Raw genomic sequence first — 54859 nt, 5'->3', positions numbered from 1 at the left:
CTTCGGCGCGCCGGCGGATGGCGAGCTCGCGCTCGAGATTGGCATTGGCCTCGCGCAGCTCGCCATAGGCCTGCTGGAGGTTCGCGCACATCGCGTTGAAAGCCTCGATCACCTTGTCCAGCTCGTCGGCATCGGAGGGTGGCCGGCGCTCCAGGCGTAACGGCGGCGGCGGCCGGGTCACGCTGTATTTGCTGACGTACTCGGCAATGGCCGCAAGCGTATCGATGTCGGTCAGACCAGGCTTCGCCGCCATCGGCGCGATGGCGCGGCTGCGCTCGGCGTCCTCGTCACCTGCGTTGACCATGCACCATGTCCCGAAATGGCGGCTCGCTGCTGCGGTCGAGCGGTTGCAGTCTCGCGCATTCCATGGGTTGAGACGCCCGTCTCGTCACCCGATGCAAGCGACATCCCGTCGGCCCGCGAGCTCGAGGTCGGCAAGTCACGTCTTCCGCCCCCGCGGCGGGACTGCTGGGCAAACTACCACTGCCCGTGCAGGAATCACATCGGTGAAAGTCCGGTATGGCTCGCGGAACGAGCGGGGCAGTGATTGCTGGCAGCCGGCGTGCAAGCACCAACTTACGGTAGATCGCACATGCATTCTGACCCTGAGGTAGCGACGCGCGGCCGACGGCGGCGAGATGCTGCGCGAGCCCTTGGTCAAGCAGGTCTTGAGCGGGCAACGACGAACGCTGCGTCAGCCAGCGCGAAGCCGCTCGCGCAGTGCGAGGCGGCGATCAGCATGCCGACGCACCAGGCCACCACCGCGCGGTGCGGCTCCTCGCCGAGCAGCACCGTGAACAGGCTCGTCAGAAGGCACGGGACGATGGCCTTGGAAGTCCGGCTCATCAGCGCGAGCAGGAACGGCATCGCCGCGATCGAGATTTGCAGAACGTCCATTTCGAACGCCGGCCTCGCCGCAAGGCTTCAGAAGCCGAAGAAGTTGAACACGCGCCGCCGTTTGCCGCGCCGGCTTTCGACGATCCGCTCACCGCCGTTCTCAGCCGAGCTGCCGTAATAGCGGTGATGGCCGGCCTGGTCGTGCAGATCGGCCGGCTCCGACTGCCCTGCCCGCCGCGCGTCGCAGATGATCTTAATGGTATGACCCGACATTGCCGCCTCCAGCAAAGAACTTGTTGTTTATGGTCCATCAGTCGCGACCAGTTCCGGCGGCGTTCACATGGGCGAGGACGCAATCGGGTTTCAGTACGGTTTCGCCGCTTGCCGGCCACGCAATATTTTGCTTCGGAAGTGTCGGCACGGGCTGCCGTGCCACGTCCTCAGGACTTGCGCAGAAACAAAAGCAGAAAAGAACGAGGTGACGATGCTGTACGCCATCCTGGCCTATCACGTGGAAGACGAGGTCCTGTCCTGGACGCCGGAGCAGGATGCCGCGGTCGTCGCCAAGGTCATCGAGGTTCAGGCGCCGCTGCGGGCCAGCGGGCAGTTTGGTCCGGCGGCCCGGCTGGATGAGACCCGGAAGGCCCGCACCTTGCGGGGTCCCGGCGCGGGAATGGTGCTGGACGGGCCGTTTGCCGAGACCAAGGAGCAGCTTCTCGGCTTCCACTTGATGCAATGCGCCACCGAGGAGGAGGCGATCGAAGCGGCGCGGAAGCTGCGTGCGGTCAATCCGACGGCGGTGTACGAGATCCGTCCGGTCAAGCTTTACGTGCCGGCCGATGGGTTTGGCGCGACGTAGAAGCGCTGGATCAGGAGCCCGCCAAAGGCAAAACACCAGACGTAGGGCGCGATATGCGGCGCAAACGCCGCAACGATGGTGCCCGGGATGAACACGGCGACCGGAAACAGCGAAGCCATGATCTCGCGGCCCCAGCCGCGCAGGATGGTCCACCACAGCAGGGCATTGAGGCCGCCGATCGTGGTCAGGTGAAGACCGTAGAGCACCGCCACCGCGCTGCTCATGGCGTAGTTGGTGTAGAGCCCGTTGGTGACCGGCAGCAGCACGATCGAGAGCAGGAAGAAAAGGTTGAGGACCACCATGCCGCGGCTGCCGACGGGCTGACGTGCCAGCCGGCGGTGATGGCTGATCCAGAACACCCCCGCGATGATGAAGCTGAGCGCGAAGCCGGCAAGCTTGCCGGAATACACCCGGGCGAGATCGTTCCAGTCGGGCGCGCCACTGAACACTGCCGCCTTCGGCAGATCGTAGGCCAGCAGCGTCATGGCGACGCCGAAAATGGTGTTGCTGAGCGACTCCAGCCGCCGCATCTCGAATTGTTCGGGCTTGAGCTCGGTCATCTCGCCATGGGGTGCTGGAACCAAAGGGCTGTCTTCCCCTAAATCCTAATTCCAGTTCCGTCCAGCCGCATTGCGATTCGCGCCGGGATCGCCGAGTCTGATCCTTTCACCGGGGCGATTCGTGGCGACATATCTGGACACGCTCAATGCGGAGCAGCGCCGCGCCGTCGAGCATGGCGTGGCCGAAGGGGCCATCGTGGGCGGCCCCCTGCTCGTCATCGCCGGTGCCGGCTCCGGCAAGACCAACACGCTCGCCCACCGCGTCGCGCATCTGATCGTCGCAGGCGCCGATCCCCGCCGCATCCTGCTGATGACGTTCTCCCGACGCGCGGCGGCGGAGATGGCCGGAAGGGTCGAGCGCATCGCGCGCAAGGTGCTGGGCGAGAATAACGCCGCAATTATGCGTGATGCGCTGACCTGGGCCGGCACCTTCCACGGCATCGGCGCGCGGCTGTTGCGCGAATATGCCGAGCGGATCGGCGTCGATCCCGCCTTCACCATCCATGACCGCGAGGATTCCGCCGACCTGATGAACCTGGTCCGGCACGAGCGCGGCCTGTCGAAGACCGAGAGCCGCTTTCCGGCCAAGGGCACCTGCCTGTCGATCTATTCCCGCTGCGTCAATGCCGAGATGGAGATCGAGAAGGTGCTCGCCCAGCATTTTCCCTGGTGCGCGGGCTGGGCCGCCGAGCTGAAGGGTCTGTTCGCCGCCTATGTCGAGGCCAAGCAGGCCCAGCACGTGCTCGATTACGACGATTTACTGCTGTACTGGTCGCAGATGATGAGCGATGCGCTGATCGCCGAAGAAATCGGCGGCCGCTTCGACCACGTGCTGGTCGACGAATATCAGGACACCAACCGTCTGCAATCCTCGATCCTGCTGGCGCTCAAGCCCGACGGCCGCGGCCTCACCGTGGTCGGCGACGACGCGCAGTCGATCTATTCGTTTCGCGCCGCCACCGTGCGCAACATCCTGGACTTTCCGCAGAGCTTCTCGCCGCGCGCGGAGATGATCACGCTCGACCGCAATTACCGCTCGACGCAGGCGGTGTTGTCGGCGGCGAACGGCGTGATCGGCCTCGCCCGCGAGCGCTTCACCAAGAACCTCTGGACCGACCGCACCTCAGGTCAGAAGCCGCAGCTCGTCACCGTGCACGACGAGGCCGACCAGGCGCGCTACATCGTCGAGGCGGTGCTGGCGAACCGCGAGCAAGGCGCGCTGCTCAAGCACCAGGCGGTGCTGTTCCGCACGTCCTCGCATTCGGGCCCGCTGGAGATCGAGCTGACCCGCCGCAACATCCCCTTCCTCAAGTTCGGCGGCCTGAAGTTCCTGGATGCCGCGCATGTCAAGGACGTGCTGGCCGTGTTGCGCTTCGCCGAGAATCCGCGCGACCGCGTCGCCGGCTTTCGCATCCTGCACCTGCTGCCCGGTATCGGGCCTGCGACCGCACAGCGCGTGCTGGACCAGATGGCGGAGAGCACCGATCCGCTTGCCGCGCTCGGCCGGCTGCCGGGTCCGGCGCGCACTGGCGAGGACTGGACCTGTTTCGTCCGTACGGTCGAAAACTTGCGCTATTCGGAATGGCCCGTCGATCTCGAACGGGTGCGGCTCTGGTATGAGCCGCATCTGGATCGCATGCACGAGGATGCCGAGACGCGCCGCGCCGATCTGATGCAGCTCGAGCAGATCGCGAGCGGCTATGCCTCGCGCGAGAAATTTTTGACCGAGCTCACGCTCGATCCGCCGGATGCGACCAGCGACAAATCAGGTCCACCCTTGCGCGACGAGGATTACCTGATCCTCTCCACCATCCACTCCGCCAAGGGCCAGGAGTGGAAATCGGTGTTCGTGCTCAACGTCGTCGACGGCTGCATGCCGTCCGATCTCGGCGCCGGGACCAGCGCCGAGCTCGAGGAGGAGCGCCGCCTGCTCTATGTCGCGATGACCCGCGCCAAGGACGATCTCCACCTCGTCGTGCCGCAGCGCTTCTTCGTCCACGGCCAGGCCGCCAGGGGCGACCGTCACGTCTACGCCTCGCGCACCCGCTTCATCCCGGAGCAATTGGTCTACCTGTTCGAGCGCACCGCCTGGCCGAAGGCAGCAAGCGGCACCGCGCGCAGCGCGGCGCAGGGGCCGAAGATCGACATCGGGGCGCGAATGCGGGGGATGTGGCGGTAGACGCAAGAGGCTGGTCGCGGCACCTGTCAGGATGACTGGAACAGCAGAGGTCCGACATGAAAGCCGTTGTCGTCGAGCAATACGCCCCCATCGATCAGATCGAATTGAAGGACGTTCCGGCCCCGTCCATCGAGCCGGGCCAGTTGCGCATCCGCGTGGAAGCTGCCGGGATCGGCTTCGTCGACGGCTTGAAGATCGAGGGACGCTACCAGACCAAGGACCCCCTGCCCTTCATTCCCGGCACGGAGTTCGCAGGCGTGGTGACGGACGCGCCCGGCGCACCGGGCGGTTACCAACCCGGCACGCGCGTGATGGGGATGACGCGCTCGGGCGCGCTGGCCGAAGAGATCGTCGTTAGGTCTGAAGCGGTCCATCCCCTGCCGGACGGCGTCGCAGCCGAGGTCGCCGCCTCGTTTCGCGCCAATTACCTGACGGCCCTTTATGCGCTGGGCGCGCGCGCTTCGCTGGCCGCAGGCGAGCAGCTTCTCGTGCTGGGAGCCGCCGGCGGCACTGGGATTGCGGCCGTCCAGATCGGAAAGCTGCTCGGCGCTCGCGTCATCGCGGCAGCATCAACACCGGAGAAGCGCGAGTTTGCGCAGGCGCATGGCGCCGATGCGGTGATCGACTATACGCAGGCCGGCTGGCGCGACACGCTCAAGGAGTTGACGGCAGGACATGGCGCGGACGTGATCTTCGATCCCGTTGGCGGCGAAATCTCGGTGCAGGCATTTCGATCCATCGCCTGGCGCGGACGCCATCTCGTGGTCGGCTTTGCCGCCGGCGCCATTCCCGCGCTGCCGTTCAATCTGCCGCTTCTGAAAGGCGGCGCCTTGCTCGGTGTCGATCTCGCGCAGATTCCCGTGCGCGAGCCCGACGTGCAGAAGCGCCTGATGTCGGAGCTGACGGACTGGCTCGCCGACGGCAAGCTGAAGCCGGTGGTCGGCCACGTCTTCGCGCTGGCGGATTTTCGCGAGGCGTTCAAGACGATGCAGACGCGCTCTGCGCTCGGCAAGATGGTGGTGCGGATCGCGAGATAGAATCCACAAACGGAAACCGAGCATTTCCGCGCGTGCGCTTGTAGCCGGGCCGCCGTCCCTTAGATCTGGCCGATCCTCCCACAGAGACCTGATCGATGACCGCACCGCTCGAATTCGGACTGGATACCTTTGGCGACGTCACAAGAGATGCGTCCGGCGACATGATTCCGCATGCGCAGGTGATCCGCAACGTCGTCGACGAAGCGGTGCTGGCGGACGAGCTCGGTCTCGATTTCATCGGTCTCGGCGAGCATCACCGCGCCGATTTCGCGATCTCCTCGCCGGAGACCGTGCTGGCCGCGATCGCATCGCGCACCAAGCGCATCCATCTCGGCTCGGCCGTGACGGTGCTGTCTTCGGACGATCCCATCCGCGTATTCCAGCGCTTTGCCACGCTGGATGCGCTTTCCAACGGTCGCGCCGAGGTGATCCTCGGCCGCGGCTCGTTCACCGAATCCTTCCCGCTGTTCGGCTTCGACCTGCGCAAATATGAAGAGCTGTTCGAGGAGAAGCTCGATCTGTTCGCCGCGCTCTTGTCGCAGCAGCCGGTCACCTGGCAAGGCAAGCTGCGTCCGCCGCTGAAAGATCAACTGGTCTATCCGCCGGTCGAAAACGGCAAGCTGAAAACCTGGATCGGCGTCGGCGGCAGTCCGCAATCGGTGGTGCGCGCCGCGCATTACGATCTGCCCTTGATGCTGGCGATCATCGGCGGCGATCCCGCGCGCTTTGCGCCCTATGTCGAGCTCTATCACCGCGCGTTCAAGGAGTTCGGCCGCCCGGCCCGGCCGATCGGCGTGCATTCGCCGGGCTACGTCGCCGAGACCGACGCGCAGGCGCGCGAGGAGCTCTGGCCCGACTACAAGGCGATGCGCGACCGCATCGGCAAGGAGCGCGGCTGGCCCCCGATGGGACGCGACGAGTTCGTCCATGAGGCCGAGCACGGCTCGCTCTATGTCGGCGCGCCGGAAACGGTGGCGCGGAAGATCGCGAAGACGGCCAAGGCGCTTGGGCTTTCGCGGTTTCAGTTGAAGTATTCGGCGGGGCCATTGCCGCACGAGAAGCTGATGCGGAGCATCGAGCTCTACGGGCGGAAGGTGGTGCCGATGGTGCGGGAGATGATGGGGTAGCGTGCTTTTGAAACTGTCTCGGTCCGCCTACGCCCTGCGGGCTACGGCGTGACAGCCTTCGCTCACTTCGCGCCACGAGCACCTATTGCTGGCTTGCCGAGCCGAAGCTCGCGAAGCGATAAGTGACCCACGCTCGGAGCCAGTCCGCCTACACCCTGCGGGCTACGGCGCGACAGCCTTCGCTCACTTCGCGCCACGAGCACCTATTGCTGGCTTGCCGAGCCGAAGCTCGCGAAGCGATAGGTGACCCACGCTCGGAGCCAGCCCGCCTACGCCCTGCGGGCTACGGCGCGACAGCCTTCGCTCACTTCGCGCCACGAGCACCTATTGCTGGCTTGCCGAGCCGAAGCTCGCGAAGCGATAAGTGACCCACGCTCGGAGCCAGTCCGCCTAAGCCCTGCGGGCTACGGCGCGACAGCCTTCGCTCACTTCGCGCCACGAGCACCTATTGCTGGCTTGCCGAGCCGAAGCTCGCGAAGCGAGCGAAGGCTGGTGGGGGAGGCAGGACTCGAACCTGCGAAGCCATGAGGCGGCTGATTTACAGTCAGCTCCCTTTGCCACTCGGGACACTCCCCCGCTCGACGGCAGCACAATCGGGCCGGACCTTGCCGGCGGACCGAAGACGGCCATGGAACGTGAAGGCCGCGGCAACCCGTATCGGGGCGCGACCGGGCGCGTTTATGGGCGAAGCGGTGGGGCAAAGTCAACCGAGGCAAGCAGCTAAAATCGCCCTCGAAGCCACTCAAATTGCCATATTGGGGCCCCCGTGACACAAGCGAGCCCATGAAGGACAAAAAATTCGCCCCGAGGGGCCCCCGCAGGGGGGCTAAGCCCTTCAACAAACTAGGGAAATCGACCGGCCGGCCGGCGTGGCGCGAACGCGATTCGCACCCCGACGGGCCCGTCATTCTGTATGGCTGGCACACCGTCACCATGGCCCTCGCTAACCCGCAGCGGCGGATCCACAAGCTGACGCTAACCGAGAACGCCGCGCGGCGGCTGGCGGACGAAAACATCGCGACCCGCATCGCGCCCGAGATCGTCCGTCCCCAGGAGATCGACCGCCTGCTCTCGCCCGACGCCGTGCATCAGGGCCTGCTCGCCGAGGCCGATCCCCTGCCCTCGCCGGACATCGAGACGCTCAAGCAGGAAGGCATGGTGCTGGTGCTCGACCAGATCACCGATCCGCACAATGTCGGCGCCATTCTGCGCTCTGCAGCGGCCTTCGCGGTGAAGGCGATCGTGACCACCGCGCGTCACAGCCCCGAGGCGACGGGCGTGCTCGCCAAGGCCGCCTCCGGCGCGCTGGAGCTTGTGCCTGTCGTCACGGTGCAAAACCTCGCCCGCGCCTTAACGGCCTTGAACGAGCGCGGCTTCCAGACCGTCGGTCTCGACAGCGAAGGTACCGAGGACCTCTCGAACGTCACACTGCGCGAGCCGCTCGCGCTGGTGCTCGGCGCCGAAGGCAAAGGCTTGCGGCAATTGACGCGCGAGACCTGCAGCGTCGTAGCGCGGCTCGACATGCCCGGCGAGATCAAGAGCCTCAACGTCTCGAATGCGGCCGTACTCTCGCTCTATGTCGGCGCGAGCCGGCTGGGGCTGATGAAGCGCTAGCGCTTTGGGCACCCCGCATATCCGGACGATGCCATACTAGGCCTGTTTTGCCCGACGGATCAATTCGAAATCTCTGTTTTTCCGAAATCTGGAGCTCGAACAACGAGCTAATGAGCGATGCTCGCTCATCTCGGGCACATTGCGCTTCAAGTCCTTGATTTCACAGTTGCCGGCTACTGTGCATGGGGTTGTTTTGAAGAAAAGCAAAACGCCCGTCCGCATCACGCGAACGGGCGTCTCTTCACGTAACGGATCAGAGATCAGTAATAGCGGCGCAGCACGCGGTGACCGCCATAGTAACGCGGCGCGTGGCGGTGGGCGTAGCCGTAGCGGTGAGCATGGCCGTAGTGCACGCGCGGCAGATAGCCGTAGCGCGGGCCGTAGCCGTAGCGATAGGGGCGGAAGTACGGGCGGCGATAGGGATAAGCGGCCGGCGGCGCGACCGCAGCGGCACGATAGCCATAGCCATAGCCGTAATTGGCAGGCGCGACGACCGCGTCCTCGCGATAGGTCGGATACGGCGCGAAGGCGCCCGGACCGGTATAGGTCGGACCCTGGTTGACGTAGTAATACTGCGTGGTCGGCTCGGCGAGACGCTCATAGGCACCGTAGCCGTAGCCGTAACCATATCCGCCGCATCCGGTGTTGCAGCCGGTATAGACCGGCGCCACCGGCGCGCATGTGGTGAAGCCGCAGGCCGCGGCAGGCGCGGTGGCGGCGAACATCACGGCAGTTGCCGCGACCAGTCCCGAAATCATCTGACGCATTACTCTCTCCTGTTGATTTCCGTTTTTGGTTTTCACGTTTCTCAACCCGGCGGCCTGCCGGGTATCTCTGTGCGCGGCCGCGGCCGAGGCGGCCGAGGACGGTCGTTGATCTCGGGCGCGTAGATCACCGGCGGCGGATCGACGGGCGGATCCATCTGCGCCGGCAGCGGCGCGGACGAGGCGCCCCAGCTCTGGTGGTAGCTCTCGGCGGGCTTGGGCAATTTGCGGTTCGCCGGCGGCTCGACCTCGAGCCGGCCGTAGCCCGGCCGCAGGCCCAGCGTCGGATAATAATGGCCGACGTCGTCGGGCTGCCGCTCGGCGATATAGCGTCCGCCATAGATCGTGGGCTGCACCTGCTGGCCCTTGCCGAGGCCCCAGGTGCCCTCGACGACGGCATAGGACGCATCGATGTTGTTGATGATTACAGGCACACCGGGACGGCCGGGAACGACGATCTCGAAGCCGCCGGCCAACGCCGTCGCAGGCAGTCCAATCAGAAAGGCGGCGAGCGCCACGGCACGCATGAGGAGACCCCGGTTATCCGGGCGCAACCTAACCGATCGCGACGCGGAGAGAGTTAAGGCCTGCTCACCAAATTCCGGTAAGCCTAACGTGCAAGGATTGCGCGCCGCTCAAATGCTGCACGGCGAGCTAGCGAAGCGTTAACGGCGCGGAACCGCGCGACTGGAACAACGCATCTGCTCACATCGGTTTGACGGCTCGCATCCGAAAAATCCCAAGGTTGCATCGGAACGTCCTGCGCCGTCAGCGTTTAGCTCCTGTCCACAAAATGGGAGCGAACAACCATGACCATCAAGCTTCTCGGGGCCACGGCGATCGCAGCGACCATGCTGGCAGGCTCTGCCATGGCGCAGACCGTCGTCACCAATCAGGGCCGCTGCTCGGCGCAATTCCCAAACGCCAATTGCCAGACCTTCGGACCGGGACAGGCCACCACAGACAGCGGTTATCGCCATCGCCGCGCGGCCTATCGCCAGACCAACCGCGACTGGAATAACGACTGGAACAGGAGCCCCACCGGCTTCTGGCCAACCGACGTTGCGGCGGGCGCCGTCGGGACGGCGGCCGGCGTCGCGGGCGCCGCGATCGGCACCGCCGGCGCGATTGCCACCGCACCATTCCGCGGCTGGGACAATTCCTACGCCTACGACAATTCGTGGGACCGCGGCTGGGACAATCGTAACTGGGACAGGCGCACCTATGCCCAGCGCAACGGCTTCGTCTGTACGCCCGGCACCTGGTTCAAGGGCGCGGACGGCCGCCGGCAGCTCTGCCAGTAAGCCGGCTTGAGCCGAACGCAACACATCGGGCGGCCCGCGCGGCCGCCCGATTCACGTCCTGCGACGACGACCTCCCGGTTCTGGCACTTTCCGATCAAGTCTGGTATTGCGGCGCGCACGGGTGGACTGCCCCGGCGCGAGCCGAGCTCTGCCCCTGCCTCTTGAGGCATCGCCGGCTTAGCTCAGCGGTAGAGCAGCGGTTTTGTAAACCGAAGGTCGGGGGTTCAATCCCCTCAGCCGGCACCAGCTTCTGACGCGCAACTGTTCTCCGGCAATCCATCCGTCCGCCAGAGGCCGAGGCTCTTGTCGCGCCAGCCGCCATTGCCCTCCTCGCAACGCTCGTTGACCAGCGCCTGCGGTGCCGGCCAGCCGAACGGCGGCTTCTCCATGTTGAGCGCGCGCCAGTCGCCGTCCTCGCAATCGTGATTGTGTTGCCACTCCGGAAAGGTCGTGACGAGAAGGAAGCGCGCGCCGCTCATCCGAAATTGCGCGAGCGCGCGATAGATGTTCGCAAAGCTCAGATGCACCAGGCAATCCCGGCAGAGAATGACGTCGGCGTGCGGCAGCGCATCGCGCGTGATGTCGGCGACGAGAAACCGACCGGACGAACCGTCGGCTGCGACACGCCGGCGGTTTGCCTCGATCAGCGACGGTACGATGTCGATGCCGGTGTAATCGATATCGAGCTCGAGCCGGCCGATCCAACCGGCATCGCCGCAGGGCGCATCGAGCAGCGAGCGCGCGCCGAGCCGTTGCAGCAATGCAGGCAGCGCCTCCTGGATCGCGGCTGTGGCGACATCCTCCGAGCCGAGGCCGGACACCGGAGTGGCCGCGCCCCAGAGGTTGGTCCGCTCGATCCGCGCGAACCGCGCGGCGAGATCGAGCCCTGAGAAATTGTCACGGTCGGCAAGGAAGCGTTCGTGCGCAAGCACGGGGGGACGATCGGCGGTCATTGGGCGAGCCTTTTGCGGCGCGGGTACACTATACAATCCGGCCGAACTGTTCGAAATTGGCAGCGAACCTACGCACGTCATTCGTCTCGTCGAGACCATGCGCTCCACCACGCCCAAAGAGAAGGCCAAGATCGTCGCCGGCGCGGTGACGGCCGTCGTCACGACGGCCATGCTGTTCGTGCTTGCGCTCGGCCTTGTGCTGTCGCACTAGGCGCGATCTAAAGCCCCCGTTTTCGCATCGAGAAACGCCGGCCCGGAACCGGCTCCCGCGTCAGCCGTTGTCGGCGCATGCGGATCCAGGAAGAAAATCGAAACATGATTCTGCTGGCGACGGTGACGCTGTGCTGTAGCGCCGTGGCTGGGACGTTGGCGCTGTTCGAGCCGGCGCCGGGGCGGGCGCCCGATAACCTGGTCGCCGATCGAGCCGTGATCGACCCCACTCCGCGCACGCCAGCTCAGATCCCGGTTCGGGTGGTCGGCGCGCCGTTCGAGCCCAACGTCAAGCCGCGCGAGCGATAGCGCTCACCTCGGCGAGGCCTTGCTCACCTCGGCGAGGCCTTGGCGCCCTCCTCGGGCCGGCCGTGGACACGCGCCAATTCCTCGATAAACGCGATCACCTCCGCCCGCTTGCCGGGCGGCAGCGTCAGGAACGCGCGGATGAGCCTCAGGCCCTCCGCCTCGTTCGGTCTTTCTTTCGATGCATCCATCTGCCCAGTTTCGGACTACCGGGAAAAATATGCAACCCTTGCAAACAGCCTTGATTCGAAGCAGCCGCTTTGCTGGAATACGCGCGGCTGAGGTGGATCATGAAATGGATCAGAGAGCGCGACGCACTGATCGCGCAGACACTGGCCTTCGTCCAATCGGTGACCGGCAGGAAGGATGACGTCCTTCAGCCGGAGGCGCCCGCCCTTGGCCCGGCCGTCGCGATGGAGATCGCCACCGTGGAGGCGGTCACCGTCGAGATCGAACCGCCGCAAGCCCCCCTTCCGCCGCGGCCCGCGCCTCTGCCGCCGCGGACGAGCGGCGATTTCCGCGCCGAGATGCAGGCCCGCATCGCCAATTTCCGCAAGCACCAGGAGCGCTTCGAGCGCGAACGTGAGGAATATTGTGCGGCGACCCTGACCAAATTGCGTGCCGCCATCCGCGACGCCTCCAGTCCACCGGCCGAAAAATAAGGCTGGGCCAGGGCCTACAGCCAGGACCCTACAACCACGACCAGACCAGCCAGAGATTGGCCGCGCAGGCGCCGAACAGCGCCAGCGTGAGCGGCAGGAGCATGTGCCCGCAGGATGTGTTCAGGTCGCTCGTCATGGCGGAAAACATCCGCTGATTCCGGCCGAAGAGTCCCAGAGATTCTTTTTTCCGGGATTCAGGACTCGTTAAGGACTCAAGGGCCGTCCCCGACGATCACGGGCGCGTGATCGGGCGGGTGGCCGGAACCCCTCCCCCCGTAAGCTCGTTAACGGGCATTCCTGGAGTCGGGATGCATGCCCTACGCCCTCTTCTGCAATGACGCCCAAATCAGCAAGGCCTATCCGAGCGAGGCCGACGTCTGGAAGCTCGCCGAGCGGAGTGGTCTCGTCGTGGACGTGACGGCGGACGACGAGCGTCCGGGACCGCGCAGGGTGCTCGACAATGATTACAAGATCGAGCCGTGCCAGGCGGCCCAAGGCGAGGACCCCGCCAAGAACAAGGCGGAGGCCGATCGGCAGTCCAGAATGGAGCTCGAGCTGAATTCCTGAGCTCCGGCACGGAGCCGGAGCGAAAGCTCAGGGGGTGGCCGCCACAAGCGAGGCCTGCTCGCCCGGCATAGTCACGCAGGCCTTGCGGCGGTGCAGCCCGCGGATGGCGCCGGTGACCTTCATGACCTTGCCCGACGGACATGAAGCGTCCTTCACGAAGGCGACCTCGTAAGGTGCCAACATCAGAGGCTCGGATCTGAGGATTGTCTGTGCAGAGCACGGCAAGCAGCCGAAACACGAGAGCACCACTGCCGACACCAAGATACGCATGTCCGTCGTCCCACCTGCCCGGTAATTGTCATATAACGCGTTCCGGAGCGCGAGTTCCGTAAACCGCAAAAATTATTTTTGCTTTACGCCAGCCCCATGACGCGCGTGAGAAGGCGCGCCAGCATCGTTTGCAAGCAAATGACGCGCCAAATGGTTCACGGAATGCAAAGAAAGCAGGCGCCGCAGGCGGCAGGCCGGCAGGCCGGCAGACGAAAGGCCGGCGGAGCCGGCCTTTGTCAGGTCTTGGATCTTCAGGTCTTGGGTCGGCGCTGACCGTCAGTACCGCGAGGCGGCCGGGCCGCCCCAGCCGAAGCGATAGTTCACCCCGGCCTTGACGGTATGCTCGTCCTCCCGGCCACGAACGCCGACGATGTCAGCTGGGCCGGAGGTGAAGGTGGTGCTGCCGAAATTGTAATATTGATACTCGGCCTTGGCCGACCAGTTCGGCGCGAACATGTATTCGAGGCCGGCGCCGACCGTATAGCCGTCCTTGTTGTTGCCGGTGGTGGTGAAGGCCTGCGGCACCCCGGCGATGTTCACGCCAAGGCCGTTATTCCGCCAGGCATAACCGCCCTTGGCGTAAAGCAGCGTCGGTCCCCAGGTGTAACCGATGCGACCGGTCACCGACCCGATCTGGTCGGTGTTGGATGTCACCTGCGTGCCCAGCGGGAAGATGGCGCCATTGTTGTTGGTCGGCAGCCAGGAATACTGGGCCTCGATACCCACCACCCAGTTGGGCGCGAACTGGTAGTCGAAGCCGCCCTGCACGCCGCCCAGGAAACGCGCGTCGCTCGACTGGAAGCTGTTGTCGCCGGCAAACGCGCCGCCGAGATGGCCGCCGATATAGAAACCGGTCCAGTTATAGATCACCTGCGGCGGCGTGACCGGAGCCTTGGTGTAGGCGCGCGGCTGCATGTCGGCCGCTGCGGCCGGCGCAACCAGCGCCAGCAGAGCTGCTGCACCCAGCAAGATCGACTTCATGATCATCCCCGTTCTTTCATTTACGACACTCGGGAAACAACGTGGCGTGAATTGGGTTGCTTCGCGGCAATGCCGGAACGTTGATCGTTCGTGACTGTGACGGCGTGGCAACAACACGAATTTGTTCCGTCAATTCGGCTGCGCAAGGCCGCCGCCACGATTTGTCGCAAGTCGAAACCACCCCGTTCAAAGCTCGCCGAAATGTGATCCCGCGGCTCCGGCTCCTTCTGTCTAACACCGGGCGATGAAGGCTGCCTTTGCGCTACCGCGTCATCTTTTCCAGTTCCGGAAACGGTGCGTAAACCGCACCGGCGCAGAGATCGCTGGTCTGGTCGACCACGCGGTCCGCCCGGCCGTTGACGAAGATCACGGCCCGTTCGCGCATGCCCTTGTAGCTCCCATCCGTCTCGCGCGGGGTGAAGTGCAGGCAGCTCACATAGAACTGCCGGCCGCCGACCTCGCGCTGCACCGGCTCGGCCATGGCGGCATTGCGCACGCCGACCGGATTGTTGAGATAGGCCCGCATCAACGCCACCGTGTCGCTCCGGAAATTGTCGGGAAACGGCTGCGGCCCGCCGGCCTGGGTCCCGCCCATGAAAGTCGGACGGTCACTGTCGCTGCCGAAACACGCCGCAAGCACCAGCGGCAACGCCAGGATCACCGCACATCTCGCCAATCGCCCCACAGGCCCCGCTCTCCGCTCGAACAGATCAGGAGACGTTCTAGCCCCAAGCCTGGATGAAGGGAATTCGCTTGCAGCGGCTTAAAACAGCGCACCGGCCAGCCGCCGACATCTCGGGCTTCCGCCCGAGGTGTGGCAACGGGCCAGGCCTGACGTCCGCGCGCGGCGGCGGGCAATGCCAGGGATGCCGCCGCGCGCGATCAGTCGTCAGTTGCGCTTGTCAGACGTCGCGGGCTTGGTCACATCCGGCTGCGCCTTCTGCGACTCCTTGGCCGTGACCTGCTTGTCGTGATGGCGATGCTTGCTCACGCTCTTGTGCTGGTCGGTGGTGACCGCGGCATTGGCGTCCATTGCCTTCGACTTGCCATCCACCTTGGCGTCCGTCTTGACATCGGAAGCCTTCGCGTCCGTCGTCTTCACGTCCGTCTTGGCGTCGGTCTTGGCGTCGGCCTTGACGCCGGCTTCCGGTTTTGCGGCAGTGGTCGCCGCCTTGGTCTGGCTCTGGTCGGCCTTGATCACCGGCGCGGCTGTGGTGGTCTTGCCGGCCTCGGCGGCGAACGCCGGGGCTGCGATCACGGAGGTTGCGAGCAAGGCTGCAGAAATGGTCTTCAACATGGTGGTCTCCTCTTGGAAGATCATCCAGGCGGCGCCCTCTCGCCCGCCCATCGATCGTGGGGAGGAGCCTAGGCGCGGGGCACTGAACCCAGTCTGAAGCCCTCAGCGGGCTTCCGTTCATCTCGATGACACGTTTGTCATCCACGGCCGGGCGAATAGATCGTGCGACGCGGGAATGTTTTTGCCCGAGAGGTGTTCCGGTCTTCGGGCAATCGTGTAGGATCGCCACGTTCCATACCGGAGAACTTAGATGCGCAAACTCTCAATGCTCGTTGTGCCGGGACTCGTCGCCGTGACGCTGGCGGCCGCGCCGGTGCTGTCAAGCGCGTACGCCGCGGGCGGCGACGACCCTTCGTCGCCGCCGAAATCGGACACCTCGACCAAGAAGGGCAAGAAGAAGGGCTCTTCCGTCAGCGACCCCAAGTTCCTCGCGGCCTACCGCACCGCCTATGCCGCGATCTACGACAAGCACGATTACAGGGGCGCGATCGACCAGCTGAAATCGCTCAAGCGCAACGACGTCGCCGACGTCGCCAACCTGATCGGCTACTCCTATCGCAAGCTCGGCGACTACCAGTCGTCGAAGGCCTATTATGAGCTGGCGCTGAAGGACGATCCGAACCACGTCCGCACCTGGCAATATTACGGCCTCTGGCAGCTCGAGCAGGGCAACCGCGAGCAGGCGCAATACCACCTCGACAAGATCGCCTCGCTCGCCGGCACCGGCAGCTCGGAATATCGCTCGCTGGCCGAAGCGCTCGACAAGCCGACCGGCGCGACGCTCGTCTACTGAAGGCACCTACTGAAGGCATCGCATCTTCGAACGACGCGAACGGGCACAACCTTTCAGGTTGTGCCCGTTCTGCTTTCTCGGCTAGCCTTTCGCACCGACCTCCCTCGCAAACCGGTAGCGCAATGGACACGTGGCTGCGATCCGCGATCGACTACATCGGCTCCTGGATCGAATACCAGCTGACGACGATCCAGCAGCCGGGCGTCATCGTGGCTTTCGCTCATCGCGGCGAGGTCGTCGCCGAGCATGCGTTCGGCCTCGCCAATCTCGACACCGGCGAGAAGCTCACCCCGCGCCATCGCTTCCGCATCGCCTCGCACTCCAAGAGCTTCACCTCGGCCGGCATCATGAAGCTGCGCGAGCAGGGCAAGCTCCGGCTCGACGACCATGTCGGCCGATATGTCGGCGGCCTCGATCCGCGCGTCGCCGAGACGACCATCGCGCAAGTGCTGTCGCACAGCGCGGGGCTGACGCGCGACGGCGCCGATTCCGGCCAGTTCATCGACAGCCGCCCCTATCTCGATGCCAAGGAGCTGCTTGAAGAATTGAAGCTGCCGACCGCGATCGACCCCGGCACACGCTTCAAATATTCCAATCACGGCTTTGGCCTGCTCGGCCTCGTGATCGAGGCTGTTGCGAAGGAGCCCTACTCCGTCTGGATCAAGCGCGAGATCATTGCGCCGGCCGGCCTGCGCGAGACCGAGCCGGACGCACCGCTTCCCAAGGGCGCAGCCTTCGCGCGCGGCCACACGCGAAGAGTGCCGTTTGGCGAGCGCTGCGTGATCCCCGGCGACAATCCCGCTCATGCGATGGCATCTGCCGCAGGCTTCGTCGCCACCTCCGCCGACACCGCCCGCTTCTTCGCGCAGCTGGCGCCCAACGCGAAGAAGAGCGTGCTGTCGGTCGCGAGCCGCCGTGAGATGACACGAAATCATTGGCGCATCCCGCAGAACGTCGAGACCTATTACGGCTTGGGGGTCAATGCCGGCAAGACCGACGGCTGGGACTGGTTCGGCCATGGCGGCGGTTTCCAGGGCTATATCTCGCGGACCTGCTCCATTCCCGCTTGCGAGCTTGCAATCAGCATCCTCAGCAACTCGATCGACGGCGCGGCGCCGTTCTGGATGGACGGCGCGATGCAGATCCTGCGCGTCTTCCAGACCCGCGGCGCCCCCGACCGGCGCGTGCGCGACTGGACCGGGCGCTGGTGGACGATCTGGGGCGCGACCGATCTGGTCCCCGCCGGCAACCGCGTGCTCGTCGCCAACCCGCAGTTCAACAACCCGTTCATGGATGCCGCCGAAATCGAAGTGACCGGCCGCGACACCGGCAAGCTCGCCTGGGCTGCCGGCTATTCCAGCCACGGCGAGCCGGTGCGCCGGATCCGTGACAAGCGCGGCAAGATCAGCGACATCTGGATTGCCGGCGCGAACGTGAAGCCAAAAAAAGTCGTCGCACGCGAGATCGCGCGCCGGTATCCGCCGCGCAAGCGCCGGCCTACTCCCGAATGAGCGCCTCGACCTCGCTTCGGAACGCCTGCCGCGATCCGTCGCGCGAATAGAACATGTGGCCGCCGGGATAGACCACGAACTTCACGCGCTGCGTCACGAAGGCCGGCAGTTGGTCGAGCACCCGCCTCGTTGCGAAATAGGGCGTGGCGAGATCGAACAGGCCGTGCGTGACCAGCACGTTCAGCTTCGCATCGGTGGCGAGGATCTGGCGCAGATCGGAGACCGATTGCGGCGGGTTGATGCCGCGGCCGAAATCCCATTGACCTTCGACGGCACCGTTCAGGACTTCATATGAGCCGCCGGGCCGCCAGTTAAGCTTGCGCGAGAGCACGTCGACCGCGGCGCTCGTCAGCGGTGCCTGGAGCGCATCGCCGGAGGGATCGCCGAAGCGCGAGCTGCTCGAATCCGGATAGGGATCGAAGCCGCGCACCGAGGCATCGTAGCGTCCGGTCACCTTGCCGTTCTTGCGGTCGAATTCGCGGCGGAATTCACCGACGTCGAAGCGGCCGGCGAGGCGGCGGCTCACCGCCTGGTCGATGCCGGTGAGTTCGGCGACCTTGTCGGCCAGACGCGTCGTTGCCTCCTTGTCCGCCTCGCCCCTGACGAGGTCGGTCAGGAATTCGCCGCGCGCGTAAGCCTCGACGTCGGCGAGGTCGGCGCGCTTGACTGAACGTTTGGCTTCGCGCGCCACTGCCACGTAGCTCGGCAGCGTCGCGACATATTGCAGGAGGCTCGTGCCGGTGAACTCGCGGAAATCCAAGAGCGGCGAGACCAGGATCAAGCCCCTGACGCCGACGCCGTGCTGGAGCTGCAACTGGCGCAAGACCTTGGGGCCGCGAATGCCGCCATAGCTTTCGCCGGCGACGTATTTCGGCGACGTCAGCCGCTCGTGCTTTTCGAGCCAGCGGCGGATCACGAGCGCGATCGAGTTGGCGTCACCATCGACGGAGTAGAACGATTTGCGGGCATCCTCGCCGCTCGCCACGAAGCGGCTGTAGCCGGTGCTGACGGGGTCGATGAAGACGAGATCGGTGAAGTCGAGCCAGGTCTCCGCGTTCGGCTTCACCTCGGGCGAGGCCGACGGCGACAGGGCCTCGCCATCGAGCGGCAACCGCCACGGCCCGGCCGCGCCGAACTGAAGCCAGGCGGAGGACGCACCGGGCCCGCCGTTGAACAGGAACGTCACCGGACGCGTGGCGCGCTCGGCACCGTCGAGCTGGTAGGACGTATAGGCGATGTCGGCCAACGGCTCGCCTTTGCCATCGAACACGCGGATCGACCCGGCGGTGGCCGTGAAGTTGAGGGTCCGGCCGGGCAGATCGAGCGTCTGCTTGGTGGTCGAATCCGGCGGCAGACGGTGCGGCTCGGCCGCGGACGACGACGTCTGCGGCGCGCCTTGCGCGCCACCGCCGCGGCCCCCCTTCTGTCCGGCCGGCGCGGCCGCCTCGGAGCGCGGCTGCGGTTCATCCGCATACGCAAAGCCAGCGAACGCGAAAGCCGACACCGCCAACACCAGGCCCGCGCGGCGGAGCGCCGGCAAAGTCGTGACCATGATCGTCCTCCGTGTCCGGCCGTGATCGCCGGGACTCAGAAAGGTAGCGCCAAATTGCGACGGTTTGGGGAATCATTGGCAGTGCGAACCCTGAAGCGGCCGGCCGGGTTCAAATTGCCCGGTTCTGTGCTTAAGTCCGGTTGGACCGTCCCCGTTAGCTTTGGTGGGCGGTCATCCTCGACAATACGGGCCTACCTCGTATAGACGAACCCGGCGGAACCTTCCTCGACCCAGCGGCCCTGCCGAGAAGCCATGACCAAGCCTGCGCGATACGACCGGATCGCCTTCGTCGCCAGCCCGAGCAACGAGGCGCAAGCCGCCTTTGGCCAGCTGACCAGGGACTATGGCAATTGCGATCCCGATGAGGCCGACGTGGTCGTCGCACTCGGCGGCGATGGGCTGATGCTGCAGACGCTGCACCACCATATGCGCACGGGAAAGCCGATCTACGGCATGCACCGCGGCACGGTCGGCTTCCTGATGAACGAGTACTCGACGCATGATCTGCGCCAACGGCTCGAGACGGCGCATGAATCCGAGATCAATCCGCTCCTGATGCGCGCGACCGACGTCAACGACCGCGTTCACCTGCACCACGCCATCAACGAGGTCTACCTGTTCCGCCAGACCTCCCAGGCGGCGCGCTTGCGGATCCTGATCGACGAGCGCGAACGCATGCCGGAGCTGATCGCCGATGGCATTATCGTCGCGACGCCGGCAGGTTCGACGGCCTATAACCTCTCCGCCCAAGGACCCATCCTCCCAATCAACGCCGCCCTGCTGGCATTGACGCCAATCAGCGCCTTCCGGCCGCGGCGCTGGCGCGGCGCCCTCCTGCCCAATACCGCCTATGTCGTCATCGAGGTGCTGGAAGACGACAAGCGCCCCGTCGCCGCGGTCGCCGACCACGAGGAGGTGCGCAGGGTCCGGCGCGTCGAGGTGCTTTCGGACAAGAGCATCTCGATGCGGATGCTGTTCGATCCCGGCCACAGCCTGGAAGAGCGTATCTTGCGGGAGCAGTTCGGCTACTGAGCGTCCTGCCGCCCCACCCCTGGCCGCAACCCTTCGTTAACTCCCGGCACGATATGGTTAACGAAGGTTGACCCGCTTTTGGCCCGGGCGTCATGTTCCGTATCGACTTCAACAAGCTGCGCTTCCTCGTCTGCGACGACAATCCGCACATGCGCCGCATCCTGCGGACGCTGCTGCATTCGTTCGGCGCGCGCGAGGTCTATGAGGCCGAGGACGGCGCCACGGCGCTCGAAATGTACAGCCATTACGTGCCCGACATCGTCATCACCGACTGGGCCATGCCGATCTTTGACGGGCTCGAGCTCGCGCAGATGATCCGGCAGCCGGAATCCAAGGGCAATCCCTACGCCCCGATCATCATGCTGACCGGACATTCCGAGAAGCGCCGCGTCACCGTCGCACGCGATGCCGGCGTCACCGAATTTCTGGCCAAGCCGATCTCGGCCAAGGGGCTCTATCAGCGCATCCTCAACGTCGTCGCCAATCCCCGCCCCTTCATCAAGACCAAGACCTATTTCGGCCCCGACCGGCGCCGCAACATCAACTCCGCCTATATGGGCCCGGAGCGCCGCGTCGGCGAAAAGCACGAGGTGCTGCAGCAGCCCTCGCTGCTCGACAAGGCCCGCTCCACCATCTAGCGCAACCGCTTCAGACGAGGCAGGCATCATGGCGAAGAACAGCGCAAAGGACATCGAGGTCAAGGCCTTCGCCACGCACCAAGTCATCACGCAGCCCAATCCGCTGCGCAAGGTCCTGCGCCGCGTCGAAGAAAAAGACCTGGACGACCCGGTCGGCCGCGCCGAGCAGGCGCTCGCGCGCCTCTCCGGCGAGTTCAAGGACTGGATGGTGATCGAGGTCCAGCGACTGTCCGCCGCCTGGACGGCCGTGCAGAACGACGGCTTCACGAAGGAACTGCGCGACGAGCTGTTTCACGCCGCGCATGACATCAAGGGCGATGCGGCGACATTTGGCTTTCCTTCAGCCGCAGGCATCGCCGAAAGCCTGTGCCGCGTCATCGAGCACGCGCCTGACCTGGAAAAGGTGCCGGCCGAGCTGTTCACGCACCACATCAACGCAATTCTCGCCATCGTGCACGAGAACACCAGGCTGGACAGGATCAGCGTCTCGGCCGAGCTCAGCCGCCGCCTGCGCAAGGTCGCCGACGATTATCTTGCCCACGTCAACCGCGACCGCCCCGAGCATCTCGAGGTGATCCTGGCACCGAGCATCGCACCGGCGGAATAAGGCCGAACTCTCTCCTCTCGTCATTGCGAGCGCAGCGAAGCAATCCAGACTGTCCCCGCGGAGGGATTCTGGATCGCTTCGCTGCGCTCGCAATGACGGAGCCTGTCTCTCTTCCGGCCCGCCTTGTCGCGAGCTTCGAACTACGCCGCAATCAGATCGTCATAGAGCGGATCGACCACATCATCCGCGACAATCTCGTCGCAGAACAGCCGTGCCTCCTCGCGCGCGGATTCGGTGGCGAAGCGGCGCAGCAGGACCATCAGCGGCTCGGTGGCGCCGCGATCGGACTCGCAATGGGTGAGCACGCGCTCGACCATGCGCCGGCGCAGCCGCACCGCGCCGTCGTCGCTATCGACGAAGCCCTGCTCGTGGCAGGCATCGAGCGCGACCTGGAACGCCGCAAACGTCGCCTCCGGAAGCCCGGCGCGACGGAGCAGCGCGTGCACGCTGTTGCCGCCGCGCTCGTGCAGCAGCGCCGAGACGCGCGCCAGCGGCAGATCGGCGAGTTCGGCGAGTGCCGCATCGAACAAGCCCAGATTGCCGGACAGTAGTGCGCGCAGGATCAGGCCCGCGGTCAGCTGGCCGGTGATGCGCAAATGCCGGACCAGGCCCTGCATGTCATCGCCGCGCGAGCGCGCCGCGATGTTCATGGTGGAGCGGTCGCGCGCCTCGATGGTGATGCGGTCGGCGCGGTCGGCGCTCAGCCAGTTCCGCGCCACGACGAATTGCGCCAGCGTCTCGGAGAGCTTTGCCACCAGCGCTGCACGCGTTGCGGCCGGCAGATCCTCCAGCACCAGCATCGCCTCGCGGATCGCGGCTAGATGGCCATGACGCTCGACGATCCGGTCCCAGGAGAACGGGGCTAGCTCGGCATGGGGATTCTCGATCAGCTCCAGCGCGGCAGCTGCGCAGCCGACTTCGGCGATCGCGGCGCACACCGACACCGGCAATGCGATGCGGCGGGCGACTGCGCATTGCACCTCCTCGCCGCCGGTCGCGACGATGTCGACGAGATCGGCGTCGATCAAGAGCGGGGAATATTCGAGCACCGGCAGCGCGACCGTCGGCTGATCGGCCGACAGCGCCCGCACGATTGCGGCCGGCGCGTCGAGGCTGCGGGCAAAGGCTTCGGCCATCGCCTGCCGCACCAGCGGCGAGGCATCGTCGAGCAGCATCAGAAGCGCGCCTTCGGCGGCGATGCGATCGTCTGCAGAAAGGTCGGAGATCAGCCAGGCCCGGGCCAGCGCCCGTGTTGCCTCGGCCCGCTCGCCTGCGGGCGCCGTCCTGATCCAATGAATGAACTGCCGAACAATCATGCTGCTTCGGGCTACACAACAAACGAAAATGATGACGGCTCGTCACCTGCAATACAAAATAAACCACGACGCTTAACAAAGCGTTCACCATAACCGGCTGGTTTCATTGATGATTTGTTAAGGGAACAAAGCCGCTTGGCAGGAGTGCCCCGGACGCAGCGCAGCACGCGACTGATGCGCTGCTGAGCCGGAGCCCAGATGGACGAGAGCAGTTTTTGTTGCATGGCTCCCGGCTCTGCGCAGCAGCGCTTGCGCGCCGCAGCGCGTCCGGGACACGAGATCTCGGCTAGCTCGAGAACGTGCCGCTGCGATCACTGAAGAGATCGAGCGGTTGCGGCGGCCGCACGTCAGGCGTTGCCGATGCGACCGAGGTGAGCGAGGCACTGTTGCCCCATAGTTTCTGCACCGTGGTCGAGACCGGCTGCGTGGCATCGCCGGGTTGATAGATCGAACGAAACACCGGCGTGCCCGTCGCATTGTCCGCGACATGTGTCGACGAACTCGCGCTGACGGGCGTCACTGTGCGGGCATTCGGGAAGGTCTGGAGATAGGCGGCGTTGTCCACGACAGGCGCAGTGGGCACCACTGCATTGGCACTCGCGACCTGCGTGGTCGAAGGCGTGGCGCCATACATCGCCATCGCGCTGCGGGTTACCTTTGAATTGGCCGCGCTGGCATAGCGGCTGTCCAGGACCGAATAGACCTCGGAGACGCTGCGGGCGCGGCCGTCCTTGGCGTAGAAGATCGGGCGGTTGGCGGCCGCCGCGTTGGGAAACAGCCGCGCGCCGACGGCTTGCGGATTGTCCTCGGCATTGGCGATCAATTTCGCCGCGCCGCGGACGCCCATGAAATGGGCCATGTAGAGTTCGCTGTCGCTCGGCCTGCGCCCGAGCAGGCCGGTGAGCTTGAAGCTGTTCGACTGCGTCAGCGCCGCGGCCATGGCGGAAGCGGCTTCGGGATCGTCGCGCAGCTTCATGATCGACCGCTTCTTGACGGGATCGTCGACGGTGTAGGTCCCCGATGACGTCCTGGTGATGGCGTCGGCGTAGCTGCCATAGCCGAGCTGGGCACCCGCTTCCTTCACCGTGCCGAGCCAGGTCTGGTCGATGAACTGGTAGAGCCCCTGCGCGGACGAGGTGGTGGCGGCGGCCGTCGGATTGAAGTCCGATTCCATCTTGGCCGTGGTCAGCATGTACTGGAAGCTGACGCCTGTGACGTTCGAGGCCTGCTTGATCGCACCGGCGACACGCGCCCGCGACGGATCAAGGCCGGCCGTCTGCGTGGCACTGAAACTGTCGATCGACATGGTGGAGGGCCCGCCCCGCGCGGCGCTGAGCGACGCCGGCAATTCGGCGCCCGTCGTCTCACCGTGGGGCAGGTATGGTTAAGGAGGGGTTAATCCCGCCGCCCTGGTCATTCCGGGGCATCGCGAAGCGATGAGCCCGGAATCCATTGAGCTGCCCGTGACGCATTGCGATGATTCTCAGGTGCGCAATTGCGCACCATAGCTCGCGCTGCGCGCGCCCCGGAATGACAGAGGACTACTTCTTGTAAACGTTGTCTGGATCGAACAGCCGGTCCGCGTCAGTGAAGACCAATCTTGCTCCCCCACCCTCGGCCTCGACCTTGCGGTAGAAGCACGACCGCCGGCCGGTATGGCAGGCCGCGCCGATCTGCTCGACGCGGATCCAGACCGCATCCTGATCGCAATCGGTGCGCATCTCGACCACGCGCTGGGTTTGACCCGACGTCTCACCTTTTCGCCACAAGGCATTGCGCGAGCGGCTGAAGTACCAGGCTTCGCCGGTCGCAATCGTCTTGCGCAACGCCTCTTCGTTCATGTGCGCGACCATGAGCACGTCACCGGTAGCGACGTCGGTGGCGACGACCGTCACGAGGCCAGCGGCATCAAATCTGGGCAGGAAGGCGAGGCCCTCCTCGATCTCATGGGAATGAGCGGACACAGCAACTCTCGCCGGTTTGTCGCGAGGTCAGCGCGTCGTGCCTCGCACCAGGGACAGGAAACGGGCCTGCTCCGCCGGATTGTCGCGGAACATGCCGGTGAAGCGGCTGGTGAAAGTAGAGGCGCCATGCTTGGCGACGCCGCGCACCGACATGCAGGTATGCTCGGCCTCGATCAGCACGGCAACACCGCGAGGCTTGAGGACCTCGTCGATCGCGGCGGCGATCTGCGCGGTCAGGTGCTCCTGGGTCTGGAGCCGGCGGGCGAAAATGTCGGTCAGGCGGGCCAGCTTGGACAGGCCGACGACGCGCTCCACCGGCGTATAGGCGATGTGCGCCTTGCCGTAGAACGGCATCATGTGATGCTCGCATTGCGAGGTGAACTCGATGTCGCGCACCAGGACGAAGTCGTCATAGCCCGCCGTCTCGCCGAAGGTGCGATCGAGCACCTCGGCCGGGCACTGGTGGTAGCCCTGATAGAGCTCGTCGAAAGCCTCGACGACGCGGCGCGGCGTATCGAGCAGGCCCTCGCGCTCGGTGTTCTCGCCGATATAGGCGAGCAGCGTCTTCACTGCCGCTTCCGCCTCGGCGCGCGCGGGGCGCGGCTGGTCGGCGCGGACGGCGGCCGCGAGGAATTCGGCAGGATCAAGCTCGGCCGGGCGGCTCTCGGGCTGCCGGTCGGAGGGCTTGCCCGGGCGGATGGATTTGATTGCAGCGTCCATATCTTCTCCGTTCGACGGCCTAACGGCCGGAGTGTCACCGGCAGACGGGGCGGCAAGCCGCCGGACGCCTGAACAGAACAAGTTTCGGTGCAAAAGTCCCGAGGTCACAACGCCGGCAGCCTAGATCTGGATCACCGCCACCGCATCCCTGGACTGTTTTTCCACCAGTTCCGCCCCTATATAGGACCGTGGGCGGCGCCCGCCAAGGCCGATCCGGCTGGAAGCGGGTGTGGACGCGTTGGACTCCATCACATGCTGAACGACATTTACAACAAGCGGATCATCGAGCTGGCCGGGAATATTCCGCGGCTCGGACGGTTGGCGGACCCCGATGCCTCCGCCACCGCCCATTCCAAGCTGTGCGGCTCGACCGTGAAGGTCGATCTCAAGATGAACGGGGACACCGTCACCGACTTCGCCCATGACGTGAAGGCCTGCGCCTTGGGCCAGGCCTCTTCATCCATCATGGCAAGTCACGTGGTCGGCTCGACTGCGAGCGAACTCCGTGAGTTACGCGAAACCGTTCGCAAGATGCTGAAGGAGAATGGTGCGCCTCCTCAAGGCAAATGGGAGGAGATCAAGTTCCTCGAGCCGGTCCGCGACTACAAGGCGCGCCATGCCTCGACGCTTCTCACCTTCGATGCCGTGGTTGATGCCATCGGCCAGATCGAGGCCAGAACCAAGCAGCCCGCCGCAGCGCAAGGCTGACCCCCTCTTCGTCATTCCGGGCGAACCTGCGTACCTCAGGTACGCACTTGCTCACCAAGGTTCGCGCTGACGCGCGCCCCGGGGATGACTGCCGATATTTAAGAGCTTACTTCGGCGCCGTCGCAGCAGCCGGCGTGGCAACACTACCGGTCGGCACCACGGCTTCCGCCGTCTTGGTCGACTTGGAAGCCTGCTCCGGTTCCGCGCCGAACCTCGCCTGCGTCTTCGGTGCAAGCTCCGCCATTGCCGGCGCCGAGATATCCACGTGCGGGAGCACGTCAGCCACGAGATCGGTCGTAACCAGATTGGTGAGCTTGAGCTCGCCGGCATCGAGCTCGTGCAGGTCCTCCCAGGGCGGGACGCTGAGCGCAAGCGACAGCAGATCCCCGGCGCCACCCATATCGAAGGTGTATTTGGCTAGGCGACCGATGTCGCGCTCCACGATCATCAGGTCCTGCGCGCTATAACTCGCCGCCTTGGCATCGTCGGCGCGGTCGCCCATCCAGATCTGGTGAACCCGGACATGAGCGGCTTCCGGCACGTACCGCTTCTTGCCGGCCAGCAGCAGGAACGCGCACATGGACTCGCAATACGCTTCCGGCGCGACGGCCGGCCGTGTCGACGGCCCGCCGCGGAGGCTCACGCCGACCGTGGTCAAAAGCCCGAGATTGCGGAAGCGCCGGCCGAGCGTGATCGCGTCATTGACGGAGCCGCCGCTGGAATCGAGCACTACGGTGGCGCCGCCGAGCTGGCGGCCCCGCGAAAACTCTTCGAATTCTTTGGGCGTATCGGCGGTGATGATGCCGACCGCACTGATCCAGCCGCGGCAGTTCGGCTCGCAGGCGACCCAGCTGAACTTCATCGGCAGCTTGCGCTCTTCGAGAACAGCGCCTGCGCGGGCCGACGATCCGAATGTCGCGACGGCACCTGCCAGCGCGACCCCACAAACGGCGGTTCCCACCAGCAACCAGCCGCGAAGATTAAGGGAGTTCAGAAGTCTCAATCTGGTTCCTTCCCCAAGCCCCAAGCCCCAAGCCCCAAGCCACCAAACATTCCCCGGTAGCGCCATCTGAGTCCATCATACAGGCGTATGTTTCTACACACGGCCGTCATAAAAATGGTATCCGGGCGAATACAGATCGTCCACAGATACTTGCTGCAGTGCTCCCAAAAAACACGCAAAATATGGCGCGGAAACAATAGCTTACGGTTCCCTGCCCCGGAACTATGCAACATCGCGCCTAAGGTCGCAGCAAAGCGCCCATGAAGCATTCAGCCTGCCAGCGCTGTTCCAGTTCGGTCGATGGTGTGCTCCGGCTGCCGCGCAGATTCGGCCGTGGGCTGATCTGGGTGTATCGCCATACGCTGTCGCCTCTGGTCGGGTACAACTGCCGGCATCTGCCGACCTGCTCCGCCTATGGCGATGAGGCGATCGAACGGTTCGGGCTGTGGGCCGGCGGCTGGATGACGCTCGCGCGCCTGCTCCGTTGCCATCCCTTCGGCACGTCCGGCATCGACAACGTGCCTCTCACCGCGCCCAAAGGCGCACGCTGGTATCAGCCCTGGCGCTATGGCCGCTGGCGCGGAGTTAACGCGCCCTGACTTGCGGTGCTCTGAACAGCGCCGCCCTGACCGGAACCTTAGACTTTCCGCCCGCGTTGTTTTGATGCTCCCCACGGGAGGAAACAACAATGCGCTGGAAAATCAGCCCGCATTTTCACGTCAAGCCCGGTCCGAATCTCGATCACAGGGCGCACGATCCAAGAACCATCGACCTGCTCGCCATCATCGCTTTGCTTGCGCTCGTCCTCGGCTCAGGCTGGTATCTTGAGAGAAGCCTTGCGACACAGCCGAGCACGACGACGTTCATCGTGCCGAGCCAGAGCGTGCATTGGTAGTCATCGGAACCAGTAGAACCGTCCCTGTGACGGAGGGATCGACTCCGGCGGTCGTAGCCGCTTCGGGCGCGGCGGCTTTGGCGCCGGCTCGGCGGCCGAAGTGGTCTCTGCAGCCGGTGCGGTCTCGCTGCCCGGCACCTTCACCGCCAGCAGCAAATTCGATTCACGCATGCGCCAGCGATAGCCGACGCCGAAATCGATCGGCTGGGCACGCGTGAACAGCTCGGCGTAGCGCTCCTGGTAGCGGCCGGGGAATTCGTCGATGGGGCCGAGATAGCGGCCGAACGGGAAGAACCTCCATTGCCGCGCATTGTAGTTCGCAAGCGGAATGCCGGAATCGTCCTGGATGATGGTGGCGCTGTTGGCGAGCAACCAGTCGCGTGCGACGGTGAAATTGCCGGAGTGCAACAGGTAGGACGCACTCTTGAGCAGGCTGTTGCCGGGCCCGAGCGTCTCGCAGAATTTCAGGAAGCCCGTGGCACGTGCGCCGGAATTTGAGAGGTCGGTCGCGAAATAATACAGCGTACGCGCTTCCCCGTCGCTGCCGGCAAAGCTGATGCGGACGCCGCGCGTCGCGTTCCGTCCGGGATTGTCGCCGCCGACATGTAGCCCGCCCTTGTCGTCGAGCGCGACCATCTCCACGTTGCGGATGTTCTTGCCGGAGCGGGCGAGAAAGACATAGAGGATCGGCAGGGTGCCGTTCACCTGGTTGGCGCTCAGGTCGACCTTCATCTGCTTGGTGATGAAGAACGAGAAGCTCAGGATCGAGCCAAGCGAGCGTTCGACGTTATAGAGCGCAGCGCCGACCGAACCGCGCGGCAGCCGCGTCAAATCGGGCACCGCGCCGACCGGCTCCAGCGCGCCGAGCACGTAGGTGCTGGCCTTGGAATGGAAGGCGTCGGCGTAGAGGAAATCGGGGCCGCTGAACAAATAGAACATGGTCGGTCGGGGCGCGGCCAGATTGAGGTCGGCCCAGCTGCGGATCTTCGAGAGCTGACGCTGCTCGAGCTGAGCGAAGGCGCCGTCGAAGAATTTGGCGTGACGCTGCCAGGCCGGGTCCCTGGTGAGCGGCACCAGCGGCGAGTCCGCCGAAGGCTGCATGCCCGCAAGGAAGCGCGCCGTGTCATCGAAGGTGACGTCTGCGGCACGCGCGGACGAGACGGCCGCAGCCAGGAGGACGAAAGCAACGGCCGCAATTCTCAGGGGGCGGAGCATGGCTATTCGCGATGCGGCGATGCGGCAGCGACGACGGGCCGCCTGCGGAAAACAGCGTAAATCAAAAGGCCGGAGAGCATGACGAGCATTCCCGACAGCGACTGAAGCGGCCGCTCCGTCAGAAGGTAGTACATCATGAACGCGGTCACGAGCAGAAACACGAGCGGCGTGAACGGGTATCCCCAGGCGCGATAGGGCCGCGGCAGATCGGGATCGGTGATGCGCAGCTTGATGACGCCGGCGACCGTGAAGAACGAGCAGAACAACAGCGCGAACTGGATGAAATCGAGCACCGCCTCGAAGCTGCGCGTGAACAGCAGAAGATTGGCGATGGCCAGTTGGAACAGGATGGCATAGGCCGGCGCGCCGCTCACCGACCGTTTGGAGAAAACGCGCAAGGCGGGAATGTCCTCCCCCATCGTCATCATCACGCGCGGGCCGATCCACATCATCGCACTGATCGAAGAGATCAGACCGAAGCAAATCATGGCGCCGACGATCCGACCGCCGAGACTGCCGAAGATGACGGTGCCGGCGACACTGGCGACGTCGAGCTGGCCGGCGAGCGCGCTGACCGGCGTCGAATGGAGAAATACCGCGTTCAGCGCGACATACAGCACGAGCACGATCAGCGTGCCCGCGAGCAGCGCGCGCGGCAGGTTCCGTTGCGGCGTCTTCATCTCGCCGATGATGTAGGTGGCGGCATTCCAGCCCGAGAACGAATACATCACGAAGACGAGCCCGATGGCGAACGGCGCGCTGACGATGTGAGCGATATCGCCGGGCTGCGGCGTGAAGCTGATCGGCTGCGGCACGGCGATGACGAAGCCGGCGACCAGGAAGGCGACGATCAGCACGACCTTGAGGACGGTCGAGATCAACTGGAATGTGGATGAGTGCCTGACGCCGGTCAGTTGCACGAGCGAAACCAGCCACACCACGCCGATGGCGAGCGGAATCGCCGGCAGATCGGGTACGACCGATTTGGCATATTCCCCGAACGCCATCGCGGCGAGCGCGACCGGCGCTGCGAATCCGACCGTGGCCGACACCCAGCCGGCGAGGAAGCCGAAGGCCGGGTGGTAGGCGCGGCCGAGCAAATTGTACTCGCCGCTCGAGCGCGGAAACATCGCGCCCAACTCGCTGTACGCGAACACACCGCACAGCGCGACGACGCCGCCAACCGTCCAGAGGAGCAGGATCGAGAAGCCGGACGGGATGTCCTTGACCTGGAAGCCGAGGCTGGTGAAGACGCCGACCCCAATCATGTCGGCCACGACGATGGCGGTGGCGACCGGAACAGAAACCCCGGCCCCCCTCCCGGTCAGCCGGTCCGTCCAGGGCGGGGTACCCGCATCTGATGCCGTCATCAGGGTCCTTAACCTCAGGCGCTTCGCCTCGTGGGGCCCATCGTGCACTTTGGCCCAGTCAATTCAAGCAGGGTTAACAAGGGTTAAATGAGGCAACGGAGGCAGGTACCAGACCACCGCCTAGACGCTTCTTTGGACGATATCTCTGGATGCACCCGGAATTGCCCGTTCCGCTCCCCCACAATCAGGACACGATTGCATGGTCCTTTCGAGCGTTCCGGATGTGGGGAAGTTTCTCCGGACGCTTAACGTCGCCTAAACGCCAGTCGGCTCAATTGTTTCAAGATTGCCGATGGACGTGTGACTTGGACGTGTGACCTGGGACGTAAGACTTGGGTCGTGACTTTGGGGTCATGGGTGGATGGCCGGGGCCGCTCCTAAACTGAGAGCTGATGATCGTGCCGATCGGACACCGTCCGGTCGGCATGATCGTGCGCTCCGGGCCGGTCTGATCTCAGTCATGGTGCCGTTGTCGCTGACGCTGGTTCAATGCGGCAAGGCGCCGGATCCGGCGGCGTTGGCGGCGAACTCCCAGGCGAATGTCCAGGTGGTCGCCAAGACCAATTCGCAGATCTCGAACGCGCGCGTGGCAAGCGGCGACACGTTCGAGGATCGCTTCCCTGCCCCGCAGTTTAGGGAGCGCTTTCCCTCGGCGAGTGAAGGCTTCCTGCAACGGCAGATGTCGGACTTCTCGCCCAAGAGCGCGGTCCAGCGACAAATACCGGAGCAGGCGTCCTACAAGGTGGCCTCGCTCGAGCCGCAAGTCCCGTACAAGCGCCCCGCCCGCGAGGATCTGACGACACTCGTCAGCATGAAGTCGTCGGCCTTCCCCTATTTCGGCAACAACCCCGCTTCCGACGCGCCCTTCCTCAACATTTCCAAAGGCGACCGCCGCGGCCACCGCAGCTATTCCGGCCGCGTCTACTGGCAGGACGAGACCTATAGCGACAGCCGCGTGCTGGTGCACGTGCCCGAGCATTTCGACCTGCGCAAGCCGGGCGTGATCGTGGTGTTCTTCCACGGCAATGGCGCAACGCTCGAGCGCGACGTCCGCGACCGGCAGATGGTGCCGAAACAGGTCACCGATTCCGGCGCCAATGCGATCCTGCTTGCGCCGCAGATGGCGGTCGACGCCGCCGATTCCAGCGCCGGAAAATTCTGGCAGCCGGGCGGCTTCAAGCGCTTCATGGCGGAATCGGCCGACCATCTTGCGCGCCTCACCGGCGATCCCAACAGCGCGCGCGCCTTCGCCAACATGCCGATCGTGATCGTCGGCTATAGCGGCGGCTTCCTGCCGACAGCCTGGAGCCTGGAGGTCGGCGGCATCAGCGACCGCGTGCGCGGCGTGGTGCTGCTCGATGCCGTCTATGGCGAGATGGACAAATTCGCGTCCTGGATCGAGAACCACCGTTCCGGCTTCTTCGTCAGCGCCTACACCCGCCACACCGCGCGGCGCGACCGCGAGCTGATGAGCATGCTCCGCCAGAAGGGCATCAGCGTCGCCGAGGACATGGACGGGCCGCTACGACCCGGCAGCGTGGTGTTCGTGGAGACCGGCGAGGGCATCACCCATCGCGACTATGTCACCCGCGCTTGGACGCGCGATCCGCTCAAGGACGTGCTGGTGAAGATGGCGGCGACGCCGTCGCTCGCGCTGACGCGCGTCGCCTCCACAAATCCCTAGCCGGGCCGATATCAGGTCTCGATATCAGTTCCAAATATTAGTTCCTGGGCAGCTTCGGAATGCTCTCGGCAAAGCCGTTGAAGCAGGCCAGCCGCTCGTCCTCTTCCTTGAAGAAGCGGCAGTCGGCATAGCCCTTGGCCTTGGCCGGCTTCGGCTTCGGCGCCGGCGGGATCACCGCGTCGTAGCAGTTGAGGCGATCCTTGGTGCCGTCGTCGATCTCGAGGCAGGCCTGGAGGCGGACGGCGATCGATTGCGGCTTGCCCTTTGGAGCGGCGGCAGCCTCCTTGGCGCCTTTCGGCTTGACCTGCACCAGCGGCTTGTCCCCCACCATGGGTGGCTTCTCGGTCTGCGCAAATGCGGAGGCTGAATAGAGCACCGCGGCAACCGCCAGAATCATCCTCATCTCAGTCAACTCTCTTTGATCCCCACGCCGGCCTTCTACCGCTCCCGCGCGAGGTTTGCCAAGCGCCTTGCGCGCACGACCTGCTGCGTTCAGGCGGTGGCGGCAGCCGCCCGCCGGGGCCGGGTCACGACCACCAGGATCAGTGCCAGCACGACGAAACCGACCGCGACGAAGCCGAGCGCGTGCAGGAGCTCGCGGGCGAACAGCAGCCCGCCGACGGCGGAGCCAACCGCCTGGCCGATATAGAGAACGGACGTGTTGAGCGCCACGGTGGCCGATGCGAGCGGCGGCGCAGCCGCGACCAGCCGCACCTGCTGCATCGAATTGGTCGAGGCGAAGCCAAGGCCCCAGATCGCTACCGCGCCCGCCATCATGACGAGCGAGCCGGCGCCGAGGGCCCACCCGCTCATCCCGGCAAGCAGCAGGCAGGTGAACAGCAACGAGGTGCGATAGGGCCCCGCAGTGTCGACGATGCGCGTGGCGACGACGACGCCGAGGAAGCCGCAGATCCCGTACAGCGCGAAGACCGAGCCGATCGCATCGGGACCGGCGCCGGTGAGCTTGTTGAGCAGCGGGCCCATATAGGTGAACACGACGAACTGCCCCGACATTTGCAGCATCGTGATCGCGAGCAGCAGCAGGATCGTCCTGCTTCGGCCGACGGCGGCCCATGTCTTCAGATCGACCGGTGCGCCCTGCAGACCCGCCGGCAGACGCAGCAGCAACAGCAGGAAGCTGACGCAGCCGAGCGCGCCGACCCCGCCATAGGCCGCGCGCCAGCCGTAGCGGCTGGCGATAAAGGTGATCAGCGGCAGGCCGACGGCGGCTGCGAGCGACCAGCCGAGGAAGAGGTACGCAATGGTGCTGCCGCGCCGTTCCGCCGGCACGATCAGCGCAGCCGTGCCGGCCGCCTGCGGCGTATAGAGCGAGCCGACTGCGAGCATCGCGAGCCGCATGATCAGCAGGCTGGTGTAATCGGGCGCAAACGCGGAGGCGAGATTGCCGAGTGCGAGCACGGCCAGCGTCGTGGCGAGCAGGGTCCGCCGTTCGATGCGGCTGGTCAGCCACGCCGTCAGCGGCGAGCCGACGCACAGCGTCACCGCGCCGAAGGTGATCAGGAGCCCGGCCGCGTGGATGCTGATCCCGAGCCCCGCCGACAATTCCGGCAGCATGCCCGCCGGCGCCAAGACCGAGCAGCCGGTCACGAGATTGCCGAGCATCAGGGCGGTTGGCGCGAAACGGCCGGCAGCTGGGGCGCTTTTCATGCAAACGCATGTAGCGGCGGCCTGCGACCGGTTAAAGGGTACAACGTCAAATAGTTGCGGGCTCCGCCCCGGGTTTTGCGCGCCACTTTCTTGGAAATGCCGGATTGCGCAGGCCGAATCGCCTGATATATCGCTCGTTCCCGCTTACCTGCGCTCGTTCGCAGGAGTGAGCCCCAGGAGAAAAGCAATGTCCGACCAGCCCAAGTCCGAGTCCGGCTTCCAGTACAGCCTGTCCAATTTGAAGCCCGTGACCCCCGCGGCCAAGGTCACCCTCACCTTCCCCGACGGCGCCAAGCGTCAGTTCGACAAGGGCATCACCGGCCTCGATATTGCCAAGGGCATCTCGCCGTCGCTGGCCAAGCGCACGGTCGCCATGGCGCTCGACGGCACGCTTGCCGATCTCAACGATCCCATCGAGGCCGACGCTGGAATCGAGTTCGTGAATCGCGACGACCCGCGCGCGCTCGAATTGATCCGGCACGACTGCGCACACGTGCTGGCGGAAGCGGTGCAGACGCTGTGGCCGGGAACCCAGGTCACGATCGGCCCCGTGATCGAGAACGGCTTCTATTACGACTTCTTCCGCAACGAGCCGTTCACTCCGGAAGACTTTGCCGCGATCGAGAAGAAGATGCGCGAGATCATCGCGCGCGACAAGCCTTTCACCAAGGAAGTCTGGGACCGCGAGAAGACCAAGCAGGTGTTCCGCGACAAGGGCGAGGCCTTCAAGGTCGAGCTGGTCGACGCCATTCCCGGCACCGAGCCGATCAAGATCTACTACCAGGGCGACTGGTTCGACCTGTGCCGCGGCCCGCACATGACCTCGACCGGCAAGGTCGGCAATGCCTTCAAGCTGATGAAGGTGGCCGGCGCCTATTGGCGCGGCGACAGCAACAACCCGATGCTGACCCGCATCTATGGTACGGCCTTCGCCAAGCAGGAGGATCTCGACGCCTACCTCAAGCAGATCGAGGAAGCCGAGAAGCGCGACCATCGCAAGCTCGGGCGCGAGCTCGACCTCTTCCACTTCCAGGAGGAAGGTCCGGGCGTCGTGTTCTGGCATCCGAAGGGCTGGACCATCTTCCAGCAGCTGATCGCCTATATGCGCCGTCGCCTTACCGGCGATTACAGCGAAGTCAACGCGCCGCAGATCCTCGACAAGGTGCTGTGGGAGACCTCGGGCCATTGGGGCTGGTATCGCGAGAACATGTTCGCGGCGCAATCGGCCGGCGACGAGGCCGAGGACAAGCGCTGGTTTGCGCTCAAGCCGATGAACTGCCCCGGTCACGTCCAGATCTTCAAGCACGGCCTGAAGAGCTATCGCGACCTGCCCTTGCGCCTCGCCGAGTTCGGCGTGGTGCACCGCTACGAGCCCTCCGGCGCCATGCACGGCCTGATGCGCGTGCGCGGCTTCACCCAGGACGACGCGCACATCTTCTGCACCGAGGATCAGCTCGCCGAGGAGTGCCTGAAGATCAACGATCTGATCCTGTCGACCTATGCCGATTTCGGCTTCACCGGCGACCTCACGGTGAAGCTCTCGACCCGGCCGGAGAAACGCGTCGGCACCGATGCGATGTGGGATCACGCCGAGCGCGTGATGGCGACGGTGCTGCGCGAAATCCAGTCGCAGAACAATCACATCAAGACCGAGATCAACCCGGGCGAAGGCGCGTTCTACGGACCGAAGTTCGAATACGTTCTGCGCGATGCCATCGGTCGCGATTGGCAGTGCGGCACCACGCAGGTCGACTTCAACCTGCCGGAGCGGTTCGGCGCCTTCTACATCGACCATGACGGCGGCAAGAAACCGCCGGTGATGGTGCACCGCGCGATCTGCGGCTCGATGGAGCGCTATATCGGCATCCTGATCGAGCATTATGCCGGCAACTTCCCGCTCTGGCTCTCGCCGGTGCAGGCGGTTGTCACCACGATCACCTCGGAAGGCGACGAATACGCCAAGGTGGTGCTGGAGCAGGCGCGGCGCGCCGGGCTTCGGGCCGAGATCGACCTGCGCAACGAAAAGATCAACTACAAGGTCCGCGAGCACTCGCTGGCCAAGATCCCGGCCCTGCTCGTGGTCGGCAAGAAAGAGGCCGAGACGCATTCGGTCTCGGTCCGCCGGCTCGGCAGCGACGGCCAGAAGGTGATGACCACGGCCGAGGCGATCGCCGCCCTGGTCGACGAGGCGACCCCGCCGGACGTGAAGCGGGCCCGCGGCGCCGTCTGAGCCCTGAAATCGATCTAAATTCGCTTCCGGTTGCGGGCGTGCATGCTTATCTCGGCATGGCACGCCCGCCGACCATTTGAAGAGGATATCGCAGTGCCCGACGCCATCGAACTCCTGAAGACCCGCCGCTCGGTCAAGCCGCGCGAGATGACGGGGCCCGGCCCGTCGGCGGCCGAGCTCGAGACCATCCTCACCATCGGGGCGCGCGTGCCCGATCACGGCAAGCTCGCGCCGTGGCGCTTCATCATCTTCGAGGGCGACGCCCGTGCACGGGCCGGCGAGGTGATCGCGCGGGTCTTCGCCAGGAAGAATCCGGGGGCGCCGGCGGCCGACGTCGAGACCGAGCGCAAGCGCCTGATGGACGCGCCGCTGGTGATCGGCATCGTCAGCTTCACCAAGCCGCACCCGAAGGTGCCGGCGTTCGAGCAGGAATTGTCGGCGGGCGCCAGCGCCATGAACATCGTCACCGCCGCCGCCGCGCTCGGCTACGGCGCCTGCTGGCTGACCGGCTGGTTCTCGTTCGACCGCGACGTGCTCGACGGCCTCGGCCTCAAGCCGGATGAGAAGCTCGCCGGCTTCATTCATGTCGGCACGCCGACCAAGCCGAGCGAGGACCGTCCGCGCCCGTCCCTTTCGGACATCGTGACGCGATTTTAATCGATGTTGTGTTGACGCATCGAGCGTCTTGCGGCTTGATCCCGCCGGGGAGGAAGTTGCGGATGAGACGCCGTGAATTTCTGGTCGGGGCAGCCATGCTGGCCGGCACGATGGCGCGAACCCGGGCCGCGGACATCCCCGCCCCCTCGCCCGACGGGCTCGACCGCATCACGGCGTTCTTCGACAACGAGGTGGCAAGCGGCCGGCTGCCGGGCGCCGTTATTTTGGTGCAGCAGCACGGCAAGCCGGTTTATCTGAAGTGCTTCGGCGTGCGCGATACCAGGACCGGCCTTGCGATGACGCCGGACACGATCTTCGCCATCCACTCCATGACCAAGCCGATCACGTGCCTTGGCGCGATGATGCTGATCGACGAGGGCAAGCTTGCGCTGACCGACCCCGTGTCGAAATACATCCCGCTGTTTGCCGAGACCAAGGTCGGCCTCGAGGTGACCCGGCCCGACGGCAAGCTGGAGCTCGACTTCGTCCCACCTGAGCGCCCCGTCAACATCGAGGATCTGCTGCGGCATACTTCGGGCATCAGTTACGATTACATCGGCAGCGAATGGGTCGAGCACGCCTACAAGGCCGCCAATATTTTCGAGGGTCCCTTCAACAACAGGGAGTTCGCCGATCGCATCGCCAAGCTGCCGCTGGCGCGGCAGCCCGGAACGCTGTGGCGCTACGGCCATTCCACCGACGTGCTCGGCAGCGTCATCGAGATCATCTCGGGCCAGACGCTGTACGACTTCCTGAAAGCACGCATCTTCGATCCGCTCGGCATGAACAGCACCAAATTTACGCTCGCGACCGAGGACGAGCTGGCGCGGATGGCGCGGCCGCTGCCGAGCGACTCAATCCTGCTCGCCGGCGAGCGCGACCGCCTGGACCATCCAGAATGGCAATCGGGCGGCGGCGGCCTGCTCTCGACCATCACCGACTATCAGCGCTTCTCGCAGATGCTGCTCAACGGCGGCGAGTTCGAGGGCAGGCGCTATCTCAGCCCCGCCGCGTTCAAGGCCATGACGACCGATCAGATCGGGCCGGGCTCCGGCGTCGGACGCGACTATTTCTATTTTCCAGGCGACGGCTTCGGTTATGGCTACGGCCTTGCGGTGCGCACCGATCCCGGCAATGCAAAACCGCCCCCGCCGGGCTCGCTCGGCGAATTGAAATGGGACTCGGGGAGCGGCACCTATTTCGGCGTCGATCCCAAGCTCGACATGGTCTACGTCATGATGCAGCAGACCCAGAACGAGCGCGGCCGCATTACCCCCGCGTTCAAGGCGCTGGTCTACGATTGCTATCCGCCCGCATTACGCCGCCCGTGAGGTGCGCTGGCCGAAATCGGCGAGGAGCTTTCCGAGCTCGACCGCCGGCCGCGCGGCGCTGAACAGAAATCCCTGCACCTCGTTGCAGCCTTCGGCGCGCAGCCAGTCGAGCTGATCCTCGGTCTCCACGCCCTCCGCGGTCGTGGTGATATTGAGGCTGCGCCCCAAACCCGAGATCGCGCGCACGATCGCACCGCAGTCGGGCCGCTCGGCCAGATCCTTGACGAAGGAGCGGTCGATCTTGATCTTGTCGAACGGAAAGCTGCGGAGATAGCTCAGGCTGGAATAGCCGGTGCCGAAATCGTCCATGGAAATACCGACGCCGAGCTCGCGCAGCTGGTGCAAGGTGGCGACATTGGCGTCGGTCTCGGCCAGGAAAATCGACTCGGTGATCTCGAGCTCGAGCCGCTTCGGCGACAGGCCGGACTGCGCCAGGGCCGAGATCACGACCTGGACCAGGTTGCGGCTGCGGAATTGTGCCGGCGACAGGTTGACGGCGACCTTGACGTCGACGGGCCATTTCACCGCCTCGGTGCAGGCTTCGCGCAGCACCCATTCGCCGAGCTGGGTGATCAGGCCGATGTCTTCGGCGACGGGGATGAACTCCGCGGGCGAGATCATGCCCTTGTCCGGATGACGCCAGCGCAGCAGCGACTCGAAGCCGGAGATGCGGTCGGAGGCGATCGACACCAGCGGCTGATAGTACAGCTCGAACTCGCCGTTGGCGAATGCCCGGCGCAGATCCAGCTCCATGTCGCGGCGCCTCTGCGCCTGGAGGTCCATCTCACGCTCGAAGAAGTGGTGCACGCCGCCGCCGTCGGCCTTGGCCCGGTACAGCGCCATGTCGGCATTGCGCATCAACTCTTCCGGCGTGGTGCCATCGCCCGGCGACAGCGCGATGCCGACGCTGGCGCCGATCACCATCTCCTGTCCGTCGACGTCGTAAGGTGCCTTGAGCATGTCGATCAGCAGGGAGGCACAGGCGCTGGCCTCGTTCGGCGAGACGTCGGCAGCCAAGATGACGGCGAACTCATCGCCGCCGAGCCGCGCGGCGAGATTGGTGCCGCGGACCGCAATCGTCAGGCGCTCGGCGACCTGCTTCAACAGGCGATCGCCCACCGGATGACCGAAGGAATCGTTGATGTTCTTGAACAGGTCGAGATCGATGTAGAGCACGCCGACCCGTTTTCCCGCGGCCTGGTCCAGCGCCTGCTTCAGGCGCTCCTGGAAGTGTTCGCGGTTCGGCAGGTCGGTGAGCCCGTCATGATGCGCCATATAGGCGATGCGCGCTTCGGCCTTGCGCCGTTCGGTAATGTCGACCACCGCCACCAGATAGCCGTCGCGCTCGTCGAAGGCGACGCGACGGCCGAAGGTGAGCACCTCGATCTCGCTGCCGTCGGCGCGCAAGTGTCGCCAATTGCGCGAGGAGTGGTAGGCGTCGCCGAGGCGCTCCAGCGCCGCGGCGTGGCTGTCCCACTCGTCCTCCGGCCAGATCTCGTGCAGCTTCATGCGCAGGAAGGTCGCGCGGCTGTAGCCGTAGTGCTGGACCGCGGCGTCGTTGACGCTGAGGAACTCCTTGGTCTCTGCGTCGAACACCCACATCGGCATTGGATTGTTGTCGAACAGGAGGCGGAACGAAGCATCGCGCCGCTTCAGGACGGTGACATCGGAGATGGTCAGCGAGACCACGTCGGCAAAGGCCGTGGCGCTGAGCCTGAGGTAGCGCCCCTCGCTCTCGAGCTCGAGCTGCTCGCAGCGGCTGCCCGATACGGCCTTGAGCAGGAATTCCATCACCTCGGGCAAGGGCAGCAGCGTGCCGCCTTCGCCGATCCGCCGCCACAACAGGCTTGCGCCTGCAACCTTCAGCAGCTCGCCCGCGCTCTTGTTGTGGTGCACGACCTGAAGGTCGAACGGCTTGCCGGCGGCATCGCGCAGCGTCGCCAGCGAGACCACCGCGTCTTCGGTCGCTGAAAAGATGGCGTCGAGCAGATTGTACTGCGCGCCGCGCTCGTTGACATAGGCGCCGATCAACGTCGCGCCCCAGCGCGAGGACGTCGGCAGCGCCAGCACGTCGTAGGTTCTGACCATTCCGTCGCGCACGCAATGCGCGCTCGCCAGGTGCGGCCGTCCGGCCGCCAGCGCGCTCGCCGCCGCTTCCGACAGCGCCGTGGCGCAATCGGGCGACAGCTCGGCCAGGGGAATGTCCCAGCGCTCCTCGCCGAGCCATTTCTGCACGTAGCGTCCGCTGCGCGACAGCTCGAGCACGCCATCGTTCTTCAAGAGCGCGATGTGGTCTGCAAGCCGCCCGAGACTGCCGAGCATGACGTCCTCGTAGCGCGGCAGCCGCTCGCCCGGCTTCAACGCCGCACGCCATTTGCGCTGAAGCACCGGGATGTCGTCGAACATTTCGGCGGCCGGTTTTCCCGGCATCTTCTTCGCGGCAGTCATTGCAGTCCCCAACGCACTTTCCCGCCGCATCCAATGCAGGCGCGCTTAACGACATGTAAAAAGCGCGCAGGCGCGGGGTCCATTCAGCGATTATGACAGTTTTAAGTCAGGTGTTGGTTAGTGGGCGTTAGAGACTGTGACGGTTGCGCGAAGCTGCTCTCGTGTCCCGGACGCGACGCGTAAGCGGTGCGGCGCAGAGCCGGGACCCAGCAAGGTACAGAACTCGCTGCTACATGGCCCCGGCTCTGCAGCGGCACGAGACGTTCAGGTACACAGCTGCCTCAACACCGTCATTGCGAGCGCAGCGAAGCAATCCAGAATCCCTCCGCGGAAAGACTCTGGATTGCTTCGCTGCGCTCGCAATGACGGAGTGTGTGGTGGGCAGCGCGTTCTTCAATTCGCATTTCGGTCGCGGACACGCCTTCGCATCCTCGCGGCGGACTCGCCCGAGCTTTGCTTCTTGCTCACCCTCATAATTGAAAGAGGGCGCAGGGAAGACCGGGTGCCGGCCGGGCACCCACGGTCCACTGTGCGAAAGGTGGCAACGAAGAATTTGCACAGCGGCATACAGGTGAAGCCAAACATCCGGCCTTCCCTGCGCAGTGGCTTTACGGCTTATGTCGTGCTCTCCCCGGGGAGCGATGCACTATTGCCCCCGTCGCCTTGCGGATGGCTGACGCGTGGGCCCGGTTGGGCCGCTCACATCACCACAAGACTTGGCGCACAGACCCCGGGCGCCAGGACCACACGATTTTGCCGTACGCCGATGACACCGGTCGTATGCGCGAGGTCTTTGCTCACGGCTCTCCGCCCTGCAAACCCTTTCGCGCCAACGCCATCAGCGTCCACCGCCCCCCGGCCCGCGTTCGTGACGATCGCGATACGCCCCTCTTCCTTGGGCCCGGTTGCGCGACACATACGCGATTTCCGAATTTCGGTAAAGCGGAATATTTTCGGCCGCGTGCGTTGACCTAGCGCTCGCGTGTTTTGCCCGTCGGGCAACGCAAGGGATGGTGGCCCTACCCCGCTAATCCTCGCTGGAGGCCGCCGAGCGGTTGCGCAAATAGGCCTGGGACAGCAGGAAGAACAACGCGCGTTCGCCCTGATATTTGGCGGACGGGCGCGTGCGCTCGAAGCCGTCGGCAAATATCTTGCCGGACTGGTCGCACACCTGCCACCGCCAGCCGAACCGCTTGCGCCTGGTGAGGATCACTTCGAACATGCCGACAAGCCTGGTCCCCTGCTCCATGCCGGTCCTGCAAGGCATGAGCCTGCTCCGGCTTCCCCCGTTGGACGGACGCCAGACATATAGCGCAGCAGGATGGAAAGAGAATAAAATTGATGATCGGAAATACGTACCGTCCACGGTCGTAAGCAAGACGCGCTGCTGCCGGAATAAGCCGATGCCGCCGGTGTTTCCTGGCCCCCTCCACGCAATGATGACGCTACCAGTGTTCACAACAGAACACAGAGAGGGGCCCGAGGTTACCTGGCAGAAACGCGCTGAAGGTGACGGTAACAGAAGATGCACAGCCGTGCGCGCGATGAGAATCGTCGTGCCGGAGCCTCTCGCCGACGGCTGGCCTTAGCGCGCGATGACCTCGACTTCGCCGTCGACGCCGTTGACGACGTTGAATCCGCGCTCGTAGACCTTGCCCTCGTTCTTGGCGATGGCGCGGTACTCGCCTTCGGACAGCACGACGCGCGGGAATGCGCCGATCGATTCCTTGATGACGTCGCCGCCCGGGGTCAGCACCGACCAGGCGGTGTTGGCGAGCGCCTCGCCGCCCCTGTCGCTGACCAGCTTGAGCGTGATGACGGCGGCGCGGTGGGTGATGGTGACGTCGGTGAGCTTGCCGGCCTGGACGCGGATGTCCGAGCGCACCACCGAATTGGCATCGCCGTAATTGGAGACGATGTAATAGGTGCCCTCCGGGATCAGCACGACGTCGCCGGCGGCGACGTTCGGCACCAGGGACGCGCGCTCGCCCGATTCGAACTGGCTGCCCTTGTAGATCGCGAACGAGATCTGGTTCTGCGGAATGCGGCTGGTACCGACGCGGCCCTCGATGCGCAGGCCGCCGGCCGGCAGCACGAAGGATTCGCGATTGGTCTCCGACTTCAGGCTGACGGTGCGCACCGCGCTGACGAGGCCGAAGGCGACGTGGACGACATAATTGCCGGGCGGCAGCACGATGTTCGGCGTCCCGCTGCGGTCCTCGCGGATCAGCTTGAAGGTGCCGTTCTCGTCGGGCCGGTCGGCAAATACGCGCCAGACCAGGCCGCTGGTGATCGGGGCCGAGTCCTTGCCGTACTTCGCCGTCAGCGACAGCACGCCCTGTCCGGGCACGGCCGCATTCAGCGGGGCGGCGGGCGGCACGGTCGAGACCGCGGGCGGTGGCATGCTGGGGGTCGCCGGCTGCATCAGGGTCGGCGGCAGGCTTGAGGGTCCCGCGCCCAGCCCGGAGGGCGGCGCCAGGCTGACAGCGTTGCCTGGGTCGGGCACCGAGGCCGGCGGTACCGGCGGCGGACGATCCGAGAAAAGCTGCGCCTGGGCGGCATTTTGGCCGGAAGTAAAGAGGCATACGGCAAGGATCAGCGCCGGCAGCAGCCTGCCGCTGCGCCGCCATCCGCTGATGCCGTCACCCCCGCGTGTCATGCTCCCTGCTTTTCACCGAAAACGCGGCAAATTCAAGCCTCTGAAACCCCAGGAAATACGGCCCTAGACCTTCGGTGGAACCGGCTTGACGGCTGCGTGATTAGCCCCTTGGCAACTGGCCCTCGCCATATTCCTGCCCCGTGCCCTTTCCAAAGCGGCATAAACCATGCTTCGCGCCTGATATGGCGGAGCGCAAGTGCGATGCCTAGTCTGACGATGCGGGCTGGCCCGGCGTAGGAGAGTTTCGGTGCTGGACAGATTGAAAGGCCGGGGCGCGAACGGCTCGAACGGCGAGAAGGTGAGCGAAAAAGTCGGCGAAAAAGTTGGCCTGGGCAGCATCCGCCGGCCGGTGATCGGCCTTGCCCTCGGCGGCGGCGCGGCGCGCGGCTTTGCCCATATCGGAATACTGAGGACCCTGATTGCCAATGGAATCGTGCCCGATGTCGTGGTCGGCACGTCGATCGGCGCCGTGGTCGGCGGCCTCCACGCGGCCGGCCGGCTCGATACGTTCGAGGAATGGGGGCGCAGCCTGCAAGGGATGCGCAACATTCTCGGCTATCTCGATATCCGTCTCAACGGCTCCGGCCTGCTCGGCGGCGAGAAGCTCGCGACCCGGCTCGAGGAGGCGATCGGGCAGATCCTGATCGAGGATCTGCCCATCAAGTTCGCGAGCGTCGCGACCGAGGTTCGCACCGGCCACGAGATTTGGCTGACGCGCGGCCGCGTGGTCGATGCCATGCGCGCGTCCTACGCCCTGCCCGGCATCTTCGCGCCCGTGCTGATCGGCGACCGCTGGCTGGTCGACGGCGCGCTGGTGAACCCGGTGCCGGTCTCGGCCGCCCGCGCGCTCGGCGCCGAAATCGTCATCGCCGCAAATCTTTCCAGCGACATCTTCACCCATTCCACCACGATCTATTCGCACGGCGCGGTGCCCGCCCCGGTCGTACCGGTGGCCGAGGAGCCGACGGCGAAGCGGCGCTTCCCGCGCCTGTTCTCGCCCGAGAAGACGATGAAGCGCGAGTTCTTCGGCGGTAACGGCCGGCCCGGCATCTCCTCGGTGATGGTGGACGCCTTCAACATCATGCAGGATCGCATCACCCGCGCCCGTCTCGCCGGCGATCCGCCCGACATGCTGATTACGCCGCGGGTCGGCCAGTTCGGCTGGTTCGACTTCCACCGCTCCGAAGACCTGATCGCACATGGCACGCGCGCTGCGGAGCGTGCGCTGGAGTCCATCCAGGAGGCGATCCACGTGCTGGCGCCGGCGCCCGCGGGCATCGCGCCGAAAGCGGACGAGCCGAAAGCGGGAGACTTGGCCTGATCAGGCGGTCTTGATGTAGTCGCGCAGGGCTTCCTGCTCGCTCTCGTATTCCTGGACGCGGCGCTTGACGATGTCGCCGATCGAGATCAGGCCGACCACCTTGCCGTTGTCGATCACAGGCAGATGACGGAACTTGCCGGTCGTCATCATCTCCATGAGCTCGGCGACGGTGTCGGTCTCCTTGCAGGTCACGACCTTGCGGGTCATCACCTCCGAGACTGGCGCCTCCAGCACGCCGGCGCCGCGCTCGCCGAGCACGCGCACAATGTCGCGCTCCGACAGGATGCCCTCGAGCCGGCTCTGGCTCATCACCAGCACCGCGCCGATCTTCTTCTCAGCCAGCAGCTTGATCGCGTCCGCCAGCTTGGCGTCGGGCTCGACGCTCATGATCTGGTGGCCCTTGGTGTTCAGAATGGAACGTACCGTCATCGTCGCCTCCCTGAATCCGAGCCGTCCGCCTTTGGTGGTTCGGACTTGTTCGCGAGTCTTCAACTAACAGTTACAGCGCCGGTTTCACGCTCGTGCGCTTTGCGAAGCATCGTCGCTAAGGACGTGTCGCTTCGGAACATTCTTCGCGGGAATGATGGATGAATTCGGGCCGCGTCGCAAGCGCCGCTTCAGATTCGGTCTGAAACGTCCCGTGATGACGCATCCGCAGCATCGCTTCGCACGCGCGGCACGGGATCGAACAGCGCGAACAACAACAGGCCGGCGAAGAAGCCGCCGATATGCGCCTGCCAGGCCACGCTCGTGGTTTCCGCATCGATGCCGATCGCGCCCACGCCGAAGATGATGTTGACGCCGAACCACACGGCGAGGAAGCCGACCACCCGCCCGTCGCGCAGCGCGCGCGACAGTGGCAGCGCCGGAACTTTCGCGGCGGTATCGGCATCCGATCGGCTGAACGACAGGAAGCTGCCGCGGACGAAGGCAAAGCGGATTGCGGCGGCCATCGCGCCCGACACCGAGGCCGAGGCGCCGATCATCGGCGCCACCGCATGCTCATGGGTGATGAGATGGGCGAGCGCGCCGGCCGCCGCCGTCACGCCCAGGAAGGCGAAGAACCTGACGGTGCCGAAACGCCGCGCCAACGCGCTGCCGAACGGCAGGAGCCACAGCACGTTGAAGCCAAGATGGGTGAGATTGGCGTGCAGCAGCGAATAGGTGACGAAGGTCCAGACCTTCGCCCCCGCCCCGCCCGGGATCTGCAGATTGAGCAGCGAGGAATCGTAGCGCTTCGGGATGAAGCCGAAGACGTCGATGGTCCAGTTGTCGAGCTCGGGCGGTAGCAGCACGCGCAGATGGATCGCCGCCAGCAGCAGGATATACGCGGTCAGCGCCGGAGGCAGCGTCAGGATCGGCTCGCGCGGAGCCTCCACGACGGCCGGCGGGCCCGGCTCAGGACCTTGCGGCGATGAATCTTGCGGGGAATCCAAGGCAGCTTCGCTTTCGGGCGACATCGGGGCGACAGGTTTGGAGATAGGCGCCTTTGCCGTCCCTGCGCAAGTGCACAAAAGGAAATCGTGCGGGCTGTATCCCGGCTCTGCGCAGCAGCGCTAAGGCGCTGCAGCGCGTCCGGGACACCAGGGCCCCCGATGCGGACCGGTTTCGTGTCCCGGACAAGGCGCGGCACGAAGTGACGCGCCGCAGAGCCGGGACCCAGATTTCTCTGTCGAGTGCAACATGGGCCCCGGCTCTGCAGCGCATCACTGAAGGAGTGCTGCGCTGCGTCCGGGGCTCACGAACTAGCCGACAAAAGGAAAAGGCAGGGCCCTGGGAAAGCCCTGCCTGTCCGTGTCGGTCTTCCGATGGCCGGAGAGATAAGGCGTATCCCCACCCCTCCCCGCGGCCCGTGACCAAACTGTTTGACGCCCTGTACAGGCCCCGCCGAGAACCTGGAGAAAAGCGGCGAGGCTTGCGACCGCGGTCACCATAGCAGGCGCGCGGCCGGCACGAAGCGCATAGTTAATTTAACGTTAACGACGCAAAGGCCGGCCCAAGAAGCCTGAAAACGCGCCGGCGGCATGGACGCTGCAAATCCCCTCCTGCACAACAACAGAAGGGATCGCGGGTGCACTGAAGCGGGACAAGTCTGTCCCTTCGAGGTTGCACCCCGGGGCGAGCGTTCAGTCATGAAACATCCGTCGAGCCGCGCGTTCTTCGCGTATTGGGACAAGAAGCGCGGCACTGCACGGGCTCCTGACCGGGGCGACATCGACCCGGCCGCGGTCCGCGGCCTGCTCGGCGACATCTTCGTGCTGTCCTGCGAGCAGAACCTCGGCTTCCCGTTCCGCGTCGCCGGCACGCGCGTCTGCGCGCTCGCGGGAACCGACCTCAAGGACCGCAGCTTTGCGGCGCTGTTCACAGAGGCCAGCCGCAGCGAGATCGAGGAGATCACGACGATCGTCGCCGACGAGACGCTGGGCGCGATCGCCGGCGTCACCGCCGCGCGCGAGGACGGCAGCAAGGCGCATCTCGAGCTCCTGCTGCTGCCCTTCAACGCCCGCCCGCATACGCCGGTCAGCGTCACCGGCGTGCTCGCGCCGTTCGACGACGAATGTGGCACGTTGTCCGCCTTCACCCTCACTTCCTGGCGCTACCTGCACCAGCCGGAGAAACTCCTGCCGCGCGCCATCCGCAAACTGCAGATCGCGCGCGGGCTGATGGTGTATGAGGGGCTGCGATAGGGCCCCTGCAGACGTGCGGCGATCCTGCGATGGATCGTCGCGCAGCGTGACCGTTTTTGCCGGATTTGCGTCATTCCTGACGTCGATGCGACCGGATAGCTTCCGCGCCGCGTGAGACGAGCGGGTGACATCATGATGAGCTGGCGCAATCTGGCGTGGACTGCCCTCGGCGGCATGACATTGCTGGCAGGGATCGGCGCGACCTGGCTGCTCCTGCTGCCAGCCGCGCCAGCCTCGGGAACCGCACCTGCGATTTCCAGAGACGAAACCGAGTCGACCCTGGCGGCGCTGAAACCGCCGAAACGCAAGCGCCCCTTGATCGCCATCGTCGGCATCAACGACATGAGCGAGACCACCGATTATCTGATGCCCTACGGCATTCTCGCCCGCGCCGACATTGCCGACGTCCTCACCTTGTCGACGCAGAAAGGGCCCGTCACGCTCTATCCCGCCCTCAAGGTGCAGCCGCATGCGACCATCGCCGAGTTCGATGCCGCGCACCCCGATGGCGCCGACTACGTCATCGTGCCGGCGATGAGCCGCGACGACGACGCAACGGTCTTGCACTGGATCAGGAGCCAAGCCGGCAAGGGCGCGATTGTGATCGGCGTGTGCGTCGGTGCCACGGTTGTTGCCAACACCGGGCTGCTCGACGGCAAGCGGGCCACGACGCATTGGTATTCCGTGGGCGATCTGAAGAAGCATTCGACGATCCGCTACGCGGCGGACCGCAGGCTGGTCGTCGACCAGGGCGTCGCGACGACCACTGGCATCACGGCATCCATGCCGATGGCCCTCACCTTGATCGAGGCGATCGCCGGCCGCGCCAAGGCCGAGGCGGTCGCCGGCGACATCGGCCTTGCGCGATGGGACGCACGCCACCGCAGCGACGCGTTCAGCTTCACACGCCCCTTCGCGCTGACGGCGATCGCAAACACGCTCGCATTCTGGAAGCGCGAGCAACTCGGCATCGCGTTGACGCCTGATGTCGACGAGGTCTCGCTCGCCCTGATCGCCGATGCGTGGTCGCGCACCTACCGCTCGCGCGCCCTCACCTTCGCCGCCACGGCAGAGGCGCGGACCAGCCGCAGCGGTCTTGGCATCCTGCCGGACCGCATTGCCGGGAGCTGGCCGGTGGAGCAGGCCGTGCCGGATTCCGGCGCCTCGCCGCCGGCGCGGGCGCTGGACGAAACGCTGCGCGCGATCGAGACGCGCTACGGAGCACGCACGGCCGACTTCGTGGCGATGCAGCTGGAATATCCGCGATAACGACCGCCAGGATCTTTCCCGCTGCGCGCATCGCCGCGGCGGAATAGACTGGGACACCACGAACGACGGATCGACATGAGCAAGCCGCATTGGCGTCCCGCGCGCGCCTCCGACCTTCCTGCGATCAGCGCGATTGCGGCACGCATCCATCCGGCGTTGCCCGAACGCGAAGAGGTGCTGGCGGAGAAGATCACGCTTTGTCCGGAGGGCTGCGGCGTGCTCGATGCGGACCAAGGCATCGTCGGTTACGGACTGGCGCATCCCTGGATGCGGTACCGGATTCCGCCGCTCGACGGCGTTCTGCAGGAATTGCCTGATGGCGCCGATTGTCTCTACATCCACGATGTCGCCGTACTGCCGGACTTCCGCGGCGGCGTCGTGCGCGCTTATGTCGCCGATATCGAGAAGCTGGCGCGTGCATCACGCATCGCAACGCTCGCGCTGGTCTCGGTCCACGGCACGCCGCCGCTATGGGAACGCATGGGCTTTCGGGCTGTGACGGCGGATGCTGAGTTGCACGCAAAGCTCGCATCCTATGGCGACGACGCGACCTACATGCTGCGCGAACTTGCCGCGACGTAATGCCCGTCCCCGGGCAAAATTGATCGGATTGCTTCGCAGGACGCCGTCAGGCTGCTTCACGCCGCCCCCGCGCGGAACGACTGCCTGCCCCCGGACTTCCCGTTTCGTAGACCCAGGCCTCCTTGGCAAACCACTCGTGCGTTGCCGCACACATCTCGCAATACGTGCGAGAGAAGAACACTGCACTGCACCGAAATCGTTCGCGGTCCATCTCGATGCCGGTCGAAATGGCTCGGCCCGTTTCCGGGCACTTGATCATCACCATACCCATCTGATTTCCTCCAGCTCGGCATCCCTTCACGGAAAGGCGTCGCCGCCATCAGCCGGACGGCGTCTCTTCTGGCGAAGACGCTCGTCCGCCGATTCACGCGGCCGATAGCCTCGATTCAAGCTGCCCTGTGCAGAACCCGGTTGAAGCTCTTCTTGATCGGCTCGGCCGTCTCGGTCGCAACCCTCTCGGCAAGGTCCCAAAGCTCCCGGTTATGCCCGGAAGCCATTTCAAAGGTCCTGCGGGTGTGGGTGGTGGAGAGGTTCACGACATCCGCAAACGACCTCGCATCGGCGAGCTGGGACAGGAATTCCAGGGTGGAGCTGGTATTGATTTTCGATATTTCGATGACCTTGGTGCCGTAGTCGGCGGCACGCGTGGCATTGGTCGCACAGGCTTCGCGGAAAGCGTCGGTGATCTCCTCGGAAGCCGCCTTCATCTGCTCGAGATTTGCCTTGGCCCGCGCGGCGCCCTGCTCGGCAAGATTGCCGAAGATCTCCTGGATATTGAAAAACGGCACGTCGAACTTGAGCCTTGCACCACCATTCCCACCCGCGGGAGTGGCATTCGTCTCGGCTTTCACATTGGCATCATGCATCGTCATTCCATCCTTTCACGCGAAACCAGATGTTGGATTGAAGACTCTCAGAAGCTCCCGGGTGCGGGCCGCACCGGGAAACCAGTGCCCCTACTCTCAAAATGGAGGGATGCTGCTGATGAGCTGCTCTCGCCCCCTGCCGATGCCAACTATGACAAACCAGGATCGGACCTTCAGTTCGCTTTCAGACTCTCGACTTGATTAAATTCGATTCAAGCGACGACTCGCCGCAGGCGCCGCTCTTGCCGCTTTGTTGCGCCATAGCGCACCGCGCGAGCCTTCGGCGGCGTTAGTCTGGCCGGGGCCGGAAAGCGGCAGATCAGCCCCGACGCTTCTTCTTCGCATTTTTTCCGGGCGCGCCCTTCGCAGGCCACGGCGTGACCGAAGGCTCTGCATGGCCGGGCCTGTTCTTGTTCTTGTGCTTCTTCTTTCCGAAGGAAGGCGCATCGCCGAATTTCGGCGCGCGCTCGCCCTGAGGCTTGCTGCGCGGCTTGAATCCGGCTGCCTCGCGCGGGCGATCCTCGCGCCGTTCATGATGAGCGCCGGCCTCGCGCTGCGGCGCGCGGGAGCGCTCCTGAGGAGCTTCTTGCCGGTGCGGCGCATCCGTCATCGGCTCGATCCGGATGCTGTCTTCCTTGTCGGGACGCTTGATCTTCGCCGCAAAGGATTCGGCGACCCGATTCGAGATCTCGAACTCGGTGGTGGTGTCCATGATCTTGATGGCGCCGATGTCGCGCTTGTCGATGCCGCCGCGGCGACAGATCATCGGCAGCAGCCAGCGTGCTTCCGCGTTCTTGCGCCGCCCGATGGCGGCGCGGAACCAGACGCTGCCCTCCGCCATGGCGTGCTTCGACGATTTCCCAGCCTTCGATCGCGGCTTGGCGCGGTCATCGCCCTCTCCGGATCTATCACGCCCGCGCTCCGGCTTGCCGCTCCGTTCGCCGGGGTCGATGATGTCCTCGGGCGACGGCAGCCGCGCGCGATATAGCCGCGCCAGCGCGGCGGCGATGTCCTCGGCCGAGCGCTCCGCCAAGAGCGCTTGCGCCAGAGCCAGATCGTCGGGAGTGGTCTCCTCCGTGAACAGCACGTCCTTCATGCGTGCGTGATCGAGCTTGCGGATGTCATCCGCCTGCGGCGCCGTTCCCCACACCGCGTCGATCCCAGAGAGATCGAGCAACAGCTCGGCGCGCCGTCGCCGCGTGGGCGGCACCAACAGGACGCTCGTCCCCTTCCGGCCCGCGCGCCCGGTGCGGCCCGAGCGATGCTGCATGACTTCGGCGTCGTTGGGCAAATCGGCATGGATGACGAGGTCGAGGCTCGGCAGGTCGATTCCGCGGGCGGCAACGTCGGTCGCAACGCAGACGCGGGCGCGGCCGTCGCGCAGCGACTGCAGCGCCAGGGTGCGTTCGTTCTGAGTCAATTCACCCGACAGCGCGACCACCGAAAAGCCGCGCTCCAGGAGCGCGGCTTGCAAATGCCTGACGGCATCGCGCGTGCTGCAGAACACCAGCGCGCTCGGCGCTTCGTAGAAGCGCAGCACGTTGACGACGGCATGCTCGACGTCGGCGGGCGCGATGCGGATCGCGCGGTATTCGATATCGGCGTGGCCGCCCTCGTCGCCGGCGACCTCGATCCGGAAGGCGTCGCGCTGATATTGCCGCGCCAGCGCGACGATGCCGCGCGGAAACGTCGCCGAGAACAGCAAGGTGCGGCGCGTCTGCGGTGTGGTCTCGAGGATGAATTCCATGTCCTCGCGAAAACCGAGATTGAGCATCTCGTCGGCCTCGTCGAGCACGACCGCGGCGAGTTCGGAGATGTCGAGGCGGCCGCGCCGCAGATGATCGCACAGACGCCCGGGCGTACCGACAACGATATGTGCACCAGCGGCCAGCTCGCGCTGCTCGCGCCGCGGATCCATGCCGCCAACGCAAGAGACGACACGCCCACCGGCATGCCCATAGAGCCAGGCCAGTTCGCGCTGAACCTGGAGCGCGAGCTCGCGGGTCGGCGCCACGATCAAGGCGAGCGGCGCGGCGGCTGGTGCGAACTGCTCGGCGTCATCGAGGATGTTGTTCGCGATGGCCAAGCCGTAAGCGACGGTCTTGCCGGAACCGGTCTGGGCCGAGACCAGGAGGTCGCGGCCGGTGGCTTCATGGGCGAGCACCGCGAGCTGGACGGGCGTCAGTGAATCATAGTTCCGCTCGGCCAAAGCGCGGGCGAGCGGCGGGGTCAGGGCCGGAAGAGACACGAGATGGGAAACCTTGTTTGATTCAGGCGCGCGAACGGTTGAACCGGCGCCCCGAGCTGCGTGCGCGGCAAACGGCCCGACCGCACGCTGATTTGATCTGGGCGCTCTTTACGCCAAGCGCCGGGAAATCACCATAGCCGTGATGCATGGCTTGACGGCGAGCCGCGCCCGAAGCTTGCAGCGGATTTTTGCGGTCAGCTCGATTAACCTTGATGCAGCGGGATCGGCCTATAGCCGAGCCACGCTCACGTCTGACGATATGGGGAATAAAGATGCGATTGGCGGTCATTTCCGACATCCACGGCAATCTTGCCGCCCTGGAGGCGGTGCTGGCGGATATCAAGACGCGGGGCGTCGATCGGATAGTCAACCTCGGCGACTGCGTCACCAGCCCGTTGTGGCCGAGGGAAACGTTCGAATTCCTTCAATCGCTGTCGTTGCCGACCGTGCGCGGAAATCATGATCGCTGGATCGAGGAGTTTCCGGACGACAAGCTCTCGCCGGCAGGCCTGTTTGCGCGAAACGCACTGACTGCGGAGCAGCGTCGTGCACTTCACAACCTGCCCTCCCAGCTGCGGCTGGACGACGGCATCCTGGCTTGCCATGGCACGCCCGAGAACGATACGGCGTGCCTGCTGGAGGAGGCACTCGACGACGGCCGCTTTGTGCCGGCACGCCGCGACGTGCTGGAAGCACGCCTTGCGAGCGAGCCGGCGGCGCGCGTGGTGCTGTGTGGCCATAGCCACCGCCCGGCCGTCGTTCACGGGCCGCGCGAATGTCTGGTCCTCAATCCCGGCAGCGTCGGATGCCCGGTCTTCGCCGACATTCCCTTTGCCGCGAAACTGGAACACCGCTCGCCTCACGCCCGCTACGCGATCCTCACCAAGGGCAAAAAGGGCTGGCAGGTCGAGCTGCTGGCCCTCGAATACGACTGGGAGGCCGCCTCGGCGCGCGCGCTCGCCAACAACCGTCCGGACTGGGCGCACGCCATGTTGTCGGGATACGTCAAATAGAATTTCTCAGATCTCGGCGTACACCTCCAGCAGATTGCCGTCGGGATCGCGGAAGAACAGCGTGCGATGGCCGAACGGCTGGTTCGTCGGCGGCGACAGCAGCGCCACGCCGCCGCACGAGTTCATCGGCGCACGCGTCGACCTCGGCAGTAGAGACCTTGAAGGCCAGCTGCAGCGAGGCGCTGCCCGGCGGGATCGGCGCATCGCCGGCGGTGCGGCTCGGCCGTGCCAGCGCCAGCGTGTTGCTGCCGAGGCTGTACTCGATCCAGTTCGGCGACAGCTCGCGCGAAAGGGGGAAGGCGAGGACGTCTTCATAGAAGCGGCGCATCGCCGCCATGTCGCGCACGAAGACGACGGTGTAGTCGATCGCGCGGATGGCGTGGAAGGGCGATTGCCGACGAACCGGCTGCAGTGCCATTAGCGTTCCCTACCCTCCTCCGCCACGCGTTCCGCGAGAAAGGTGCCGTTCGGCTGGTGGAAGACGATCTGTCCGATGCTCTCGCCCTCGCGACTGAATTCGACGGCAAAGCCCTCCAGATCGACGATACGAAACCGGCGGCCCTGCTGCGGCTCGAGGCGATAGGCTGGCTGAAAGTCGGGCTTCAGAATCAGCCTGCCTTTGCTGTCCAACGTGACGCGATGGGTGATAGCGCCGCTCTGGAACTGCCCGACACAGCGTGCGCGGAATGCAGGATCAAGGCAGTCGCCGCCGGCTTTCCGCTGGAACACGATGTCCTTCACCGTCGGCTCCAGCGGCACCGACAGATGCACGATATTGCCTTCGCGGTCCGTTTGGAAGGTGATGGGAAGATTGTCCGGATGAAGCTCGTCGATGATTTCAGGCGTGACGAACGTCTCGAAATGCCAGTGCGACAGTTGTGCACCCATGCCACGCCACGCCCAATGCAGCGCGCCGTCCCGCTCGCGGATCGAGATGACGCCATAGGCGGGATGGGCGTAGTCGGCGGCATAGGCCGACAATGCATGTGCCGGCTTGGTATCCGGGTGACGCGCCTTCTGACGCGTCCCTTTGTCGACTGGAATGTGAGCAATGAAGTCGTCGCGTATCTTGCGGAAGCGCGCGAACCAATCGACCGGCTCTCGGCCCCGCAGCCGGTCGATGATGTAGTAGGTCAGGATCGATGTGACCTCGCTTGGACTGCGGTTCGTCAGCACGGCCACGCCGATGCCGGCGTCCGGCACCAGCGTCATCAGCGAGCCCCAGCCCACCCAGCCGCCGCTGTGCGAGACGATGCGCTCGCCCTGATAGGTGTTGGTCTGGAAGCCGAGGGCATAGTGCCCATGACCGAACTCGGAAAACTCCGACTTGGCGGTGAGCGTCAGC

The 54859-nt window shown here is 65.2% G+C and carries 55 protein-coding genes, 2 tRNA genes and 3 pseudogenes (2 of these 60 running past the window's edge); 27 read left to right on the top strand and 33 right to left on the bottom strand.

Translation table 11 applies throughout. From position 1 onward, the window contains the following. From ABIA45_RS04540 to ABIA45_RS04530, 3 genes and pseudogenes are all read right to left on the bottom strand, one after another. Positions 1-217: pseudogene (locus ABIA45_RS04540) on the bottom strand (ATP-binding protein) (its annotated part extends 1529 nt beyond the left edge of the window); the annotation flags it as partial. A gap of 477 nt (positions 218-694) precedes the next feature. Next, positions 695-897 (bottom strand): annotated as a pseudogene (locus tag ABIA45_RS04535) (hypothetical protein). A gap of 27 nt (positions 898-924) precedes the next feature. Further along, positions 925-1110 carry a hypothetical protein gene (locus ABIA45_RS04530; RefSeq protein ID WP_157280597.1) on the bottom strand — a complete coding sequence of 62 codons (186 nt, stop codon included), beginning with the start codon at positions 1108-1110 and terminating at the stop codon, positions 925-927. A 211-nt stretch (positions 1111-1321) separates the two neighbouring features. On the opposite strand from ABIA45_RS04530, the gene ABIA45_RS04525 reads away from it, so the two are divergent. Continuing rightward, a complete protein-coding gene (locus ABIA45_RS04525; protein WP_036027698.1) occupies positions 1322-1696 on the top strand; it encodes a YciI family protein in 375 nt (124 codons plus the stop codon). Here the strand turns inward: ABIA45_RS04525 and ABIA45_RS04520 are convergent. Then, positions 1663-2256 (bottom strand): TMEM175 family protein, encoded by a 594-nt coding sequence (locus ABIA45_RS04520; RefSeq protein WP_157280883.1) that lies wholly within the window; start codon positions 2254-2256, stop codon positions 1663-1665. The two genes, ABIA45_RS04525 and ABIA45_RS04520, sit on opposite strands and share 34 nt — an antisense overlap. A 121-nt stretch (positions 2257-2377) precedes the next feature. On the opposite strand from ABIA45_RS04520, the gene ABIA45_RS04515 reads away from it, so the two are divergent. The 3 genes from ABIA45_RS04515 to ABIA45_RS04505 all read left to right on the top strand — a co-directional run bounded on the left by ABIA45_RS04515 (position 2378) and on the right by ABIA45_RS04505 (position 6599). Then, a complete protein-coding gene (locus ABIA45_RS04515) occupies positions 2378-4435 on the top strand; it encodes an ATP-dependent helicase (RefSeq protein ID WP_404651166.1) in 2058 nt (685 codons plus the stop codon). 56 nt (positions 4436-4491) lie between these two features. Then, entirely contained in the window at positions 4492-5472 is a 981-nt protein-coding gene (locus ABIA45_RS04510; RefSeq protein WP_404651165.1) for an NADPH:quinone oxidoreductase family protein, read from the top strand. A gap of 95 nt (positions 5473-5567) precedes the next feature. Further along, the gene (locus ABIA45_RS04505; RefSeq protein ID WP_404651163.1) at positions 5568-6599 is read left to right on the top strand and encodes an LLM class flavin-dependent oxidoreductase; all 1032 of its coding nucleotides are present in this window, start codon (positions 5568-5570) and stop codon (positions 6597-6599) included. 490 nt (positions 6600-7089) lie between these two features. Here the strand turns inward: ABIA45_RS04505 and ABIA45_RS04500 are convergent. After that, positions 7090-7175: transfer RNA gene (locus tag ABIA45_RS04500), tRNA-Tyr, on the bottom strand. Positions 7176-7382: 207 nt separating this feature from the next. On the opposite strand from ABIA45_RS04500, the gene rlmB reads away from it, so the two are divergent. Continuing rightward, a complete protein-coding gene (gene rlmB, locus ABIA45_RS04495) occupies positions 7383-8213 on the top strand; it encodes a 23S rRNA (guanosine(2251)-2'-O)-methyltransferase RlmB (protein ID WP_404651162.1) in 831 nt (276 codons plus the stop codon). Between the two features lie 260 nt (positions 8214-8473). Here rlmB and ABIA45_RS04490 read toward each other — a convergent pair whose 3' ends face one another. Continuing rightward, positions 8474-8980, bottom strand: a complete 507-nt coding sequence (locus ABIA45_RS04490) for a hypothetical protein (protein ID WP_404651161.1) — start codon at positions 8978-8980, stop codon at positions 8474-8476. Between the two features lie 41 nt (positions 8981-9021). Continuing rightward, the gene (locus ABIA45_RS04485; protein WP_275498997.1) at positions 9022-9504 is read right to left on the bottom strand and encodes a hypothetical protein; all 483 of its coding nucleotides are present in this window, start codon (positions 9502-9504) and stop codon (positions 9022-9024) included. Positions 9505-9786: 282 nt separating this feature from the next. On the opposite strand from ABIA45_RS04485, the gene ABIA45_RS04480 reads away from it, so the two are divergent. Together ABIA45_RS04480 and ABIA45_RS04475 are read left to right on the top strand one after the other, a co-directional pair. Further along, entirely contained in the window at positions 9787-10281 is a 495-nt protein-coding gene (locus tag ABIA45_RS04480; RefSeq protein ID WP_275511191.1) for a hypothetical protein, read from the top strand. A 171-nt stretch (positions 10282-10452) separates the two neighbouring features. Next, a tRNA-Thr gene (locus ABIA45_RS04475) sits at positions 10453-10527 on the top strand. On the opposite strand, the gene ABIA45_RS04470 is transcribed toward ABIA45_RS04475, so the two are convergent. Beyond that, the gene (locus ABIA45_RS04470) at positions 10515-11234 is read right to left on the bottom strand and encodes a class I SAM-dependent methyltransferase (RefSeq protein WP_404651160.1); all 720 of its coding nucleotides are present in this window, start codon (positions 11232-11234) and stop codon (positions 10515-10517) included. The genes ABIA45_RS04475 and ABIA45_RS04470 overlap by 13 nt on opposite strands. 315 nt (positions 11235-11549) lie before the next feature. Between ABIA45_RS04470 and ABIA45_RS04465 the strand changes: the two genes are divergently transcribed. Then, complete coding sequence (locus ABIA45_RS04465; RefSeq protein ID WP_404651159.1) at positions 11550-11753, top strand: hypothetical protein; 204 nt, start codon at positions 11550-11552, stop codon at positions 11751-11753. Positions 11754-11776: 23 nt separating this feature from the next. Here the strand turns inward: ABIA45_RS04465 and ABIA45_RS04460 are convergent, their stop codons facing one another. Next, on the bottom strand, positions 11777-11941 hold the full coding sequence (locus ABIA45_RS04460; protein WP_198399595.1) for a hypothetical protein: 165 nt from the start codon (positions 11939-11941) through the stop codon (positions 11777-11779). Positions 11942-12040: 99 nt separating this feature from the next. Here ABIA45_RS04460 and ABIA45_RS04455 point away from each other — a divergent pair, with 99 nt between their 5' ends. Together ABIA45_RS04455 and ABIA45_RS04450 are read left to right on the top strand one after the other, a co-directional pair. Next, entirely contained in the window at positions 12041-12412 is a 372-nt protein-coding gene (locus ABIA45_RS04455; RefSeq protein WP_404651157.1) for a hypothetical protein, read from the top strand. A gap of 312 nt (positions 12413-12724) precedes the next feature. Then, on the top strand, positions 12725-12979 hold the full coding sequence (locus ABIA45_RS04450; protein WP_036027710.1) for a hypothetical protein: 255 nt from the start codon (positions 12725-12727) through the stop codon (positions 12977-12979). 27 nt (positions 12980-13006) lie between these two features. Here the strand turns inward: ABIA45_RS04450 and ABIA45_RS04445 are convergent, their stop codons facing one another. The 4 genes from ABIA45_RS04445 to ABIA45_RS04430 all read right to left on the bottom strand — a co-directional run bounded on the left by ABIA45_RS04445 (position 13007) and on the right by ABIA45_RS04430 (position 15527). Further along, entirely contained in the window at positions 13007-13249 is a 243-nt protein-coding gene (locus ABIA45_RS04445; RefSeq protein ID WP_157280607.1) for a DUF6719 family protein, read from the bottom strand. A 276-nt stretch (positions 13250-13525) separates the two neighbouring features. After that, the gene (locus ABIA45_RS04440; RefSeq protein WP_036010580.1) at positions 13526-14230 is read right to left on the bottom strand and encodes an outer membrane protein; all 705 of its coding nucleotides are present in this window, start codon (positions 14228-14230) and stop codon (positions 13526-13528) included. Between the two features lie 262 nt (positions 14231-14492). Continuing rightward, complete coding sequence (locus tag ABIA45_RS04435; protein ID WP_271545094.1) at positions 14493-14888, bottom strand: hypothetical protein; 396 nt, start codon at positions 14886-14888, stop codon at positions 14493-14495. Positions 14889-15119: 231 nt separating this feature from the next. Further along, positions 15120-15527 (bottom strand): His-rich protein BRANT, encoded by a 408-nt coding sequence (locus tag ABIA45_RS04430; RefSeq protein ID WP_109143320.1) that lies wholly within the window; start codon positions 15525-15527, stop codon positions 15120-15122. Positions 15528-15777: 250 nt separating this feature from the next. Here ABIA45_RS04430 and ABIA45_RS04425 point away from each other — a divergent pair, with 250 nt between their 5' ends. Both ABIA45_RS04425 and ABIA45_RS04420 read left to right on the top strand, forming a co-directional pair. Continuing rightward, positions 15778-16320 carry a tetratricopeptide repeat protein gene (locus ABIA45_RS04425; protein ID WP_404651155.1) on the top strand — a complete coding sequence of 181 codons (543 nt, stop codon included), beginning with the start codon at positions 15778-15780 and terminating at the stop codon, positions 16318-16320. A 122-nt stretch (positions 16321-16442) separates the two neighbouring features. Next, a complete protein-coding gene (locus ABIA45_RS04420; protein WP_404651154.1) occupies positions 16443-17831 on the top strand; it encodes a serine hydrolase domain-containing protein in 1389 nt (462 codons plus the stop codon). Here ABIA45_RS04420 and ABIA45_RS04415 read toward each other — a convergent pair. After that, the gene (locus ABIA45_RS04415) at positions 17818-19383 is read right to left on the bottom strand and encodes a S10 family peptidase (protein WP_404540204.1); all 1566 of its coding nucleotides are present in this window, start codon (positions 19381-19383) and stop codon (positions 17818-17820) included. The two genes, ABIA45_RS04420 and ABIA45_RS04415, sit on opposite strands and share 14 nt — an antisense overlap. A 252-nt stretch (positions 19384-19635) precedes the next feature. On the opposite strand from ABIA45_RS04415, the gene ABIA45_RS04410 reads away from it, so the two are divergent. The 3 genes from ABIA45_RS04410 to ABIA45_RS04400 all read left to right on the top strand — a co-directional run bounded on the left by ABIA45_RS04410 (position 19636) and on the right by ABIA45_RS04400 (position 21660). Then, on the top strand, positions 19636-20415 hold the full coding sequence (locus ABIA45_RS04410) for an NAD kinase (RefSeq protein WP_036010536.1): 780 nt from the start codon (positions 19636-19638) through the stop codon (positions 20413-20415). A 92-nt stretch (positions 20416-20507) separates the two neighbouring features. Next, positions 20508-21053 (top strand): response regulator, encoded by a 546-nt coding sequence (locus tag ABIA45_RS04405; RefSeq protein ID WP_404651152.1) that lies wholly within the window; start codon positions 20508-20510, stop codon positions 21051-21053. A gap of 28 nt (positions 21054-21081) precedes the next feature. After that, positions 21082-21660 (top strand): Hpt domain-containing protein, encoded by a 579-nt coding sequence (locus tag ABIA45_RS04400; protein WP_404651150.1) that lies wholly within the window; start codon positions 21082-21084, stop codon positions 21658-21660. Positions 21661-21800: 140 nt separating this feature from the next. Here the strand turns inward: ABIA45_RS04400 and ABIA45_RS04395 are convergent, their stop codons facing one another. The 5 genes from ABIA45_RS04395 to folE form a co-directional block, all read right to left on the bottom strand. Beyond that, positions 21801-22976 carry a DUF2336 domain-containing protein gene (locus tag ABIA45_RS04395; RefSeq protein ID WP_404651148.1) on the bottom strand — a complete coding sequence of 392 codons (1176 nt, stop codon included), beginning with the start codon at positions 22974-22976 and terminating at the stop codon, positions 21801-21803. Between the two features lie 11 nt (positions 22977-22987). Next, the gene (locus tag ABIA45_RS04390; protein ID WP_404651146.1) at positions 22988-23200 is read right to left on the bottom strand and encodes a hypothetical protein; all 213 of its coding nucleotides are present in this window, start codon (positions 23198-23200) and stop codon (positions 22988-22990) included. Between the two features lie 62 nt (positions 23201-23262). Next, the gene (locus tag ABIA45_RS04385) at positions 23263-24282 is read right to left on the bottom strand and encodes a transglycosylase SLT domain-containing protein (protein WP_404651144.1); all 1020 of its coding nucleotides are present in this window, start codon (positions 24280-24282) and stop codon (positions 23263-23265) included. A gap of 235 nt (positions 24283-24517) precedes the next feature. Then, complete coding sequence (hisI, locus tag ABIA45_RS04380) at positions 24518-24940, bottom strand: phosphoribosyl-AMP cyclohydrolase (RefSeq protein ID WP_275499011.1); 423 nt, start codon at positions 24938-24940, stop codon at positions 24518-24520. 27 nt (positions 24941-24967) lie between these two features. Next, positions 24968-25660: a GTP cyclohydrolase I FolE gene (gene folE, locus ABIA45_RS04375; RefSeq protein ID WP_036010520.1), complete on the bottom strand. Its 693-nt coding sequence runs from the start codon at positions 25658-25660 to the stop codon at positions 24968-24970. A 252-nt stretch (positions 25661-25912) separates the two neighbouring features. Between folE and ABIA45_RS04370 the strand changes: the two genes are divergently transcribed. Beyond that, positions 25913-26368 carry an iron-sulfur cluster assembly scaffold protein gene (locus ABIA45_RS04370; protein WP_036044037.1) on the top strand — a complete coding sequence of 152 codons (456 nt, stop codon included), beginning with the start codon at positions 25913-25915 and terminating at the stop codon, positions 26366-26368. Between the two features lie 106 nt (positions 26369-26474). Here ABIA45_RS04370 and ABIA45_RS04365 read toward each other — a convergent pair whose 3' ends face one another. Beyond that, positions 26475-27371: a hypothetical protein gene (locus ABIA45_RS04365; protein ID WP_275499012.1), complete on the bottom strand. Its 897-nt coding sequence runs from the start codon at positions 27369-27371 to the stop codon at positions 26475-26477. Positions 27372-27631: 260 nt separating this feature from the next. On the opposite strand from ABIA45_RS04365, the gene yidD reads away from it, so the two are divergent. Then, a complete protein-coding gene (gene yidD, locus ABIA45_RS04360) occupies positions 27632-27970 on the top strand; it encodes a membrane protein insertion efficiency factor YidD (protein ID WP_271544655.1) in 339 nt (112 codons plus the stop codon). A gap of 89 nt (positions 27971-28059) precedes the next feature. Further along, entirely contained in the window at positions 28060-28266 is a 207-nt protein-coding gene (locus ABIA45_RS04355; RefSeq protein WP_036044035.1) for a hypothetical protein, read from the top strand. On the opposite strand, the gene ABIA45_RS04350 is transcribed toward ABIA45_RS04355, so the two are convergent. Together ABIA45_RS04350 and ABIA45_RS04345 are read right to left on the bottom strand one after the other, a co-directional pair. Beyond that, on the bottom strand, positions 28267-29481 hold the full coding sequence (locus ABIA45_RS04350) for a hypothetical protein (RefSeq protein WP_404651143.1): 1215 nt from the start codon (positions 29479-29481) through the stop codon (positions 28267-28269). A gap of 2 nt (positions 29482-29483) precedes the next feature. Continuing rightward, positions 29484-30851, bottom strand: a complete 1368-nt coding sequence (locus ABIA45_RS04345) for an APC family permease (protein WP_271544660.1) — start codon at positions 30849-30851, stop codon at positions 29484-29486. A gap of 361 nt (positions 30852-31212) precedes the next feature. Here ABIA45_RS04345 and ABIA45_RS04340 point away from each other — a divergent pair, with 361 nt between their 5' ends. Continuing rightward, positions 31213-32535 (top strand): alpha/beta hydrolase, encoded by a 1323-nt coding sequence (locus ABIA45_RS04340; RefSeq protein ID WP_271544662.1) that lies wholly within the window; start codon positions 31213-31215, stop codon positions 32533-32535. Positions 32536-32572: 37 nt separating this feature from the next. Here the strand turns inward: ABIA45_RS04340 and ABIA45_RS04335 are convergent, their stop codons facing one another. Continuing rightward, entirely contained in the window at positions 32573-32938 is a 366-nt protein-coding gene (locus ABIA45_RS04335; protein ID WP_157280621.1) for a hypothetical protein, read from the bottom strand. 89 nt (positions 32939-33027) lie between these two features. Further along, positions 33028-34203, bottom strand: coding sequence for an MFS transporter (locus tag ABIA45_RS04330; protein ID WP_271544665.1), 1176 nt, complete (start codon positions 34201-34203; stop codon positions 33028-33030). Positions 34204-34390: 187 nt separating this feature from the next. On the opposite strand from ABIA45_RS04330, the gene thrS reads away from it, so the two are divergent. The 3 genes from thrS (at position 34391) to ABIA45_RS04315 (ending at position 38421) form a co-directional block, all read left to right on the top strand. Further along, entirely contained in the window at positions 34391-36433 is a 2043-nt protein-coding gene (thrS, locus tag ABIA45_RS04325; protein WP_404651141.1) for a threonine--tRNA ligase, read from the top strand. Between the two features lie 93 nt (positions 36434-36526). Continuing rightward, complete coding sequence (locus ABIA45_RS04320; protein WP_271544669.1) at positions 36527-37090, top strand: nitroreductase; 564 nt, start codon at positions 36527-36529, stop codon at positions 37088-37090. Positions 37091-37152: 62 nt separating this feature from the next. Then, complete coding sequence (locus tag ABIA45_RS04315; RefSeq protein WP_404651139.1) at positions 37153-38421, top strand: serine hydrolase domain-containing protein; 1269 nt, start codon at positions 37153-37155, stop codon at positions 38419-38421. Here ABIA45_RS04315 and ABIA45_RS04310 read toward each other — a convergent pair. From ABIA45_RS04310 to ABIA45_RS04300, 3 genes are all read right to left on the bottom strand, one after another. Then, positions 38407-40869 carry a putative bifunctional diguanylate cyclase/phosphodiesterase gene (locus ABIA45_RS04310; protein WP_404651137.1) on the bottom strand — a complete coding sequence of 821 codons (2463 nt, stop codon included), beginning with the start codon at positions 40867-40869 and terminating at the stop codon, positions 38407-38409. The two genes, ABIA45_RS04315 and ABIA45_RS04310, sit on opposite strands and share 15 nt — an antisense overlap. Before the next feature lie 1027 nt (positions 40870-41896). After that, a complete protein-coding gene (locus ABIA45_RS04305; RefSeq protein WP_244941448.1) occupies positions 41897-42136 on the bottom strand; it encodes a hypothetical protein in 240 nt (79 codons plus the stop codon). A 318-nt stretch (positions 42137-42454) separates the two neighbouring features. Then, the gene (locus tag ABIA45_RS04300; RefSeq protein ID WP_404651136.1) at positions 42455-43528 is read right to left on the bottom strand and encodes a hypothetical protein; all 1074 of its coding nucleotides are present in this window, start codon (positions 43526-43528) and stop codon (positions 42455-42457) included. A gap of 247 nt (positions 43529-43775) precedes the next feature. On the opposite strand from ABIA45_RS04300, the gene ABIA45_RS04295 reads away from it, so the two are divergent. Then, on the top strand, positions 43776-44849 hold the full coding sequence (locus ABIA45_RS04295; RefSeq protein ID WP_275511212.1) for a patatin-like phospholipase family protein: 1074 nt from the start codon (positions 43776-43778) through the stop codon (positions 44847-44849). On the opposite strand, the gene ABIA45_RS04290 is transcribed toward ABIA45_RS04295, so the two are convergent. Both ABIA45_RS04290 and ABIA45_RS04285 read right to left on the bottom strand, forming a co-directional pair. Next, positions 44850-45278 carry a CBS domain-containing protein gene (locus tag ABIA45_RS04290; RefSeq protein ID WP_225124846.1) on the bottom strand — a complete coding sequence of 143 codons (429 nt, stop codon included), beginning with the start codon at positions 45276-45278 and terminating at the stop codon, positions 44850-44852. 188 nt (positions 45279-45466) lie between these two features. Next, the gene (locus ABIA45_RS04285; RefSeq protein ID WP_404651135.1) at positions 45467-46285 is read right to left on the bottom strand and encodes a rhomboid family intramembrane serine protease; all 819 of its coding nucleotides are present in this window, start codon (positions 46283-46285) and stop codon (positions 45467-45469) included. Positions 46286-46981: 696 nt separating this feature from the next. On the opposite strand from ABIA45_RS04285, the gene ABIA45_RS04280 reads away from it, so the two are divergent. The 3 genes from ABIA45_RS04280 to ABIA45_RS04270 all read left to right on the top strand — a co-directional run bounded on the left by ABIA45_RS04280 (position 46982) and on the right by ABIA45_RS04270 (position 49387). Next, positions 46982-47536: a PAS domain-containing protein gene (locus tag ABIA45_RS04280; RefSeq protein WP_271544681.1), complete on the top strand. Its 555-nt coding sequence runs from the start codon at positions 46982-46984 to the stop codon at positions 47534-47536. Positions 47537-47671: 135 nt separating this feature from the next. Next, positions 47672-48805 carry a DJ-1/PfpI family protein gene (locus ABIA45_RS04275; protein ID WP_271545096.1) on the top strand — a complete coding sequence of 378 codons (1134 nt, stop codon included), beginning with the start codon at positions 47672-47674 and terminating at the stop codon, positions 48803-48805. A 75-nt stretch (positions 48806-48880) separates the two neighbouring features. Then, a complete protein-coding gene (locus tag ABIA45_RS04270; RefSeq protein ID WP_404651132.1) occupies positions 48881-49387 on the top strand; it encodes a GNAT family N-acetyltransferase in 507 nt (168 codons plus the stop codon). A 386-nt stretch (positions 49388-49773) separates the two neighbouring features. Here ABIA45_RS04270 and ABIA45_RS04265 read toward each other — a convergent pair whose 3' ends face one another. Then, the gene (locus tag ABIA45_RS04265) at positions 49774-50253 is read right to left on the bottom strand and encodes a phasin (protein ID WP_404651130.1); all 480 of its coding nucleotides are present in this window, start codon (positions 50251-50253) and stop codon (positions 49774-49776) included. A 319-nt stretch (positions 50254-50572) separates the two neighbouring features. Continuing rightward, positions 50573-52501, bottom strand: coding sequence for a DEAD/DEAH box helicase (locus ABIA45_RS04260; protein WP_404651129.1), 1929 nt, complete (start codon positions 52499-52501; stop codon positions 50573-50575). A gap of 272 nt (positions 52502-52773) precedes the next feature. On the opposite strand from ABIA45_RS04260, the gene ABIA45_RS04255 reads away from it, so the two are divergent. Beyond that, positions 52774-53514, top strand: a complete 741-nt coding sequence (locus ABIA45_RS04255) for a metallophosphoesterase (RefSeq protein WP_271545097.1) — start codon at positions 52774-52776, stop codon at positions 53512-53514. Positions 53515-53520: 6 nt separating this feature from the next. Here ABIA45_RS04255 and ABIA45_RS04250 read toward each other — a convergent pair. Both ABIA45_RS04250 and ABIA45_RS04245 read right to left on the bottom strand, forming a co-directional pair. After that, positions 53521-53932, bottom strand: a pseudogene (locus ABIA45_RS04250) (VOC family protein). Then, a protein-coding gene (locus tag ABIA45_RS04245; protein ID WP_404651128.1) for a serine hydrolase crosses the window boundary here: on the bottom strand, positions 53932-54859 show its 3' portion. Its footprint extends 827 nt past the window's final position; the window shows 928 of its 1755 coding nt (coding positions 828-1755); its start codon lies beyond the right edge, outside the window — the gene reads right to left on this strand; its stop codon occupies positions 53932-53934. The pseudogene ABIA45_RS04250 and the gene ABIA45_RS04245 overlap by 1 nt, the downstream one beginning before the upstream one ends.

Source organism: Bradyrhizobium sp. USDA 336 (genome assembly GCF_044908355.1).
Taxonomy (GTDB): domain Bacteria; phylum Pseudomonadota; class Alphaproteobacteria; order Rhizobiales; family Xanthobacteraceae; genus Bradyrhizobium; species Bradyrhizobium yuanmingense.
This window is presented reverse-complemented; position numbering and strand designations above follow the sequence as displayed.

Excerpts from the sequence above, each read along its gene's own strand:
- ABIA45_RS04430 (WP_109143320.1), bottom strand. The coding sequence starts at position 15,527 with ATGTTGAAGACCATTTCTGCAGCCTTGCTCGCAACCTCCGTGATCGCA.
- yidD (WP_271544655.1), top strand. The coding sequence starts at position 27,632 with ATGAAGCATTCAGCCTGCCAGCGCTGTTCCAGTTCGGTCGATGGTGTG.
- ABIA45_RS04505 (WP_404651163.1), top strand. The coding sequence starts at position 5,568 with ATGACCGCACCGCTCGAATTCGGACTGGATACCTTTGGCGACGTCACA.
- ABIA45_RS04385 (WP_404651144.1), bottom strand. The coding sequence starts at position 24,282 with ATGTCGATCGACAGTTTCAGTGCCACGCAGACGGCCGGCCTTGATCCG.
- thrS (WP_404651141.1), top strand. The coding sequence starts at position 34,391 with ATGTCCGACCAGCCCAAGTCCGAGTCCGGCTTCCAGTACAGCCTGTCC.
- ABIA45_RS04405 (WP_404651152.1), top strand. The coding sequence starts at position 20,508 with ATGTTCCGTATCGACTTCAACAAGCTGCGCTTCCTCGTCTGCGACGAC.
- ABIA45_RS04410 (WP_036010536.1), top strand. The coding sequence starts at position 19,636 with ATGACCAAGCCTGCGCGATACGACCGGATCGCCTTCGTCGCCAGCCCG.
- ABIA45_RS04510 (WP_404651165.1), top strand. The coding sequence starts at position 4,492 with ATGAAAGCCGTTGTCGTCGAGCAATACGCCCCCATCGATCAGATCGAA.
- ABIA45_RS04300 (WP_404651136.1), bottom strand. The coding sequence starts at position 43,528 with ATGACACGCGGGGGTGACGGCATCAGCGGATGGCGGCGCAGCGGCAGG.
- ABIA45_RS04525 (WP_036027698.1), top strand. The coding sequence starts at position 1,322 with ATGCTGTACGCCATCCTGGCCTATCACGTGGAAGACGAGGTCCTGTCC.
- ABIA45_RS04265 (WP_404651130.1), bottom strand. The coding sequence starts at position 50,253 with ATGCATGATGCCAATGTGAAAGCCGAGACGAATGCCACTCCCGCGGGT.
- ABIA45_RS04270 (WP_404651132.1), top strand. The coding sequence starts at position 48,881 with ATGAGCAAGCCGCATTGGCGTCCCGCGCGCGCCTCCGACCTTCCTGCG.
- ABIA45_RS04370 (WP_036044037.1), top strand. The coding sequence starts at position 25,913 with ATGCTGAACGACATTTACAACAAGCGGATCATCGAGCTGGCCGGGAAT.
- ABIA45_RS04310 (WP_404651137.1), bottom strand. The coding sequence starts at position 40,869 with ATGACTGCCGCGAAGAAGATGCCGGGAAAACCGGCCGCCGAAATGTTC.
- ABIA45_RS04455 (WP_404651157.1), top strand. The coding sequence starts at position 12,041 with ATGAAATGGATCAGAGAGCGCGACGCACTGATCGCGCAGACACTGGCC.
- ABIA45_RS04350 (WP_404651143.1), bottom strand. The coding sequence starts at position 29,481 with ATGCTCCGCCCCCTGAGAATTGCGGCCGTTGCTTTCGTCCTCCTGGCT.
- ABIA45_RS04395 (WP_404651148.1), bottom strand. The coding sequence starts at position 22,976 with ATGATTGTTCGGCAGTTCATTCATTGGATCAGGACGGCGCCCGCAGGC.
- ABIA45_RS04335 (WP_157280621.1), bottom strand. The coding sequence starts at position 32,938 with ATGAGGATGATTCTGGCGGTTGCCGCGGTGCTCTATTCAGCCTCCGCA.
- rlmB (WP_404651162.1), top strand. The coding sequence starts at position 7,383 with ATGAAGGACAAAAAATTCGCCCCGAGGGGCCCCCGCAGGGGGGCTAAG.
- ABIA45_RS04460 (WP_198399595.1), bottom strand. The coding sequence starts at position 11,941 with ATGGATGCATCGAAAGAAAGACCGAACGAGGCGGAGGGCCTGAGGCTC.
- ABIA45_RS04390 (WP_404651146.1), bottom strand. The coding sequence starts at position 23,200 with ATGCAACAAAAACTGCTCTCGTCCATCTGGGCTCCGGCTCAGCAGCGC.
- ABIA45_RS04425 (WP_404651155.1), top strand. The coding sequence starts at position 15,778 with ATGCGCAAACTCTCAATGCTCGTTGTGCCGGGACTCGTCGCCGTGACG.
- ABIA45_RS04520 (WP_157280883.1), bottom strand. The coding sequence starts at position 2,256 with ATGACCGAGCTCAAGCCCGAACAATTCGAGATGCGGCGGCTGGAGTCG.
- ABIA45_RS04450 (WP_036027710.1), top strand. The coding sequence starts at position 12,725 with ATGCCCTACGCCCTCTTCTGCAATGACGCCCAAATCAGCAAGGCCTAT.
- ABIA45_RS04490 (WP_404651161.1), bottom strand. The coding sequence starts at position 8,980 with ATGCGTCAGATGATTTCGGGACTGGTCGCGGCAACTGCCGTGATGTTC.
- ABIA45_RS04280 (WP_271544681.1), top strand. The coding sequence starts at position 46,982 with ATGAAACATCCGTCGAGCCGCGCGTTCTTCGCGTATTGGGACAAGAAG.
- ABIA45_RS04445 (WP_157280607.1), bottom strand. The coding sequence starts at position 13,249 with ATGCGTATCTTGGTGTCGGCAGTGGTGCTCTCGTGTTTCGGCTGCTTG.
- ABIA45_RS04290 (WP_225124846.1), bottom strand. The coding sequence starts at position 45,278 with ATGACGGTACGTTCCATTCTGAACACCAAGGGCCACCAGATCATGAGC.
- folE (WP_036010520.1), bottom strand. The coding sequence starts at position 25,660 with ATGGACGCTGCAATCAAATCCATCCGCCCGGGCAAGCCCTCCGACCGG.
- ABIA45_RS04485 (WP_275498997.1), bottom strand. The coding sequence starts at position 9,504 with ATGCGTGCCGTGGCGCTCGCCGCCTTTCTGATTGGACTGCCTGCGACG.
- ABIA45_RS04415 (WP_404540204.1), bottom strand. The coding sequence starts at position 19,383 with ATGGTCACGACTTTGCCGGCGCTCCGCCGCGCGGGCCTGGTGTTGGCG.
- ABIA45_RS04530 (WP_157280597.1), bottom strand. The coding sequence starts at position 1,110 with ATGTCGGGTCATACCATTAAGATCATCTGCGACGCGCGGCGGGCAGGG.
- ABIA45_RS04470 (WP_404651160.1), bottom strand. The coding sequence starts at position 11,234 with ATGACCGCCGATCGTCCCCCCGTGCTTGCGCACGAACGCTTCCTTGCC.
- ABIA45_RS04305 (WP_244941448.1), bottom strand. The coding sequence starts at position 42,136 with ATGCCTTGCAGGACCGGCATGGAGCAGGGGACCAGGCTTGTCGGCATG.
- ABIA45_RS04465 (WP_404651159.1), top strand. The coding sequence starts at position 11,550 with ATGATTCTGCTGGCGACGGTGACGCTGTGCTGTAGCGCCGTGGCTGGG.
- ABIA45_RS04400 (WP_404651150.1), top strand. The coding sequence starts at position 21,082 with ATGGCGAAGAACAGCGCAAAGGACATCGAGGTCAAGGCCTTCGCCACG.
- ABIA45_RS04420 (WP_404651154.1), top strand. The coding sequence starts at position 16,443 with ATGGACACGTGGCTGCGATCCGCGATCGACTACATCGGCTCCTGGATC.
- ABIA45_RS04255 (WP_271545097.1), top strand. The coding sequence starts at position 52,774 with ATGCGATTGGCGGTCATTTCCGACATCCACGGCAATCTTGCCGCCCTG.
- ABIA45_RS04355 (WP_036044035.1), top strand. The coding sequence starts at position 28,060 with ATGCGCTGGAAAATCAGCCCGCATTTTCACGTCAAGCCCGGTCCGAAT.
- ABIA45_RS04275 (WP_271545096.1), top strand. The coding sequence starts at position 47,672 with ATGAGCTGGCGCAATCTGGCGTGGACTGCCCTCGGCGGCATGACATTG.
- ABIA45_RS04345 (WP_271544660.1), bottom strand. The coding sequence starts at position 30,851 with ATGACGGCATCAGATGCGGGTACCCCGCCCTGGACGGACCGGCTGACC.
- ABIA45_RS04480 (WP_275511191.1), top strand. The coding sequence starts at position 9,787 with ATGACCATCAAGCTTCTCGGGGCCACGGCGATCGCAGCGACCATGCTG.
- ABIA45_RS04315 (WP_404651139.1), top strand. The coding sequence starts at position 37,153 with ATGAGACGCCGTGAATTTCTGGTCGGGGCAGCCATGCTGGCCGGCACG.
- ABIA45_RS04330 (WP_271544665.1), bottom strand. The coding sequence starts at position 34,203 with ATGAAAAGCGCCCCAGCTGCCGGCCGTTTCGCGCCAACCGCCCTGATG.
- ABIA45_RS04340 (WP_271544662.1), top strand. The coding sequence starts at position 31,213 with ATGGCCGGGGCCGCTCCTAAACTGAGAGCTGATGATCGTGCCGATCGG.
- ABIA45_RS04440 (WP_036010580.1), bottom strand. The coding sequence starts at position 14,230 with ATGAAGTCGATCTTGCTGGGTGCAGCAGCTCTGCTGGCGCTGGTTGCG.